Genomic DNA, 55,099 nt, shown 5'->3' with positions numbered 1-55,099 from the left:
GATCAAGGCGCACGCCTTCGCGGAGGGCGTCTCCGCCCGCTCCGTGGCCGAGCGGGTGCTGAACGGGGAGCTGCGGCTCGGCTGAGGTGTCGGACAGCGGAAGCGGGAACCCGTAAAGGGCAGCGGAGAGCGCGTGACCGACAGGGTCGAGGCGAGCGTCCCGGGAGGCGGACAGAGGTCATGATCAACCCCGTGTCACAGCAACGGCTGGCGAAGGCGTTCGTCGACCTCGCGGCCGGCGGGGAGACCACGGCGCGCTCCGACCCCACCGGTCTCCTGGAGGCCCTCGCGACCCACGGCACCGAACTGCTCGGCGGCTTCGCCGCGACCGTCGTGTACGTCCCCGACGACCACGCCGCCGCCCAGGTGGCCGGCACCGGCGCCGACCTCATCCGACTGGCCCGCGACGCCGCCGTCTGGGGCGAGTGGCCGGGGCAGCAGGCCCATCGCACCGGCCACCCGGTGCCGGACACCCAACTCGACGGGGAGCGGGCGCGCCGCGACTGGCCGCGCTACACGCCCCGCGCCCTGGAGCTGGGCTACGGTCGGGTCGCGGCCCTGCCCCTGCACGTCGGCGCCGACACCCTGGGCGCCCTGGTGCTGCTGGGCCGCGGCAGGACCGCGCCGCGCCCCGAGCTGCTGGAACTGGGCCAGTCCCTCACCGACGTGGCCGGGTGGACCCTGGACCGGGAGCGGCGCCTGTCCGCGAGCCGCGCCCTCGCCGACCAGCTCGGTGAGGCCCTGACCAGCCGCGTCATCATCGAGCAGGCCAAGGGCACGCTGGCCGCCCGCCTCTCGGTCACCGTCGACGAGGCCTTCCGCCTGCTGCGCGCCCACGCCCGCTCCCACCGCCGCCGCCTCAGCGAGGTGGCCCGCGAGGTGGTGGAGCACCGCCTGGACCTCCGGTCGCAGTAGCCGCCGAAAAAACGGGATGCACGCGGAGTGACCGTCTCCCTACGCTGGACAAGCGTTGCGGAGCCGCTCACCACCGCTTGCCCCCGGGCAGGCATCACCCCCCGCTCTCAGGGCTACTCTCTACGCACCGACGGACGGACGCCCTCCCCCAGCGCCCCGTCGGACGTCCAGATCGCTCATCGACCCACGCTCACGGAGGCCCGTGATGGGCACCATGTTGATCGCCGGGACCGTCGTCCTGGTCCTCTTGGGATTCGGAAACCACGTGTGGTGGCTGGCCGCGGCCGGCGTCCTCTTCCTCTACCTGCAGTACGGCCGTGACTCCTCGCCGTCGTCCTCCGGGGGAGGCGGCGCGTCGGGATCGGCCCCCGCCACCTACCAGGCCTATCGCAAGCGCCGTGACCAGCAGGCCAAGTGGGAGCGCCGCTACCGGCGTGAGCACCCCCTCGAGGCGCGCCGGCAGGAGCGCGGCAAGTAGGACAACAGGCCGGAACTACAAGCCGGGTGCGCCCCACACCGGGAACCACCGGCTCAGGTCCTGTTCCATCCGCAGGTCACCGGCGAGCGCGGCCTTCACCTGCAGTTCTAGCGCGTTGTCGCGCCGCTGTCCGGCACCGGGCAGCGGCGCGAACGGATAGAACGTGCCGCGCTTGTAGAGGTACACCAGCGCCAGCCGCTTGCCGCCCTCGCCCTCGAACGCGGCCAGGGAACACAGCAGTTGTGGCCCGAAGCCGTTGACCTCCATCGAACTGTTCACCGCGTGGAGGTCGTTGACGAGCTCCGACAGCTGCTCGGGGGAGCGGCGCGAGACCAGCCAGGAGTAGCCGAACTCGTCCTGGCTCAGCTCCACCGGCGGTCCGTCGCGGTCGGCGTCCGCGTCCAGCAGGGCCTGGACCTCCCGGTGCGTCTGCTCGAAGGCGGCGCCCTCGACCGTGGCGAAGCACACCGCGCCGGTGCCGGTCGGTGTGAAACCGGCCGCGGCCTCGAGGGTCACGGCCGCCGACGGCAGCGCGAAGAGCTGGTCAAGGTCGGGCAGAGCCGGCTTGGTGCGGCCGAGCAGGATGTCCAGGAGCCCCATGCATCACGCCTTTCCGGGGGTGGGTGCCTCACCCAGCTCGGCCGAGATCCGGCCCAGCTGGTCGAGCCGTTGTTCCAGGCTCGGGTGGGTGGAGAAGAGCCGCTCGATGCCGGGCTCCTTGCCGGTCGCGGGGGTGAAGTAGAAGGCGTTGAAGGCCTGCGCGGTCCGCAGGTCCTTGGTCGGGATCCGGGCGATGTCGCCGGAGACCTTGGTCAGCGCGGAGGCCAGCGCCGAGGGCCGCCCGGTCAGCAGCGCCGCCGCCCGGTCCGCGGCCAGTTCCCGGTACCGGGACAGCGCCCTGATCAGCAGGAAGCTGATCGCGTAGACGGCCGCCGACACACCCATGACGGCGGCGAAGATCGCCGCGGTGTTCTGGTCCCGGCGTCCGCCGCCGAACAGCTGGGAGTAGAAGGCGAACCGCACGATCAGTCCCGCGATCACGCCCAGGAACGACGCGATGGTGATGACGGCGACGTCCTTGTGCGCGACGTGCGACAGCTCGTGCGCGAGGACGCCCTCCAGCTCGGCGGGCTCCAGCCGCCGCAGCAGTCCGGTCGTCACACAGACCACGGCATGGTCGGCGTTGCGTCCCGTGGCGAACGCGTTGGGCATGTCCATATCGGACACGGCGACGACGGGCTTGGGCATGTCGGCGATCGCGCACAGCCGGTCGATCACCGCGTGCAGCTCGGGATACTCCTCGCGCTCCACGACCCGCCCGCGCATGGCGAACATCGCGATCCGGTCGGAGAACCAGAACTGGGCGACGAACATGGCCGCCATCAGCACCACGACCAGCAGCCAGGACTTCAGCAACACGATCAACGCGGCGACGAAGGCCACGTACAGCAATCCGAGCAGGAACATCGTGACCGTCATCCGCACGGTCAGCCGCCGGTCGCTCCGGAAACGGCTCTGCATTGTGCATCACCCCGCAGTCAGGCACTCGTCCCACTGCCAGTGTGCACCTGGCGCGTCCCATGAAGTGGTCCCGAACGGCCCTAGGGGCTGCAAAAGGTCCCTGTGGGAGGCCCCGCGACCGGCCTAGTACGGCGCTCGGAAACGCACCCATCCCAGCAGTACGATCACCACCGCCACGGTCCCGAACACCAGCGCCGTCGACATCCACGAGGACCTGCGCGGAGTCACCGGCCCGGGGTCGGCGCGGAAGGGCTGCGGCTCGGGCGGGTTCTCCCGCCAGCGCGCGGCCAGCATCCGGGCCCGCGCCGAGGGCTCCTTGTGCTCCGCCCGGTCCGCCCACCAGAGGTCGAACTCCCGCTCGGCATCGTCCTGTTGGGCCATCCCCGTCTCTCCCCCTCGACACCGCCGCCCCCGTCGAACAGCTGTGCTGCACACCATACGACGACGCCCCCGTCCCGGGAAACCGGAACGGGGGCGAGGCCGAGAAGACGGCTCAGGGGCCGATCACACGTCGAAGTAGAGCTCGAACTCGTGCGGGTGCGGACGCAGCTGCAGCGGGGCGATCTCGTTGGCGCGCTTGAAGTCGATCCAGGTCTCGATCAGGTCGGCCGTGAAGACGTCACCGGCGAGCAGGAACTCGTGGTCGCGCTCGAGGGAGTCGAGAACGGCCGGGAGCGAGGTCGGGACCTGCGCGACGTTCGCGTGCTCCTCGGGAGCCAGCTCGTAGAGGTCCTTGTCGATCGGCTCGGCGGGCTCGATCTTGTTCTTGATGCCGTCCAGGCCCGCGAGCAGCAGGGCCGAGAAGGCCAGGTACGGGTTGCCGGAGGAGTCGGGCGCGCGGAACTCGACGCGCTTGGCCTTCGGGTTGGAGCCCGTGATCGGGATACGCATGGCCGCGGAGCGGTTGCGCTGCGAGTACACCAGGTTGATCGGCGCCTCGAAGCCCGGCACCAGACGGTGGTAGGAGTTCACCGTCGGGTTGGTGAAGGCCAGCAGCGACGGGGCGTGCTTGAGGATGCCGCCGATGTAGTACCGGGCGGTGTCCGACAGGCCCGCGTAACCGGCCTCGTCGTAGAACAGCGGGTCGCCGTTGGCCCACAGCGACTGGTGCACGTGCATGCCCGAGCCGTTGTCGCCGAAGATCGGCTTCGGCATGAAGGTCGCGGTCTTGCCGTTGCGCCAGGCGACGTTCTTCACGATGTACTTGAAGAGCTGGAGGTCGTCGGCCGCGGCGAGCAGCGTGTTGAACTTGTAGTTGATCTCCGCCTGGCCGGCGGTGCCGACCTCGTGGTGCTGGCGCTCGACCTTCAGGCCGGACTTCTCCAGCTCCAGGGAGATCTCGGCGCGCAGGTCGGCGAAGTGGTCGACCGGCGGGACCGGGAAGTAGCCGCCCTTGTAGCGGACCTTGTAGCCACGGTTGTCCTCGAGGGCGCCGGTGTTCCAGGCGCCGGCCTCGGAGTCGATGTGGTAGAAGGACTCGTTCGACGTGGTGGCGAAACGCACGCTGTCGAAAACGTAGAACTCGGCCTCGGGACCGAAGTACGCGGTGTCCGCGACACCGGTGGAGGCGAGGTAGGCCTCGGCCTTCTTCGCCACGTTGCGCGGGTCACGGGAGTACTGCTCGCCCGTGATCGGGTCGTGGATGAAGAAGTTGATGTTGAGCGTCTTGTCCCGGCGGAAGGGGTCGACCCGGGCGGTCGACAGGTCCGCGCGCAGCGCCATGTCGGACTCGTGGATCGCCTGGAAACCACGGATCGAGGATCCGTCGAAGGCGAGCTCGTCGTCCGGGTCGAACGCCTCGACGGGCACCGTGAAGTGCTGCATGACGCCCGGCAGGTCGCAGAAGCGGACGTCGACGAACTTGACGTCCTCGTCCGCGATGAACTTCTTGGCCTCGTCGGCGTTCTGGAACATCCAGCTCCTCCTACTCCCGACCGCCTTGCCGGGGTGGTAGTTCGTTCGTGCGGCCAGTGCGGTGGCACACGCTGACCTCGACCCTAGGGACGCGGGATTTCTCGGGCGTGACCCATTTGTTTCGCACAAGTTAACCGGAGCGGGTCCGGTTGACCCCACCTGTCCGTATCCCGAAACGGTGGCAGTACCGTGGACGCGTGGACAAGAGGGAAGCAGTGGGATCGTGGCTCTCGGGCCCCCGGGCGGCCGCCGAGGACGCCGGTGTCGACTTCGGATACAGAGGCGAACAGCTCGGTCTGCCCGAGCAGGGACCGGGCTCGATCGCCCGCCCCGGGCGCCGGTTCGGCGCCCTGGCCGTCGACTGGGGGCTGTGCCTCTTGATCGCATACGGTCTCATCACGCACGGCTACCAACCCGGCGCGACCGGGAACTGGGCGCTGCTGGTCTTCTTCGTCCTCGGCGTCCTCACCGTAGGCACGATCGGCTTCACCCCCGGCAAGCGCCTCTTCGGCCTGCGCGTGGTCGACCTGGCCACGGGGCAGCCCACCTTCCTGCGGAGCGTCCTGCGCACGGCCCTGCTGTGCGTCGCCATCCCGGCCCTCATCTGGGACCGCGACGGCAGGGGCCTGCACGACCGACTGGCCCGCACGGTCGAGGTGCGTATCTGACCGGTCGTACCGCACCGGACAACGCGAAGGGGCGCCCGCACCTGCGGGCGCCCCTTCGCGTCAAGAAAGGTCGGTCGAGGGAAGGTCAGCGGGCCTTCGGCCCGCCCTTCGGCAGCTTCATGCCCTTCGGCATCGGGCCCTTGGGCAGCGGCATGTTGCTCATCAGGTCGCCCAAGGCGCGCAGCCGGTCGTTGGTGGCGGTCACCTGGGGGCCGGTCAGCACGCGCGGGAGCTTCAGCATGGTGGTGCGCACCTTCTTCAGCTCCACCTGGCCGTCGCCCGTGCCGACGATGATGTCGTGCACCGGCACGTCCGCGACGATGCGGTTCATCTTCTTCTTCTCGGCGGCCAGCAGGGTCTTGACCCGGTTCGGGTTGCCCTCGGCGACCAGGACGATGCCGGCCTTGCCGACGGCCCGGTGCACCACGTCCTGGCTGCGGTTCATCGCCACCGCGGGGGTGGTGGTCCAGCCCCGGCCGATGTTGTCCAGCACGGCCGCGGCGGCGCCCGGCTGGCCCTCCATCTGCCCGAAGGCGGCCCGCTCGGCCCGGCGCCCGAACACGATCGCCGTTCCGAGGAAGGCGAGCAGCAGGCCCAGGATGCCGAGATAGATGGGGTGACCGATCAAGAAGCCGATCGCGAGGAAAACACCGAAGATGCCGATGCCGACAGCCGCGAGTACAAGACCGATCTTCTTGTCGGCCTTGCGGGTCATCTTGTACGTCAGGGCGATCTGCTTCAGTCGCCCGGGGTTAGCGGCATCCGCCGCGTTGTCCTTCCTCGCCATGCCACGAAGTCTACGTGGCCCCACAAGCGCCGACGACGGCAGTGCCGGGAAGGAGGGGGGAAGGGAGCGGGAAGGGAGGGGGAGATGGTTCAGGGACGGACGGAGGGGAACTGGTCGAGGACGCGCTGGGCCTCGACCCGGTCCTTGGCGCGGCGGCGGTCCTCCAGGACGGAGGTCCAGGCGTTGCGGCGGGCGGTGCGCTGGCCGCCGCTCATGAGCAACGACTCGACGGCACGGAGTGCATCGGTGAACGACGGGATGGCGGTGGCGCGAACCGGCGCGGCCTGCATGGTCGAGGTCCCCCCTCGGGATCGGCGGCTGTGGTGAGTGGTGCACGGGCTGTACAACCAGGGTCACTGATTGGTGTTACCAGGGCGTGACCGACCGGTCAAACACCAATGAAGCCTTGATTCGTGGCGCGAAAACATTGACGCGGCCCTGACGACGCCGCTAGCAGCGAGGACGTTCAGGACCGCGTTCAATCGGCCACTACTCATGGGTAGCTATTTGTGCGCAGATTCACACGTTTGGAGTGGCACTCCGTGCCATCAGACCGCCTGGGAGGCGACGTAGGCGCCGCCCCGCTGCGGAGCAGCTGATTGACGCAGCTCCACGGCCATCTGGTACAGCCGGCCGGCGCGGTAGGAGGAGCGGACCAGCGGGCCGGACATGACGCCGGAGAAGCCGATCTGCTCGGCCTCCTCCTTCAGCTCCACGAACTCCTGCGGCTTGACCCAGCGCTCCACGGGGTGGTGCCGGACGCTCGGGCGCAGGTACTGCGTGATGGTGACCAGCTCGCAGCCGGCCTCGTGCAGCTGCCGCAGCGCGTCGCTGACCTCCTCGCGGGTCTCGCCCATGCCGAGGATGAGGTTCGACTTGGTGACCAGGCCGACGTCGCGGGCCTCGGTGATGACCTTCAGCGAGCGCTCGTAGCGGAAGCCGGGGCGGATGCGCTTGAAGATGCGGGGGACCGTCTCGACGTTGTGCGCGAAGACCTCGGGGCGGGAGGAGAAGACCTCGGCCAGCTGCTCGGGGACCGCGTTGAAGTCGGGGGCGAGAAGCTCGACCTTGGTGTGGCCGCCCTCGCGGCCGGCCGTCTGGGCGTGGATCTGGCGGACCGTCTCCGCGTACAGCCAGGCGCCGCCGTCCGCCAGGTCGTCGCGGGCGACGCCGGTGATGGTGGCGTAGTTCAGGTCCATGGTGACCACGGACTCGCCGACGCGGCGCGGCTCGTCACGGTCGAGGGCCTCGGGCTTGCCGGTGTCGATCTGGCAGAAGTCGCAGCGCCGGGTGCACTGGTCGCCGCCGATGAGGAAGGTCGCCTCGCGGTCCTCCCAGCACTCGTAGATGTTGGGGCAGCCGGCTTCCTGGCAGACCGTGTGCAGGCCCTCGCTCTTCACGAGGTTCTGCATCTTGGTGTACTCGGGACCCATTTTCGCCCGCGTCTTGATCCACTCGGGCTTGCGCTCGATGGGGGTCTGGCTGTTGCGGACCTCCAGGCGCAGCATCTTGCGTCCGTCGGGGTTGACTGCGGACACGACCGGCTCCCTAGCGATTGATTCTTCGGCGTGCTCAAGGGTACGCCCGTGGATTTGAAAGCCCAGGCCCGTGTTCAGGCCGCCGGTGTCTTCTCGATCACCCTCGGCCTCAGGTCCGCGTTCCCGAGTACGTCCGTCAAGTGGCGCTCCACGACCGGCAGTACGTCGGCGATGGTCAGCTCGCGGCCCAGCTCGTGCGCGAGGGAGGTGACGCCCGCGTCGCGGATGCCGCAGGGGATGATCTTGTCGAAGTTGGAGGTGTCCGGGTTCACGTTCAGGGCGAAGCCGTGCATCGTGACGCCCTTGGCGACCCGGATGCCCATGGCGCAGATCTTGCGGTCCTCACGGCGCTGGCCGGCGTTGGAGGGGGCGTACTCGGGGCCGTTGAGGCGGGGGTCGAACTCCTCGTCGGCCAGGCGGGGGTCGAAGTCGAGGGAGAGCCCGCCCAGGGCCGGGCGCTGCTCCACGGGGTCGCCGAGGACCCAGACGCCGGCCCGGCCCTCCACCCGGCTGGTCTCGACGCCGAACTCCGCGCAGACCCGGATCATCGCCTCTTCGAGCCGGCGCAGGTGCGCGACCACGTCCACCGGACGCGGGAGCTTCTGGATGGGGTAGCCGACCAGCTGGCCCGGGCCGTGCCAGGTGATCTTGCCGCCGCGGTCCACGTCGATGACCGGGGTGCCGTCGAGGGGGCGCTCGTTGTCCGCCGTGCGCCGGCCGGCCGTGTAGACCGGCGGGTGCTCCAGGAGCAGCACGGTGTCGGGGATCTCGTCCGCGAAGCGCGCCGCGTGCACCCGGCGCTGCTCGTCCCACGCCACCTGGTAGTCCACGGCCTCGGCACCGAATCCCATACGGACGAACCGCAGCTCACTCACGGCAAGCGCCTCCCTAGAAGGTCGTAAGGCACGAAACGTGCCTACGCCACTGTACGACCGACCGTCACGCGTCAGCCCAGCGGCCAATCCTCACACGATCGGATGAACGAACGGGGAAGCGAGCGACCGCCTGCTCACTCTCCGCTACATTCGCGCCGTTCACAGAGGCCATAAGGGCTGCTCACAGGCAATCCGGGCTCTCGAGGCCACCTCGGCCCCGGGGAAGGCCCGAAAGGCAGGAGACCGCACCGCAGATGACGGAACGACCCGCGCAGCGCACTCCCAACCGACAGCTCGCTGCGCTCATCGCAGAAGCGGGGTTCTCCAACGCGGGGCTCGCCCGGCGCGTGGACCAACTCGGTCTCGAACACGGACTTGATCTGAGATACGACAAGACCTCCGTGACGCGCTGGCTGCGCGGGCAGCAGCCGCGCGGCACCACTCCCGCCCTGATCGCCGAGGTGTTCACCCGGCGCCTGGGGCGCAGACTCACCGCCCAGGACCTCGGCCTCGACGCGTGTGCGCCGGTGTACGCCGGGCTGGAGTTCGCCGGCACGCCCGAGGAGGCCATCGACATCGTCAGCGGGCTGTGGCGCAAGGACTCCGGCTCGCACGCCGAGCTGCGCAAGATCGCGTTCACGCCGGCCGGGCTGGTCGTGCCGAGCCGGGACTGGCTGATCGGGCGGCCCGACGACAAGGTGGCCCGCGCCGAACAGCCCGCCCGTCTGCCCCCACAGGGCCGGCCGGCCGTACCGCGCCAGCGCGGACAGGGCGACCGCGGACCCGGCCAGCGGGTCACCGGCGGCGACATCAACGCGCTCCGCTCGGTCGGCGAGCTCTTCCGCACCCTCGACGACATGTACGGCGGCGGACACGCCCGGCAGGCGCTCGTGCGATACCTGGAGCACGAGTGCGAGCCGATGCTGCGCGGCACCTACGGCGAGGAGACCGGCCGCAAGCTGTTCGCGGCGGCGGCCGACCTCACCCGGCTCGCGGGCTGGACCTCGTACGACATCGCCGCGCACGGACTCGCGCAGCGGTACTTCGTGCAGGCGCTGCGGCTCGCGCAGGCGGCCGGGGACCGGGCGTACGGCTCCTACGTCCTGGTGACCATGAGCCGGCAGGCCGTCTATCTCGGGCACGGTCGGGAGGCGGTCCAGCTCGCCCGCGTGGCCCAGCAGGGGGCGGGGACGAACGCGCCGCCCGTGGTGCAGGCCCTGCTGCACGCGGCGGAGGCGCGGGGGCACGGCGTGCTCGGCGAGGTCCGCAACTGCACGGCCTCGCTGGTACGGGCCGAGCGCGCGCTGGAGGCGGCGCGCCCGGGGGACGAGGTGCCGTACTGGGCGCGGTTCTTCGACGAGGCGCAGCTGGCCGACGAGTTCGGGCACGCGCACCGGGATCTGCAGCAGTTCCGGGCCGCGGTGCAGCACGCCGAGCGGTCGCTGCAGCTGCGTGCGCCGGCGTACGCCCGCAGCCGCCTCTTCTGCCGCGTCGTCCTCGCCTCCGCCCGCCTGGGCCTGGGTGAGCTGGACCAGGCGTGCGCGCTGGGAGCGGAGGCGGCGAGCGCCGCGGCGGACATGCGGTCGGTCCGGGCGACCGAGTACGTGAGGGACTTCGAGCGCCGCCTGGAGCCGTACAAGGACGCGGCACCGGTGAGGGGTTATCGGGACAAGGTGGCGGCGCTGGGGTAGTTCTTCAGGCGGCCCTCGTCGATGGGAGGGGGTCCGCCTGCTGCGTCGAGCCCGCAGCTCCCAGGTCCGTCAGGATGGCTGTCGCGGCTCGGTGGGCCGAGTGCAGGGCTCCCTGGACCGTGCTGGTGTCCCGGTGGTCCCCGCAGACGTAGAGGCCGGCCAGGAGGCGTACCGGGCGGCGGAGGTCGTGCGGGGGCCGCATGGCCGGCACGGCCTCGGCGGTGTGGTGGACGGCCAGCGTCTCCCAGCGGCGCGTCGACGTGCCGTACAGGCGCGCCAGATGCGTGCGCACGGCGGTGTCCAGGTCGGCCGGGGGCGGCCCCAGGACCGTGGAGGAGACCAGCACCCGGCCCGCCGGCGCCCGGTTCGGGTCCACCGCGCTGACCACGGCCGTGTGGGCCACCGGCCCCCCGCGGTCGGCGTCGAGGAGAAGGGCCGCCCCCGTCGCCGGCGGCTCGTCCGTGGTGTGGTGGACCACCGTCAGCCGGTGGAAGTCCGGCACGCGCAGGCCCGGCAGCAGCCCGGCCGCGGCCCGCGCGTCCGTCGCCAGCAGCACGGCCCGGCACCGGATCTCCCCGTGCTCGGCCGTGGCGACGGAGTTGGTGGACACCGAGGTCACCCGGACGCCGGTGTGCACGGTGCCCGGCGGCAGCGCCCGCGCCAGCAGCTCCGGCAGCGTCTCGGCGCCGCCCTCCGGCAGACACAGCCGCCCGCCCGCGAAGGCCCTGAGCGCGAGATCGGCGCACCGGCTGGACGTCGTCAGCTCCGGGTCGCACAGCAGGGCGGCGAGCAGGGGCCGCAGAAACCCGTCGATGGTGCGGGCCGGTACACCCCGTGCGGCAAGGGCCTGGGCCGCGGGCAACTCGGGCCGGGACAGCAGGCGTTCGACGGGCATGCCCGCGAGCCGGGCCAGCGCCGCGGTCAGCCGCGCCTGGTCGACGGCGCCGCCCAGCGGGGCCGCGGCGCGCACCCGGGGCACGTCCGGAGCCGTCGTACCGCCCGCCCGGCCGAGCGACGGCACCCAGGACGGGGAGGTCACCCTCGGCGCACTCGCCAGCGCACGTACGGCGTGCAGTGCGCCCCGTGCGCCCCCCGCGCTCGGCACCGCACCGGCGAGGTGGCGGCGGCCGTCGCTGTGGACGAGGACGCCCGGGGCGAAGAGGCGCAGGACGAGGGCGTCGAGGCCGGGGGTGAGACGCAGTTCGGGATACGCCGTGGACAGCAGCTGTCCGATGCGGTCGAGCCGGAAGCCGTCGACCTTCTCGGTCGACATCCGACCCCCGACCCAGGGCGCGGCCTCCAGGACCGCGGTCGTCACTCCTGCGCTGGTCAGCCGATGCGCCGCCGAGAGGCCGGCCACCCCGGCCCCCACGATCACGACGTCCGCCTGGTACGCGGGCTCAAGCACGTGCCCCTCCTCGAGGTTGCGCGGCCGGTGGAGACGTCATGCCCCCAACTGGCTCCGGGGATACCCGAGTTCGGGTCGAGGTTAGGGCTGTGATCGGTCAAGGGGAGTCGCGCATGGACAGGGCACGGTCGCACACCGGTCGCATATGGTCGACGGTGGTCGTCGCGTCCTCGCCGTGCCCGCCTCACGCCGCCCGGATGGCCCCCTCGATGTCCGGGAACGCGAAGGTGAACCCCGACTCCAGCAGCCTCCTCGGCACCACCCGCGCGCTGCCCAGCACATCCCCGGCCATCTCGCCGAGCACGGTCCGCAGCGCCGGCGCCGGCACGGTGAAGAACGTGGGCCGGTGCAGCACGCGCCCCATGGCCTCGGTGATCTCACGGTTCGTCAGCGGGTTCGGGGCGGTGACGTTGAACGGCCCGGACAGCCCGTCGGTGTCGATGAGATGCCGGATCGCGGCCACCTCGTCGTGCAGCGAGACGTACGACCAGTACTGCCGCCCGTCTCCCATCCGCCCGCCGAGCCCCGCCTTGAAGAGGGGGAACAGACGGGCCCAGGCGCCGCCCTTGCGCGACACCACCAGACCCGTCCGTACGAACGCCGTCCGCACGCCCGCCTCCCGCGCCGGTGCCGCGGCCGCCTCCCACTCCACGCACAGCTCCGGCAGGAACCCGCTCCCGGCGGGCGCGCTCTCGTCGACCACCCGGTCGCCGGTCTCGCCGTAGTAGCCGATCGCGCTGCCGTTGACGAACACCCGCGGCCGGTCGTCGAGCGCGGCGATCGCCTCGGCCAGCGCGGCGGTGCCGAGCACCCGGCCGGCCCGGATCCGCGCCTTGTACGCGTCCGTCCAGCGCCGGTTCCCCACACCGGCCCCCGCGAGGTTGACCACGGCGTCGCACCCGGCGAGCCCCGCCGTGTCGACGTACCGCCCCTCGGGGTCCCAGCACACCTCGTCCGCGGCCCGCGCGGCCCGCCGCACCAGCCGCACCACCTGGTGCCCGTCGGCGGTCAGGGACCGCGCCAGCGCACCCCCGATCAACCCGGACGCACCGGTCACCGCGATTCGCGCACGTTCCATGCCCCCATTCTGCTGGCCGCACACGTAAAGCCCCGGTCGGGTCGGCCGTAAGGTGGCCGTCATGCCGGTACCGCACATACGCCACGCCACCCTCGACGACGAGGACACGCTGGGCCGTCTCGACCGGGTCACCTGGTCGCCGCTGCACTCCGTGCAGCCTCGCCCACGGCCGCCGTACGAGCCCTTCTACAACGAGCGGTTCGGGCCCCGGGACCATCTGGTCGCCGAGGTCGACGGCGCGGTCGTCGGCTACATCCGGCTGGGCTACCCGACCCCGCTGGCCTGCAACTCCCACGTCCGGCAGATCCAGGGACTCGTCGTCGCCGAGGAGGCGCGCGGGGCCGGGGTCGCGCGGGCGCTGCTGCGGGCGGTGCGGGAGGAGGCCCGCCGGCAGGGGGCGCGCCGGCTGACCCTGCGCGTGCTCGGGCACAACACCCCGGCCCGCGGGCTGTACGAGGCCGAGGGGTTCGTGGTGGAGGGCGTGCTGCCCGGCGAGTTCCTGCTGGAGGGCGAGTACGTGGACGACGTCCTCATGGGGTGCGCCCTGTGACGGTCAGGAACTGACCAGGTCGCCCGTGTCCACCGGCGCCGTCGCGCCGGCCGCCCGGGCCGCGTCGGAGGCCACCTCGTCCGCCGTCAGGACGTAGCCGGTCTCGTTGTCGGAGGTCGAGCGGGCGAAGACCACGCCGTAGACCCGGCCGTCGGTGGTCAGCAGCGGCCCGCCCGAGTTGCCGGGACGCACGGTGGAGCGGATCGAGTAGATCTCCCGGGTCACCATGCGGTCGCTGTAGATGTTCTGCCCGGTGGCGTTGACCCGGTTGGCCACGGTCGCCGCCTGCAGATTGAGGTCGCCGTCCTGCGGATAACCGGCCACCACCGCGGAGTCGCCCCGCTCGGCCCCGTCGTCGAACTTCAGGACCGGTGCGCTCAGCCCCGGCACGTACAGCACGGCCACGTCCTTGTTCGGGTCGAAGAGCACCACCCGCGCGTCGTACGACCGCCCCACCCCGCCGATGCGGACGGTCGGGTCGTCGATGCCGGCCACCACGTGCGCGTTGGTCATCACGTGCTCGGCGGCGTACACGAACCCGCTGCCCTCGCGGCCCTGGTCGCCGGAGACGCCCTCGATCTTGACGGTGCTGAGCTTGGCCGCGCTGGTGGCACGGGCGGTGACGCTGTCGCCGGTGGGCTTGGCCACCTCGGCCGTGGACTCGTTCTCGAACGGGTTGAACACCTGCGGGAAGCCGGCCTGCGTCAGCGCGGTGGTGGCCCGGGAGAACCAGGTGGGCGTGGTGTCCGGCATGAGGTTCTGCACCGAACGCAGCAGCGCCGAGTCCCGGATCGCGGTGGTCACCAGCGGCGAGGAGGAGGCACCGAGGACGCTCGCGGCGACCCAGGCCACGATCAGCACGGCGATCGAGTTGGCGGCGGCACCGCCGATCCCGTCGGCCACCCTGAGCGGCCCCTCGTCCAGCTCCCGCCGCAGCCGCAGCGCCAGCCGCCCCGCGAGCTCGTGTCCCACCACCGCCGGGATCAGCACGGTCAGCACCGCGGTGACGGTCGCCCGGGTCGTCCCCGCCTCGACCAGGTCCATCATCCACGGCAGCACCCACACGCCGATGACGGCCCCGCCCACGAACCCGGCGAACGAGACACAGCCGGCGACCAGTCCCCGCCGGTAGCCGGATGCCGCATAGGCCAGAACCACCAGCATCAGCAGGATGTCGAGCAGGTCCACAGAGCCGCCTTTCTCTCAGACCCCTATGTACGCGCGGGACCGGCCCGATGATCAGCCGCGCGGGTGTGTGTCTCCCCCCTGCCCCTTCCACCCGGAAAAACGTCGCGGACCAGGACGATGGTTCCACCGGGTGGCACAGCACACATCGCGGGCGCGGGGGATACGGCCGAGAGTGGACGCATGTGTGTCCGAAGATCGCGGGGAACCGGGGGAGCGGGGAGGTCGAAGGGGGCCCGTGCCGCCCGCGTGCTCGTCGCCTGTGTGCCCGGTCTGGCCGCGGTCGTCGGGCTCGTGCTGTGCGTGGACGGCGTCCAGCGCGCGACCGACCGCCAGGCCGCCCCGCCGGCCGTCGTGGCCCGCCCCGCCGCTCCCGCTCACTCCGCGCCGAAGCCCCATATCGTGCCGCGCTCGGCCTGGCTGGACGACCTGGCGCGGCACGCGCAGCCGCCCCCGCGCTACGACGACAAGGTCCTCGCGGTCTTCGTCCACCACACCGACTCGCCCAACGGCTACGACTGCGCCGACGCGCCCCGCATCATCCGCTACCTCTACGCGGGCCAGACTGGCGCCCGGAACTGGGACGACATCGGCTACAACTTCCTCGTCGACCGGTGCGGCACCATCTACGAGGGCCGCGCGGGCGGCACGGACCGCGCCGTCACCGGCGCCCACACCCAGGGCTTCAACCACCGTACGGCCGGCATCGCCGCCCTCGGCACCTTCACCGCCGGCGTCCCCGTGCCCCCGGCCATGGCCGACGCCATCGCCGCCCTCGCCGCCTGGAAACTCGGCCTGTCCGACATCGACCCGCGCGCCCGGGTACGGCTCACCTCCAGCAACAGCCTCAGCCGCTACCGCGCCGGCGCCACGGCCACCCTCCCGGCCCTCGCCGGCCACAAGGACGCCTACATGACCAGCTGCCCCGGCGCCTCCCTCATCGCCCGCCTCCCGGAGATCAGGGAGCGGGCCGCGCGGCTGCAGGGCCGGAACGGGTAGCTCACCGGCGCCCGAGATAGGCGTTCAACGCCCGCTGCAGCACCTTCCCCTGACTCCCCACGGGCAGCTCCCACTCCCCGAGGTACTCCACGGCCCGGCCGCCCGCACCCGTCTTGAAGCGCAGCCGGCCCAGCAACCGACCCTCCGTGAGCGCCGGCGCGATGGACCGCAGGTCGTAGACGTCGGCGCCCGCGGCCCGCGCGTCGCACAGCATCCGCCACAACAGCGAGCTGCTGGGCCGTAGTTCACGCCCCCGGCGACCGGAGGCCGCGTACGAGTGCCAGGAACGGGGGCCCGCGTTGATCATGAGCGCGGCGGAGAGGACCTCGCCGTCGTACTCGGCGAGATACAGCCGCAGCCGGTCGTCGTCCTCGGCGTTCAGCGCCTTCCACATCCGCCCGAAGTAGTCCAGCGGGCGGGCCTTGAAGCCGTCGTGGGCGGCCGTCTGCGTGTACAGGCGGTGGAAGTCCGGCAGATCGACGGCCGCACCCCAGCCGACCCGCACACCCGCCGACTCGGCCGTGCGCAGCGACTGCTCGAAGTGCGGGGCGAGTCCGGCGCGCAGCTCGTCCGACGTCCGCCCGGCCAGCGGTACATGGCAGCCGTAGCGCGGCTGACCGACCCCGAAGCCGCCCTCGTCCTCCTCCGCGCACCGCCGCCACCCGAGCCGCCCCAGCCGCTCGGCGACGTCCAGCGCATAGCCGTCCACACCGTCGGGGGCGAGGTCGCGCAGATGCCGTGCGTCGGGATCGGCGATGCCCGCCGCCACGGTCGCCGGTTCCCAGTGGCGCACGACGAGCGGGGGCCCGATCCGCACGGAGAACGCGCCGCGCCGCTCCACGTGGGCGAGCAGCGGGTCGAGTCGGCGTTCCAGACGCGGGGCGCGCCAGTCGATCGCCGGGCCGTCAGGGAGGTAGGCGAGGAAGCGCCGGGTGCCGGGCAGCGGCCGGTACAGCACGAGCGCGGCCGTGACCAGCGCCCCGTCCTCGAACCAGCCGACGCTCTCCGCCAGCCAGTCGGGCTTCACATCGCCCCACTCCGGTATCTGCAGATGGCTCGCGTCGGGATGCGTCCGGAGGTGGGCCAGGTGGTCCGCGCGGCTGATCTCCCTCACGTGGGGGCTGCTCATGGGGCCTCACAGGTTTCTCGTAGCCGCCTCACCGATCCCCCCGAGGTGGCCTCCCTATGGTCATGCACACGTACTGACTGGAGGTGGGGAAAATGAACAGCAGCCACACGAACATCACGAAAACCCCGAACACCCGGGAGAAGGCGGCCGGTCGAGGCCGGGTGGCCCGTGGTCCCTGGGCCGCCCTCTGCGCCGCCGCGGCCGTCGTCCTCGGCCCGGCCGCCGTCACCGCCTCCGCCCTCGACCAGGCCAACGCGGCCCCTCTGCACCACGCCGTCAGGGTCGACCAGACGCAGGCGTACATCCCCTCGGACACCGCCCGCCGCCGCGCGGCCTGACGCCGTGCCCGTTATCGGTCCGCGTCGCCCGACAGCCCGAGGAACCGCTCGCCGGACGGGTCGACGTCCACCCCGAGCCCGTTCATCAGGCCCGCCAGCATCACGTAGTAGCCGACCGTCGTGACCACTTCGACGACCTGCCGGTCGGTGAAGCGGGCCCGCAGCGCCGCCAGGGTCTCGTCGGCGAGCGTGTACCGGGAGACCAGCTCGAAGGCCGCACCGATCGCCGCCGACTCCGCCGCGTCGAACTCCGCGCCGCTCGCCCGCCGTTCCGCGATCGCCGCGAGCTGTTCGGGGGTCACCCCGAAGTGCAGCGCGACCGGGCCGTGCTGGACCGCCTCGTACTCGCACTCCGTGCCGGCCGCCACCGCCAGGATCACCAGCTCCCGCAGCCGGGCGGACAGCGTGGACTCGCCGAGCACGGCCATGCCCAGGTCGATCGCGGGGCCGGTCAGCGGCGGGGCGTGGGAGAGCATGCGGAAGGCGTTGAGCGGTACGGGAAGTCTGGCGACGGCGTCGGCGTCGCGCTCCGGGTACGGGATCCGGGCCATGGCCCCCCTCACAGTCCATGTCTGCAGTGGTCCGCGCCAGTCGCTGAAAACGGACGTGGTCCGCGCCAGTCCCTGAAACGCACGTGGTGTGCTCAGTCCCGGAAACGCTCCCACAGTTTGGGGTACCGCTCCGCCAGCACCCGTTCGTTCTCGAAGTCGACCGGCGCGCCCGCCGGTTCGGGGGCGGCGGGCGCGATGCCGAGGTCGGGGGCGACGGTACCGGTGAGTTGCTGGTAGGCGTCGTCGGCCGCGTACCCCAGCTCCTCGCCGTCGCCGTCGAGTTCCTCGTCGAAGTCGTCCAGGAGGTCGGCCAGCGCGTCGGGATGGTGCACGGCGCCCTCGTACACCTCTCGCCCCTGACCGATCAGCCAGCAGCGGAAGAAGTCGAACGCGTCGTCGCTGGCGCCGTCGAGCAGCACCCAGGCCGCGCCCCACAGGTCCCAGGTGTACGCGCGGTTGTAGCGGGCCTCGAAATGACGGGCGAAGTCGAGGACCATGTCGGGTTCCAGCTGGAGCAGCCGGTCCACGAGCAGGTCGGCCTGCTCCTCGGGGTCGCCCTCGGCGGCCTCGCGGGTGGCGTCCACCAGCTCCCAGAACTCCGTCTCGTCCATCACGGGTCCAGCATCGGCCCTGGGCGGGTGGGGCGCACGTGGAGTGCGGCGGATTGTTATGTCCCGTACAGCGCGGCGAGCCGGACCGCGTCGCGAGCGAAGCGCTCGCGCAGACGCGGCGGCGCCAGCACCTCCGCCTCGGGGCCCAGGCCCGTCGGCTGGCCCTGGGCGATCTGCTTGGAGTCCGCCGGTGGGTGGCGGAGGGTTATGTCCGGTGCAGCGTGGCGAGCCGGGTCGCGTCGCGCGTGAAGCGCTCGCGCAGACGTGGCGGCGCCAGCCACGTCTACCTTCGGGCCCAGGCCCGTCGGCTGGCCGTGCTCGATCTGCTCGGGCTCCGCCGGTGGGTGGCGGAGGGTTATGTGCCGTACAGCGTGGCGAGCCGGACCGCGTCGCGGGCGAAGCGTTCGCGCAGACGGGGCGGTGCCAGCACCTCCGCCTCCGGGCCCAGGGTCGTCAGCTGGCCGTGGGCGACCTCCTCGGACTCCACCGGCAGGGTCACCGTCACCCACCCGTCCTCGCCCGGGGCGCCGGCCTGTTCGAGCGCCTCCCGGGCGGCCTGCGGATCGACGGCGTACGGCAGCGCCCGCGCCCCGGCCGCCGACAGCCGTACGACGACCTCCGCGTGCAGGATCGACCGCGCGAACCGCACGGCGTGCGCCGCCCAGAAGCCGGGCAGGTCGAAGGTCTCGTCCCGGGTGAAGCGGGCGCCGTCGGGGACGACGGAGGTGAACCGGTCCAGGCGGTAAGTGCGATGGGCGGCGGTCTCCGGAACGCGGGCGCACAGGTACCAGACGCCCGCCTTCAGCACGAGCCCGTACGGCTCCAGGCACCGCTCCACCTCGCCCTCCCCACGCCGGTAGCGGGCGGTGAGCCGGCGGTCCTCCCACACGGCCTCGGCGATCACCGGCAGCAGCTCGGGCGTCTCCGGCTCCCGGAACCAGGCGCGCGCGTCCAGATGGAACCGCTGGGCCGCGCTGCGGGAGGCGTCCCGCAGGGACGGCAGCAGCGCCGCCGACACCTTCAGCCGCGCGGCGGACGCGGCGTCCTCCAGCCCCATCTCGCGCAGCGCCCCCGGCACCCCGCTCAGGAACAACGCCTCGGCCTCACCGCGCGCCAGCCCCGTCAGCCGCGTCCGGTACCCGCCGACGAGCCGGTACCCCCCGGCCCGCCCCCGGTTGGCGTACACCGGCACCCCGGCCTCGGACAACGCCTGCGCGTCCCGGGTCACGGTCCGCTCGGACACCTCCAGCTCCCGCGCCAGCTCGGCGGCGGTCATCGACTCCCGGTTCTGGAGCAACAACACCATTTTGATGAGACGGGCAGCGCGCATGGGGTCATGATGCAACGAGGCCCCCGCCGTGGCGGGGGCCTCGTCGATCGGCCCGTGTATCGGCCGGTGGATCGGCAGGTGTTACAGCCCGTACTTCTCGCGCGCTTCCTTCACGGCCGTCGCCTTCACCTCGCCACGGCGGGCGAGCTGGGCGAGGGCGGCCACCACGATCGACTCGGCGTCGACGCCGAAGTGGCGGCGGGCCGCCTCGCGGGTGTCGGAGAGGCCGAAGCCGTCCGCACCGAGCGAGGACCAGTCCTGCTCGACCCACTGCGCGATCTGGTCCGGGACCTGGCGCATGTAGTCGGAGACCGCGAGCACCGGGCCCTCCGCGCCCTGCAGGGCCTGACGGACGAACGGCACGCGATCCTCGCCCCGCAGCAGCGCCGCGTCCGCCTCCAGCGCGTCACGGCGCAGCTCCGTCCAGGACGTCGCCGACCACACGTCCGCCGCCACGCCCCACTCCTCGGCGAGCAGCCGCTGCGCCGTCAGCGTCCAGTGGATCGCCGTGCCGGAGCCCAGCAGCTGGATGCGCGGGGCGTTGGCCGGGACGGTCACGCCCGCGGACTCCGCCGTGTTGAAGCGGTACAGGCCCTTGACGATGCCCTCGTCGATGCCGAGGCCCTGCGGCTTGGCCGGCTGCGGCAGCGGCTCGTTGTAGACCGTCAGGTAGTAGAAGACGTTCTGGTCCTCGCCCGGCTTGGCCTCGCCGTACATCCGGCGCAGACCCTCACGGACGATCACCGCGATCTCGTAGGCGAAGGCGGGGTCGTACGACAGCGCCGCCGGGTTCGTCGCCGCGATCACCGGCGAGTGGCCGTCCGCGTGCTGCAGGCCCTCGCCCGTCAGGGTCGTACGGCCGGCCGTCGCGCCGACCAGGAAGCCGCGCCCGAGCTGATCGCCGAGCTGCCACATCTGGTCGGCCGTGCGCTGCCAGCCGAACATCGAGTAGAAGATGTAGAACGGGATCATCGCCTCGCCGTGCGTCGCGTACGCGGTGGACGCGGCGATGAAGTCGGCCATCGAACCGGCCTCGGTGATCCCCTCGTTGAGGATCTGGCCGTTCTTGGCCTCCTTGTAGTACATCAGCTGGTCGCGGTCGACCGGCTCGTACGTCTGGCCCTTGGGGGAGTAGATCCCGAGGGACGGGAAGAGCGACTCCATGCCGAAGGTGCGCGCCTCGTCGGGGACGATCGGCACCCAGCGCTTCCCGGTCTCCTTGTCGCGGACCAGGTCCTTGACGAGGCGGACGAAGGCCATCGTGGTGGCCACGTTCTGCGAGCCGGAGCCCTTGTCGAAGGAGGCGAAGGCCTTCTCGGCGGGGGCGGGCAGCGGCGCGAGCGCGTGCGTACGGCGGGCCGGGGCCGGGCCGCCGAGGGCCGCGCGGCGCTCCTGGAGGTAGCGCACCTCGGGGGAGTCGGCGCCGGGGTGGCCGTAGGGGACCACGCCGTCGACGAACTGGCTGTCGGAGATGGGCAGTTCGAGAAGGTCCCGCATGTTCTTGAACTCGTCCACCGTCAGCTTCTTCATCTGGTGGTTGGCGTTCTTCGACGCGAAGCCCTCGCCGAGGGTGAAGCCCTTGACGGTCTGCGCCAGGATCACGGTCGGCGCGCCCTTGAACTCGACGGCCGCCTTGTAGGCCGCGTACACCTTGCGGGCCTCGTGACCGCCGCGCGAGAGGCGGAAGCACTCGAGGATCTTGTCGTCGCTCAGCAGCTTCGCCATCTCGACGAGCGCCGGGTCCTTGCCGAAGAAGTCCTCGCGGATGTAGGCCGCGTCCCGCGTCTGGTACGTCTGCACCTGGGCGTCCGGTACCTCGCGCAGCCGGCGTACCAGCGCGCCCGTGGTGTCGAGCTGGAACAGCTCGTCCCAGGCCGTGCCCCACAGCGTCTTGACGACGTTCCAGCCGGCGCCGCGGAACTGGGCCTCCAGCTCCTGCACGATCTTGAAGTTGGCGCGGACCGGGCCGTCGAGGCGCTGCAGGTTGCAGTTGATGACGAAGGTCAGGTTGTCCAGGCCCTCGCGGGAGGCCAGAGCGAGGGCCGCCGTGGACTCCGGCTCGTCCATCTCGCCGTCGCCGAGGAAGGCCCAGACGTGCGAGGACGAGACGTCCTTGATGCCGCGCGCCGTGAGATAGCGGTTGAAGCGCGCCTGGTAGATGGCGGACAGCGGGCCGAGGCCCATGCTCACCGTCGGGAACTCCCACAGCCAGGGCAGCCTGCGCGGGTGCGGGTACGACGGCAGGCCGTTGCCGCCGGCCTCCTGGCGGAAGTTGTCGAGGTGCGCCTCGGTGAGGCGGCCGTCGAGGAAGGCGCGGGCGTAGATGCCGGGGGAGGCGTGGCCCTGGACGTAGAGCTGGTCGCCCGAGCCGTCGGACTCCTTGCCGTGGAAGAAGTGGTTGAAGCCGGTCTCGTAGAGCCAGGCGGCGGAGGCGAAGGTGGCGATGTGGCCGCCGACGCCGTGTTTCGAGCCCCGCGTCACCATCGCGGCCGCGTTCCAGCGGTTCCACGCGGTGATACGGCGCTCCATCTCCTCGTCACCGGGCACGGACGGCTCGGCGGCGGTGGGGATGGTGTTGACGTAGTCGGTCTCGAGGAGCTTGGGCAGCGCGATGCCGGTGCCCTCGGCCCTCTCCAGCGTCCGGCGCATCAGGTACGCGGCCCGGTGCGGGCCCGCCGCCTCGGCGACCGCGTCCAGGGAGGCCTGCCATTCGGCGGTCTCTTCCGGGTCCCGGTCCGGGAGCTGGTCGAGCTCGCTCGGCTGGATGGCGTTGGGGTCGGTCATGTCGCCGCCTTCCTCAGTCGAAGGGGGTTCCCTCATCGGCAAGGGTTCGGGGGTGCCCTCGGTCTTTGGCAGGACAGGGCTGGGACCTCGGTGGAGGTCCGTCGGCGACAATAACTCCCTGATCGATGATCGATCAAAGGGTCCAGGGCAAAATATCTTGATTACGAGAAAGTCGGCACGGAGTGTCTCGCCCCAAGACACCGGGTGCCGCCGATAATGAGGCGTTTTCGCAGGTGAGCGGGGTTGCGCTCGGCTGCGGTCAGGCGCGCGGCGCGCAGCCCAGGACATGCGCCTTGACGATCTCGGCGATTCGCGGGTCCCGCCGCCGGAACGCGGCCACCAGCTCCTCGTGCTCCTCCGCGTACGACTGCTGGACGGTCCCCAGCCAGCGGATGGACAGGGCCGTGAAGACCTCGATGCCCAGGCCCTCCCAGGTGTGCAGCAGCACCGAGTTGCCGGCCGCCCGCACCAGCTCGCGGTGGAAGCCGACCGTGTGCCGCACCTGCCCGGTGCCGTCGGAGTCCCGGTCCGCCTCGTACAGTGCGCTGACATGCGGTTCCAGCGCCGAGCAGTCCTGCGCCAGCCGCTCCGCCGCCAGCTCCGCGGCGATCGCCTCCAGGCCGGCCCGCACCGGGTAGCTCTCCTCCAGGTCGGCCGCCGTCAGGTTCCGCACCCGTACGCCCTTGTTCGGCGCGGACTCGATCAGCCGCAGCGACTCCAGCTCCCGCAGCGCCTCCCGCACCGGCGTCTGGCTGACCTCCAGCTCGGTCGCGATACGTCGCTCCACGATCCGCTCGCCCGGCTTCCAGCGCCCGCTGACGATCCCCTCCACGATGTGCTCGCGGATCTGTTCGCGCAGCGAGTGGACGACGGGCGCGGTCATGAGAGCTCCTTAAGGGCGTTTGACGTTTAGACAATAAGGCCGCGAGCGCTTTCGGGAGGGGCGCACGGGGGCGCTTTCATGCAGGTGAGACGAGACTTACACGCCTCACAGGGCAAGGCCGCCTGTAAAGACCCGTACCGGACAGGACCCGGAGTCGTCACCGCCGTGTCACCGCCAGAACCCCCCGGCCGCCCGCGCCGTCGCGGTCGGCAGGGAGTTCCCGCGCGGGGCGCTCCTGGAACATCGGGGGTAAGGCATGAACATCGGGGGACAGCGCGGCAGGATCGGCTGGGCGGTCGTGGCGGCGGCGATCGCCTGCACGGTCGTCGGCGTCACGGGGTGCCGTCCGACACCGACGGCGGCGTCCGGGGCGCCGAGCGGCAGCGGCGCCGCGAGCGCCGGCGGCGCGGAGATCGCGAACATGGCGGCCGCGGCCCGGGGCGGCGGCGCGAGCGGCGGGGCCTGCGTCTTCGTCAAGCCGGACGGCGCCCAGAAGTTCGGGCACGTCGGCTGGGGCTTCCGGATCACGGGCACCGACCAGTGGGTGTACGGCGCCGTCGAGAACCCCACCAACAAGCTCTACACCCCGCCCGGTGGCAACATCGGCGCCTGGCACGCGCAGGGGACGTACGCCCGCATGCTCAGCGAGATGTCCCGGGACGCGCACTATCCCGGCAGGTCCACCCACCCGTACAGCCGTTACCGCTGCGTCCTGTCCTCGACGAGTGACGTGGGCGCCGCCCGGCGGATGATCCGCACCGTGGAGAGCCGCGGCTTCCTCGTCGGCATCGACCCGAGCACGGGCGAACTGACCTCCCGGGACTGCCTCGACGCCACCTACGACGTGCTGCGCGCCTACCGGACACGGCACTTGACGTACGCGCCGCACCTGGACGTGCCCAACGTGTGGGTGGAGACCCTCTGGGACTGGAGCGACCACACCCTCACGCCCCGGTAGCGGACACGAGCAGTGGACATGGCGGTGCCCCCGCCGGAATCGCTCCGTACGGGGGCACCGCGCGTACCGCGGGACCTCAGAGGCCGAGCTCGACCTCGAACTCGCCCGCCTCCAGGATCGCCTTGACCGCGGTCAGGTAGCGGGCCGCGTCGGCGCCGTCCACCAGACGGTGGTCGTAGGAGAGGGTCAGGTAGGTCATGTCGCGGACGCCGATGACCGTGCCCTCCTCGGTCTCGATGACCGCCGGGCGCTTGACCGTGGCACCGATGCCGAGGATCGCGACCTGGCCCGGCGGCACGATGATCGTGTCGAAGAGCGCACCGCGCGAACCGGTGTTGGAGATGGTGAAGGTCGCGCCGGACAGCTCGTCGGGCGTGATCTTGTTGGCGCGGACCTTGCCGGCCAGCTCCGCCGTGGCCTTCGCGATGCCGGCGATGTTCAGGTCGCCCGCGTGCTTGATGACCGGGGTCATCAGGCCCTTCTCGGAGTCCACCGCGATACCGATGCTCTCGGTGTCGAAGTAGGTGATCGTGCCCTCGGCCTCGTTGATCTTGGCGTTGATGACCGGGTGGGCCTTCAGCGCCTGGGCCGCCGCCTTCACGAAGAACGGCATCGGGGAGAGCTTGACGCCCTCGCGCGCGGCGAAGGAGTCCTTGGCCTGGGCGCGCAGGCGCATCAGGCGGGTGACGTCGACCTCGACGACCGAGGACAGCTGCGCCTGCTCGTGCAGCGCCTTGACCATGTTGTCGCCGATGACCTTGCGGATGCGCGGCATCTTGACGGTCTGGCCACGGAGCGGGGAGGCCTCCAGCGTGGGAGCCTTCTTCGCGGCCGGGGCGGCAGCGGCGGCCGGAGCCGGAGCGGCGGCGGCGGCCTTGGCGGCCTCGGCGGCGGCGACGACGTCCTGCTTGCGGATACGGCCACCGACACCGGTGCCCTTGACGGAGGCCAGGTCGACACCGCTCTCGGCGGCGAGCTTGCGCACCAGCGGGGTGACGTAGGCGCCGTCGTCGGTTGCCCGGGCGGCGGTCGGGGCGCTGGGCGCGGCGGCCGGGGTGACCGGAGCCGGAGCGGCCGGCGCGGGGGCCGGAGCAGCGGCCTGGGCCGGAGCCGGAGCCGGGGCGGGCGCGGCCGGGGCGGCGGGCGCAGGGGCCGGAGCGGGCGCCGGAGCCGCGGGGGCGGCCGGGGCCGGGGCAGCGGCGGCGGGCGCCGGAGCCGGGGCGGCCGGAGCCGGAGCGGCGGACGGGGCGGCACCGGGGGCGCCGATGACGGCGAGCTTGGCGCCGACCTCGGCGGTCTCGTCCTCGCCGACCGTGATCTCGAGCAGCACACCGGAGGTGGGCGCCGGGATCTCGGTGTCGACCTTGTCCGTGGAGACCTCGAGCAGCGGCTCGTCGGCCTCGACGGAGTCGCCGACCGACTTCAGCCAGCGGGTGACGGTGCCCTCGGTGACGGACTCGCCGAGCGCGGGCAGGACGACGTCCGTGCCCTCGGCGGAGCCGCCGCCGGACGCGGCCTCGGCGGTGGGAGCGGGCGCCGGGGCGGCCTGCTCGGTGGACGGGGCGGCGGCCTGCGGGGCCGGCTCCGGCTCGGCGGCCGGGGCGGGCTCGGCGGCGGGGGCCGGGGCGGCCGCGGGGGCGCCGCTGCCGTCGTCGATGACGGCCAGCTCGGCGCCGACCTCAACGGTCTCGTCCTCGGCGACCTTGATGGAGGCGAGGACACCGGCAGCGGGCGAGGGGATCTCGGTGTCGACCTTGTCGGTCGAGACCTCGAGCAGCGGCTCGTCGGCCTCGACGCGCTCACCCTCGGCCTTCAGCCAGCGGGTGACAGTGCCCTCGGTGACGCTCTCGCCGAGCGCCGGAAGGGTTACGGAAACCGCCATGGTTTCGGTTGCTCCTTACGAATTGCGGAAGTCTGAGTCGTCGCGTTCGTCGACCGAGGGTCAGTCGTGCGCGTGCAGCGGCTTGCCGGCCAGGGCCAGGTGGGCCTCGCCGAGCGCCTCGTTCTGCGTCGGGTGGGCGTGGATGAGCTGGGCGACCTCCGCGGGCAGCGCCTCCCAGTTGTAGATCAGCTGGGCCTCGCCGACCTGCTCGCCCATGCGGTCGCCGACCATGTGGACGCCGACCACGGCACCGTCCTTGACCTGGACGAGCTTGATCTCGCCCGAGGTGTTCAGGATCTTGCTCCTGCCGTTGCCCGCGAGGTTGTACTTCAGAGCGACGACCTTGTCCGCGCCGTAGATCTCCTTGGCCTTGGCCTCGGTGATGCCCACGGAGGCGACCTCCGGGTGGCAGTACGTGACCCGGGGGACACCGTCGTAGTCGATCGGGACGGTCTTCAGACCGGCCAGACGCTCCGCCACCAGGATGCCCTCGGCGAAGCCGACGTGCGCGAGCTGGAGCGTCGGGACGAGGTCACCGACGGCGGAGATGGTCGGGACGTTGGTGCGCATGTACTCGTCGACCAGGACGTAGCCGCGGTCCATGGCGACACCCTGCTCCTCGTAGCCCAGGCCCTGCGAGACCGGGCCGCGGCCGACGGCGACCAGCAGGATCTCGGCCTCGAACTCCTTGCCGTCGGCGAGGGTGACCTTGACACCGTCCTGGGTGTACTCGGCCTTCTGGAAGAAGGTGCCGAGGTTGAACTTGATCCCGCGCTTGCGGAACGCGCGCTCGAGAAGCTTCGAGGAGTTCTCGTCCTCGACCGGGACGAGGTGCTTGAGGCCCTCGATGACGGTGACGTCCGCACCGAAGGACTTCCAGGCGGAGGCGAACTCGACGCCGATGACACCGCCGCCGAGGATGATCGCGGACTTCGGCACGCGGTCCAGGACGAGGGCGTGGTCGGAGGAGATGATCCGGTTGCCGTCGATCTCCAGGCCCGGCAGCGACTTCGGCACGGAGCCGGTCGCCAGCAGGACGTGACGGCCCTGGACGCGCTGTCCGTTGACGTCGACGGAGGTGGGGGAGGACAGACGCCCCTCGCCCTCGATGTACGTCACCTTCCGCGAGGCGACGAGACCCTGCAGGCCCTTGTACAGGCCGGAGATCACGCCGTCCTTGTACTTGTGGACTCCCGCGATGTCGATGCCCTCGAAGGAGGCCTTCACGCCGAACTGCTCGCTCTCGCGGGCCTGGTCGGCGATCTCGCCCGCGTGCAGCAGGGCCTTGGTGGGGATGCATCCCCGGTGCAGGCAGGTACCGCCGACCTTGTCCTTCTCGATCAGGGCGACGTCCAGGCCCAGCTGCGCCCCGCGCAGGGCCGCGGCGTAACCGCCACTACCACCGCCGAGGATCACTAGGTCGAAAACGGTGCTGGCGTCGTTCGCCACGTCACGTCCTCCATGCATGTGCGCCACGCCGGTCAGCGGTGACCGGTCGGCGGCTGGTGTCCGGCCGCTCTTGTCTTCGGCCCTGTGGTGGGGGCCCTGTCCTGCCGTGGCCCATCTTCGCACTTGTCAGGGGGGAACGAGACGCCGGGCCGGTGTGTGAGACGTCCCACGTTCAGTTGAGCGCTCACCGAAAAGGGGGCTCCGCGCTACCCGCGTGCGGAGCCCCCTCGACCGGGTCGATATCAGCCCAGGTCACCGGCGGCGGTCAGCTCCGCCAGCCGCACCAGCGTCCGTACCGCCGTACCCGTACCGCCCTTGGGGGTGTACCCGAAGGGGCCGCCGTCGTTGAAGGCCGGGCCCGCGATGTCCAGGTGGGCCCAGGTGATGCCCTCGCCCACGAACTCGCGCAGGAAGAGACCGGCGACCAGGCCGCCGCCCATGCGCTCGCCCATGTTGGCGATGTCGGCGGTGGGGGAGTCCATGCCCTTGCGCAGGTGCTCCGGCAGCGGCATCGGCCAGGCCGGCTCGCCGACCTCCTCGGCGGCCTCGTGCACGGCGGAGCGGAACGCGTCGTCGTTCGCCATGATCCCGAACGTCCGGCTGCCCAACGCCAGCATCATCGCGCCGGTGAGGGTCGCGACGTCGACGATGGCGTCCGGCTTCTCCTGCGAGGCGGCCCACAGCGCGTCGGCCAGCACCAGCCGGCCCTCGGCGTCGGTGTTGAGCACCTCGACGGTCTTGCCGCTGTACATGCGCAGCACGTCACCGGGGCGCGTGGCGGACCCGGACGGCATGTTCTCGGCGAGCGCCAGCCACCCGGTGACGTTCACCTCGAGGCCGAGACGCGCGGCGGCGACCACGGCCGCGAAGACCGCGGCGGCACCGCTCATGTCGCACTTCATCGTCTCGTTGTGCCCGGCCGGCTTCAGCGAGATGCCGCCCGAGTCGTAGGTGATGCCCTTGCCGACGAACGCGAGGTGCTTCTTCGCCTTGGAGGAGGTGTACGACAGCTTCACCAGCCGCGGCCCCGACGCCGATCCCGCGCCGACGCCCAGGATGCCGCCGTAGCCGCCCTTCTCCAGGGCCTTCACGTCGAGCACCTGCACCTTGATGCCGTGCTCCTTGGCCGCGGCCGAGGCGATCGCCGCGAACGCCTCCGGGTTGAGGTCGTTCGGCGGGGTGTTGATGAGGTCGCGCGCGCGGTTGAGCTCCTCGGCGACGGCGACGGCCCGCTCGACGGCGGCCTTGTGCTCCTTGTCCCGGGGCCGGGCACCGAGCAGCGCGGCCTCGGCGAGCGGCGCCTTGCCGTTCCGCGCCTTCGGGTCCTTGCCGTTCTCCTTGTAGACGTCGAAGGAGTACGCGCCCAGCAGCACGCCCTCGCCGATCGCGCCGACATCGGCGGCGTCGGTGACGGGCAGGGCGAAGGCGGCCTTCTTGGTGCCGGTGAGGGCGCGGGCGGCGGCGCCGGCGGCCTTGCGCAGGGACTCGGCGGCGTAGCCGGCGTCCTTCTCGGGCTCGGCGCCCAGGCCGACCGCCAGCACGAGCGGGGCCTTGAAGCCGGAGGGCGCGGGCAGCTTCGTCACCTCGCCCTCGGCGCCGGAGGCACCGAGGGTTTCCAGGACGCCGGCGAGGCTGCCGCCGTAGGCCTTGTCGACGGCCTCGGCGCCCGGCGCGACGACCGGGTTCTTCGCGCCCTTGGCGACACCGATCACGATCGCGTCGGCCCGCAGGCCGGGCGCCGCGGCGGTGCTGAGAGTGAGAGCAGTCACGGTGGTGAAATCTCGCTTCCGAATGTGAGGTTCCTGTGGTCGATCGGTGTGGGTCGACCGGGCCCGACAGCCGACCCTAGATGCGACCTGAGGGTGCGGTTTCCGCGGGGCCTTCCCCGGTGCGGCGAACACTGCCGCTGAGCCTACGCGCGTGCGTGCGTTCACTCATTCCTGAGGACGTGTTCACCTGGGATCGGAGATCATCCTCGGGCGACCCTCCCCACCTCTGGAGCCCCACCGTGAAACGCCCGATACTCCTGCTCGCCACCCTTCTCCTGCTGACGGGCTGCGGCACCGCGACCGACTCCGCCCCGGACTCCGACTCCGGTTCCTCCGGCGGGCGTTGGCAGCCGCGCCCCGGGGTGGCCTGGCAGTGGCAGCTCAACGGCCGGCTCGACACCTCCGTCGACGTGCCCGTCTACGACATCGACGGCTTCGACCAGTCCAGGGCCACGGTGGGCGCGCTGCACGACGAGGACCGCAAGGTCATCTGCTACGTCTCGACCGGCGCCTGGGAGGACTGGCGGCCCGACGCGAAGAAGTTCCCCAAGTCGGTGATCGGCAAGGGCAATGGCTGGAAGGGCGAGCGCTGGTTCGACATCCGCAGGACGGACGTCCTGGAACCGCTGATGGCGGCCCGCCTCGACATGTGCCGCGAGAAGGGCTTCGACGCGGTGGAGCCGGACAACATGGACGGCTACAAGAACAGCACCGGCTTCCCCCTCAAGGCCGCCGACCAGCTCCGCTACAACCGGCTCATCGCCCGGCTCGCCCACGACCGGGGCATGGCCGTCGGCCTGAAGAACGACCTCGACCAGATCCCGGCCCTCGTCAAGGACTTCGACTTCGCGGTCAACGAACAGTGCGCCCAGTACGGCGAGTGCGCCGCCATGAAACCCTTCATCGCCGCGGACAAGGCTGTCTTCCACGTGGAGTACGAACTCCCGACGAGCCGCTTCTGCCCCGAGACCCGGCGCCTGAAGTTCAGCTCGATGCTCAAGAAGTACGACCTGGACGCCTGGCGCCGCCCCTGCTGACCGGCGACGACACGCCCTAACGCCCCAGCGACAGCACCACCAGCGACACCGTCGCCGCCGTCTCCGCGAGCCCTCCGAACACATCGCCGGTCACCCCGCCGAAGCGGCGGGTGCAGTGGCGCAGGAGGACTTCGGCGACGGCGACGGCGGCGAGCACCGCCATCGGCGCCCGGACCATGTCGTACGTCCCCAGCAGAGCCCCCGCCCCCGCCGCGAGCCCGGTCACCACGACCGCCGCGACCAGCGCGCCCCGCCTCGGAACCACTCCCGCGACCGCCGCGCCCAGCCCCTCCGGCCGCGCGGCGGGCACGCCCTCCCGCGCGGCGAGGGTAAGGGCGAGCCGGGCCGCGGTCGCCGAGACGACGGCGGCCAGCGCGCCCCGCCCCCATGAGCCGCCGTACGCCTGCGCCAGCGCGGCCACCTGGGCCAGCAGCACGAAGACCAGGGTGATGACCCCGAACGGGCCAATGTCCGACTGCTTCATGATCCGCAGCGCGTCCTCGGCGGGTTTCCCGCTGCCCAGCCCGTCCGCGGTGTCCGCGAGGCCGTCCAGGTGCAGACCCCGGGTGAGAACGGCGGGTACGGCGGCGGAGGCGACGGCGGCGAGCAGGGCGCCCGCGCCCAGCGCCAGCAGCAGTACGCCGGCCAGGGCCGCGCAGCCGCCGACGACCAGCCCGGCGACCGGGGCGCACAGCATGCCGGCGCGTGCCGCGTCCCGGTCCCAGCGGGTCACCTTCACGGGCAGCACGGTCAGCGTGCCGAAGGCGAAGCGGAGGCCGTCCGGCCAGGGCGTCTTGGAGGGTTCGGGCACCGGCGCAGGTTACCCGGCGGTCGGGAGGAGGTCTGCGGCGGCCATCGCTAAAGTGCGCATATGGGACATTGGCTGCAGCGCAACATCGTCGAGCCGGGCAAGCTGCCGCTGCTGCTCGCCCTGACCGCGTTCGTACTGACGTTCTTCGTCACCCGGCTCATCACCCGGCTCATCCGGGCGGGCAAGGGGCCCTTCGGGAACGTCAAGGCGGGCGGACTGCACATCCACCACGTGGTGCCCGGCGTCGTGCTCACCGTCGTGGGCGGGTTCGGGGCGGTGGCCAGTGACCGGCACGGTTTCGGGGCCGCACTGTGCGCGGTGCTGTTCGGGATGGGAGCGGGGCTGGTCCTGGACGAGTTCGCGCTGATCGTCCATCTCGACGACGTCTACTGGACCGAGCAGGGCCGCCGCAGCGTCGAGGTCGTCGTCCTGACGGCGGCCCTGGTCGGGCTGCTCCTCGCCGGGTTCGCGCCGTTCGGCGTCAACGACATGAGCCAGGCCGAACTCCAGGACCGGGGCAGCGTGATCTCCACGGTCGTGATCAACTTCGCCTTCGCCCTGCTCGTCCTGACCAAGGGCAAGCCGCGGATGGCGATCTTCAGCGTGATCGTCCCGCTGGTCGGGCTGATCGGCCTGGTCCGGCTCGCCCGCCCCGGCTCGCCCTGGGCCCGCCGCTTCTACCGGCGCCGCCCCCGCGCCCGCGCCAAGGCCACCCTGCGCGCCTACCACCGCGACCGCCGCTGGTTCGGCCCCCGCCGCAGACTCCAGGACTGGATCGGCGGCAAACCCGACCCCCTCCCGACCCGAGCCCTCGACCACCACTGACACGGCCGCGGCCGAAGCCTGGAGAAGGGCGCTGCGACCCGCGACGTCCGCAGCTCCGGTCCTCACCGCATGCCGAAGGACGGGCCGGAGGCACCCCGCCCCGTTCGCGGCCCGAGTTCTCGATCGCCGGGTTCCTGCCCCACCCTGAGTTCCTCGGGGGGTGATTCCGCGGTGACCGCCGCTCCGACCCTCTCCACATGCCGAAGGGCCGGCCCCGCGGTCAACCCGACGCCGTGACCACCCGTGCCCCCGACCGCCGGGTCGGTGTCCCGGAGGCAGCCCCGGCAGGGGGCTTCTTGCGTGCCCACCTCCGCGACCGCCGCGGTCCGGACTCCGCCGCGGGGTTCAGGGGGCGATCGGTGGTGTGTCTGGGCTGGTGCGGTCCGCGACCTCGGCCGGCGCCGGCCGCCGGGGCGTCCTCCGTCCGTACGTCCTCACCGCCGCTCCCAGATGGCGAGCGGCGGCAAGCCGCCCGTCACCGGGTTGAGTGAACTACCCGGGCGCACCTAGCGCCGCGACCGCCGCGGGTGGGGTTGGTGGCGTGGGCCTGTGGACGGGATCAGGGGTGGGCCCGGGGTCGAATCCGGGCGCGGTCGGCGGCGGCGTCGGCGGAGTGCCGAGAGGGTGATCAGGGCGGCCACCGCCGCGATCGCCGCGAGGTGCTCCTTGCCGGCCAGGTTGCCCTTCAACGCCACCTCGACCGCCATCGCCGCGGTCACCGCGCCCGCCGTCACATACGCGCCGTAACGCCAGCCGAGGAAGACGGCCAGACCCACCACGGCCGCCGACGGACCGGTGTCGACCACCCGGGCGTCCGACGAAGGCAGGCCGAAGAGGCTGTCGAAGCCCAGCCAGACGCCCAGACGCGCGTACAGGGTGCCGGCCAGCGTCGCGGTGTAGGCGATGACCAGCGTGCGCAGCCGGCCGAGGCAGATCTCCGCGATCCCGAAGACGAACAGGACCTGCAGGAGCGCGCCCCAGACCGGCAGGTCCAGCGCGGGCACGAAGAGGGAGAGCGGCGTGCGCAGCAGGGCCGGCCACAGCGGGTCCTCGGCCTGCACCCCGCCGACGTCCTGCACGAACCCGTACCCCCAGGACTGGTTCTGCACGATCTGCACGGCCGCCGTCAGCGCCACCGCTCCGAGCGTCATCGGGACCGCCCGCAGCCGCCGCTCGACCAGCGGCTCGCGCACCGTGACGTACACGAGCCCCCATTCGGCACGGGCCCAGCGGGCGAGCCTGTTCATCCGGCCGGTCCTCATCCGGTCCTCACCCGGTCCTCATCCGTCGTGCTGTCGCTGCCGCTCCTACCGGTGGGTTTCCAAGTGCCGCCGATGCAGCCACTTCGGCAGCCCCGGTGCCTCCAGGAACCCCTCCGCGTGCGCCGACGCGAGGCCGATGCGCGGGAGGTCCGCGCTCTTCTCGAAGAGCAGGAAGCGCGGCTCCCAGATGGGCCGGTACTTGGCGTTGGCGCGGTACAGCGACTCGATCTGCCACCAGCGGGAGAAGAAGCTGAGCAGCGAGCGCCACAGCCTCAGCACCGGCCCCGCACCAAGACGCGCCCCACGTTCGAAGACCGAACGGAACATGGCGAAGTTGAGCGAAACCTGGGTGATCCCGATATCCCCGGCACGGCGCAGGAGTTCCAGCACCATGAACTCCATCAGCCCGTTGTCCGAGTCGCGGTCCCGGCGCATCAGGTCCAGCGAGAGCCCGTGCGGCCCCCACGGCACGAAGGACAGCAGCGCCTTGAGCTCACCCCGCCCGTCCGTGCACTCCAGCATCACGCACTGCCCGTCCTCCGGGTCCCCGAGCCGCCCCAGCGCCATGCTGAACCCGCGCTCGGTCGCCCCGTCCCGCCAGTCGTCCGCCCGCTTCAGCAGGTACGTCATCTCGTCGGCAGGGATGTCCTCGTGCCGCCGCACCCGCACCCCGTACCCGGCCCGCTTCACCCGGTTGTAGGCCTGCCGCACGGTCCGCATGGCCCGCCCCTCCAGGGTGAACTCGGCGACGTCCACGATCGCCTCGTCACCCAGCTCCAGGGCGTCCATCCCGTGGCGCGCGTACACCGTGCCCGCCTCCTCGCTCGCCCCCATCACGGCCGGGATCCACCCGTGCGCCCGGGCCTCGGCGAGCCACGGCTCGATGGCGCCCGGCCAGGCCTCCGGATCCCCGAGCGGATCACCGGAGGCCAGCGAGACGCCCCCCACCACCCGGTAGGCGACCGCCGCCTTCCCGGTCGGCGACCACACCACGCTCTTCTCCCGGCGCAGCGCGAAGTAGCCGAGCGAGTCGCGCTCCCCGTGCCGCTCCAGCAGCGCCCGCAGCCGCTTCTCGTCGTCCTCGGTGATCGGGTCGACCGCCCGCCGGGAGCGGAAGGCGGCGTACAGGACTGCGAGGACGAGCAGGGTGCTGAGCACGTTGATGGCGACGTTGACCCAGTTCGGCGCGTCGATGCCGGGGAAGCGGGACTCGTCGACGGCGACCGAGACCAGCCGGAAGGTGCCGTAGCGCCAGCGCTCCAGGAACGTCGAACTCGCCGCGTCCGGCGCCTGGTTGGTGACGGTGACCAGCAGGCCGGCGAGCAGCGAGGCGGCCAGCGTGCCGCCGACCCCGACGGCGGCGGCGAGCCTCGGGTTCGACCGGTCGCCCTTGGCGTAGAACTCCCTGCGGCCCACCAGCAGCGCGGCGACGAAGGCCGCGGTGAGGGCGAGGGAGATCCAGTTCTGGGCGTACTGGCGGATCTCCGGGAAGGCCATCGCGAAGGCGAACAGCCCCAGGAAGGGGCCGCCCAGCGCGAGGTTCAGGATCCAAGCGGCCCGCTTGCGGCGGCGCATGGTGATGGCGAGGAAGGCGGTGAACACCCCCGACGCGAAGCCGGCGGTCAGCAGGTACGGCGTGAAGAAGTTCTCCTGGTTGTGCCGCCGCACGTCCTGCCCGAGGGAGACCCAGACGGCACTGAGGAAATTGACGAACGCGACGGCCCGCAGGTACCAGACCGCGAAAGCGGCGGCTCGACGTGAGGCATTTCGGGCATCTCCCATGGATGAGGATCATATGGGGGATGCCCGGCTGAACCCGTCCATCTTTCGTCTGCCGTGCGGCCGACTTTCGGCTGTCGTGCCGCCTATTCCGTCGCTTCCTTCCAGACTTCCGCGGTTTTCTCGTCCTCCTCGGGAACCTCGGGCTTCTCCGGCAACTCAGCGGACAGCGCCGCCGCGGCCTGCACCAGCGGCAGCGCGAGCAGCGCGCCCGCGCCCTCGCCGACGGTGACCCCCTGGGTCAGCAGCGGCTCCAGTGCCATCCGGTCCAGCGCCTTCGCCTGCCCCGGCTCCCCGCTGTCGTGCGCCGCCAGCCACCAGTCCGGCGCCCGGAACGCGATCCGCTGCGCCACCAGCGCGCAGGCGGAGACCACGACCCCGTCGAGGATCACCGGCGTCTTGCGCACCGCGCTCTGCAGCAGAAAGCCCGTCATCGCGGCGATGTCGGCCCCGCCCACGCTCGCCAGCAGCTGCAGTTGATCCCCGAGCACCGGCCGGGCCCGCCGCAACGCGTCCCGAATCGCCGCGCACTTGCGCATCCACGCCAGGTCGTCGATCGCGAGCCCGCCCCGCCCGGTCACCACGGAGGCGTCGGTCCCGCACAGCGCGGCGATCAGCACGCCCGCCACCGTCGTCCCGCCCACGCTCACATCGCCGAGCACCACCAGATCCGTACCCGAGTCCGCCTCCTCGTCGGCGACGGCGACCCCCGCCCGGAACGCCGCCTCGGCCTCCTCCAGGCTGAGCGCGTCCTCGATGTCGATCCGTCCGCTGCCGCGCCGCACCCGGTGCCGTACGACCTCGTCCGGGAGTGAGTCCGGGTCGCAGTCCAAAGACATGTCGACGACCCGCACCGGCACCCCGAGCCGCCGCGCCAGCACCGACACCGGACGGCCGCCCTCCAGCACCTCGCGCACCAACTCGCCGGCGCCGCCCGGGCGTCGCGCCGAGACACCCAGCTCGGCGACCCCGTGGTCACCGGCGAAGAGCACCACCCGGGGCCGTTCGATCGGCCGCACCGGTACCGCGGACTGCGCCGCGGACAGCCACTCACCCAGGTCGTCGAGGCGGCCCAGCGACCCGGGCGGCACGACCTGACGCTCCCGGCGCGCCTCGGCGTCGCGGCGCACCCCGCCGTCGGGGCGCTCGATCAGATCGGTGAAGTCGTCGAGATTAAGCGAGCTCATTCGCCGAACAGTACCGGCACGGATCGAACAGGACGGCGCCACATGGCCATCACGCGCATCCCACGTCGTTGCCCACCCCAGCCGTACACCTTATGTTCCTTTTTGTGGCTATTTCGGTGCGTCTCTTCAGCGACCTGGACCAACAACGCCGCCACCTCGGTACGGCCAGAGCGGTCCGCAGACTCCTCCCCGAACCGGAGAGCTGGCTGGACGTGGCCACGGGCGACGCGGACTTCCCCGAAACCGCCCGACGTCTGTTCCCCTACACGTCCTTCGACGGCACGGACCCGACACCCCGAGTCGCACACGCCCAGGCGGCGGAACGAGTGGAGCAGGCCTACGTGGGCCCCCTGACCCACCCCCACATCGCAACGGCCGTCAGATCCCGCTACGACGTGGTGACCATGCTGCGAGCGCCGGTCTCGAGGGAGGAACTCCGCACGGCCATCACCGCCCTCCGCCCGTACGGTCTCCTGCTCGTGGAGGCCCCGGTTCGCCAATCGGTGGATATCCGCGCCGACTTGGAGTCGCAGGGCTGCAATCTGGTCACCCCGTCCCACCCGGTACTGGACCGTCTTGCGAAAACCCACCGTCTTATTGCACGCAGGGCCCCTGCAGCGCCCCGATAGGGGCGCGGGGAACTGCGCGACCAGCCCCCACCGGCCCGCACCCGACGAACAACCGACTCACCCCCGCAACACCACCGCCTGCCCGGCAACAACCAGCACCACCGCCTCACACTCCGCCCCGAACCCCGCGTTCAACCGCCCCAGCTCATCCCGGTACCGCCGCCCGGACGCCGTGGCGGGCACAATCCCCGACCCCACCTCGTTGGACACGGCGACAACGGTCCGCCGAGCAGCCCGCACCGCCGACGTCAACTCCCGCACCCGCTCCCGCAGGGCACGCTCGCCCCCGTCCGCCCACACCGCGTCGTCCCACGCCCCGACGGAGTCCATCGCGTCCGTCAGCCACAGCGACAGACAGTCGATCAGCAGCGGCGCCCCCTCCTCCTTCAGCAGCGGCACCAGGTCGCACGTCTCGGCCGTACGCCACGACCCCGGCCGCCGCTCCTGGTGCGCGGCGACCCGCGAGGCCCACTCGGTGTCGCCGCTCCGCGTCCCGCCCGTCGCCACGTACAGCACGTCGGGGAAGGCCTCCAGCCGCCGCTCGGCCTCCACCGACTTCCCCGACCGGGCCCCGCCGAGCACCAGCGTCCGGCGCGGTACGTCGGGCACGTCCTCGTACACGCCGACGGTCAGCGTCGACCCGTCCGGCACGGCCCGCGCCCCCGCCGCGGCGAGCCGTCGCCGCACCTCCGCGCCGGGCGGCACGTCGTGGTCCAGATGGACGGCGACGACATCCGTGGTCGGCCCGAGCGCGCCGACCGCCCGCAGCTTCGCCAGCGCGTCCGGCCGCCCCACGACGTCGGCGAGCACCATGTCGTACGACTCCACGGAGCCGTTCGCCTCCAGCCCGGCCGGCGCGCCCCCGGGCGGGAGGTACAGCAGGCGCTGTCCGTTCGGCCCGGTCACGGCGTATCCGGTGCCGGGCGCGTCCATCGCCACGGCGCGCACCCGATGCCCCGTCAGCAGCGCCAACTCCCGTCCGTCCGGCACCCGCCCGGGCTGCGGCAGCCCCGCGGGGACCTCGACGGGCGGTCCGTCGTGCGGGTGGGACAACAGCACCTGGCGTACGCCGCCCAGGGAGTGCCCGGCTCGCGCGGCCGCGAAGGCGACGCCCGGCGTCAGGTCGAGGAGCAGCGTTCCGTCGACGAGGACGGCGGTCGCCGCGCGCGCGTCCTCGCCGAGCGCTACCGCGCAGGCGGCGCACGGGCAGTCGGGGCGGGGCAGTCCCAGGGGGGCACCGGTACCGAGCAGAGTCACTTCCACGGATGTGATTTTCGCGTGTCTGCGCAGGTGTTGCCCGTCCGACTAGTCTTCAGGGCAGGAGCCGGACCAAGATCCGGCTTCTCCTTTGCAGGTGCTCATACACGGGAGGCGTACATGGCGTCATGGACGTGGCGGTTCGAGAAGGCCGACGGGGCGGAGGTCCCGCCCGCGGTGCAGCCCGAGGAGTTCACCACGCAGGGGGACGCCGAGTCCTGGATCGGGGAGCACTGGAAGGCCCTGCTGGAGGGCGGCGCGGACCAGGTGCGGCTGTTCGAGGACTCCACGGAGATCTACGGGCCGATGAGCCTGCGCTCCGCGGAGGCGTAGGCCGTACGGACGAGAGGGGCGGCCCGCCGGCCGCCCCCGCCGTCACTGCTCGCCGAGCGTCACGTCGGTCTTCTTCTCACTTCCGTTGCGGGTGTACGTCACCGTCGTCCGCTCGCCCGGCTTGTCCTGGGCCAGCGCCTCGGTCAGAGTCGTGATCGTCGTGATGTCCGTGTCACCCAGCCGGGTGATGATGTCCCCGGCCTGGATTCCGGCCTTGTCGGCCGCCCCGCCGCTCTTCACCGACACCACGGCGACCCCGGCCGGCTGGTAGTTCTCGTCGACTACCGTGCGGCCCGTGATGCCGAGCGCGGCCCGGCCGGAGTCGGTGACCTTGCCGCTCCTGACGATCTGGTCGGCGATCGTCTTCACCATCGAGGCGGGGATCGCGAACCCGATGCCCGGCGCCGCGCTGTCCCCGAAGTTGGGGTCGACGGCCGCGAGCGTCGGGATGCCGATGACCTGGCTGTCCAGGTTGACCAGGGCGCCGCCGCTGTTGCCGGGGTTGATGGCTGCGGACGTCTGCACCATGTTGGCGATCGTCGCGCCCGTACCGCCCCCGCCGCTGCCCTCGGTGACGGTCCGTCCGGTCGCCGACACGATGCCCTGGGTCACGCTGGACGACAGACCGAGCGGCGAGCCCATCGCCAGCACGATCTGGCCCACCTGGACCTTCGAGGAGTCCGCGAACTTCGCCGCCTTCAGCCCGCTCGGCACCTTGTCCAGCTTGATGACGGCCAGGTCCTGCTGCGGGTACGAGTAGACGAGCCGGGCGGTGAGCGTGTCCTCGCTGTTGGCGGTCGTCACCTTGAAGGTCTTCTCCTCGCCGACGACATGCGCGTTGGTGACGATGTGCCCCTGGTCGTCGTACACCACCCCCGAGCCCAGGTCGTTGCTGGCCTGGATCTGCACGACGGACGGCAGTACGTCCTTGATCACCCGCTGGTAGTCACCCTGCAGATCGCTGCCGGACTTCTGCGCGAGGGCCAGCGCGGCCTGCGTGGTGGATGTCTCCGATCGGCCGGAGGAACCGGACCCGGAGCACCCGCTCACCAGTGCGAGGACGGCGAGGGGGATGAGCAGACGCAGGGCACGGATACGGGTGACGTCCATGCCCCGAGTGTCTCTTCGGGGTGAAGGCTCTGCCTGTGCTGCGCGCCCGAACGGGCTCAGCCGCGCACCCCGCACAGGTGCAGCAGCGCCGCGACCCGGCGGTACGGATCCGTCCGCCCCGCCCGCTCCTCGGCGGCCAGCAGCGTCTCCACGTCGGCCGGTGCCTCCGCGTCGTCGGCCGCCGTGTCCGTGAAGACCCGGACGCCGTACCAGGTGTGCAGGGGCGCGCCGATGCCGGCGAGGGTGTCCGTCAGGGTCTCCAGGCGGTCGGCGCGGACGTCGAGGCCGAGGCGGTTCCGGTAGGAGACGGTGTCGAACGCGGCGAGGGCGCCGGCCCAGTCGCCGTGCAGCCCGGGCCGCATGGCCAGCGCGTCGGCGTTGCGCACCAGCAGCGACAGCAGGCCGCCGTGGGCGAGCATCCGGGCGAGCCCCGCGAGCAGCGCGTCCGGGTCCTCGACGTACATGAGCACGCCATGACAGAGCACCACGTCGAAGCTGCCGGGGAGGAAGTGCACCCCGGTGTCCCGGCCGTCGCCCTCGATGATCCGCACCCGCTCCCGGATGCCCTCCGGCTCAGCGGCGAGGGCCTCCCGGGCCACCGCGACCATGGTGGAGTCCTGCTCCACGCCGGTCACCTGGTGCCCGGCCCGGGCCAGCCGCAGCGCCTGCGTGCCCTGGCCCATCCCGACGTCCAGCACCCGCAGCCGCTGCCCGACCGGGAAGCGCCCCACTATCTGCTCGTCGAGCTGCCGGGCCACCAGCTCCTGCCGTACGGCGTTGCGCAGCCCGCCCAGCTTCTCCAGCCAGGATCTGGCCGCGCTCCCGGAGAACGACGTCGTGCTCAGGGCCGCTCTCCGCGCTTGACCTGCGGCTTCGGCAGCCGGAGCCGGCGCATCTGGAGGGAGCGCATCAGGGCGTACCGGGTGGCGCCCTTGCGGTTGTGGTCCGGGAAGCGCTCGGCGAGCGCCTTGCGCAGCCGGAAGGCGCTGACGACGGCGTCGAGCACGATGAGCACGATCACGATCAGCCACAGCAGCAGCGCGATGTTCTGCAGCGCGGGCACCCGTACGACGCTCAGCACCAGGATGACCACGGCCATCGGCAGGAAGAACTCGGCCACGTTGAAGCGCGAGTCGATCCAGTCGCGGGCGAACTTGCGCACCGGGCCCTTGTCCCGGGCGGGCAGATACCGCTCGTCACCGCCGGCCAGCGCCTGGCGCTGCCGCTCCAGCGCGGAGCGGCGCTCCTCGCGCTGACGCTTGGAGGCGTCCTTGCGCGTCAGCGTCGTGTTGGCGACGCTGCGGCGCTGGGACTGGGCCTCACTGCGCTTGGGTGTGGGGCGGCCCTTGGGGGCCTGCGGGTGACGGGGCTGCGTGGAGTCGGTCAGCGACGCCTTGTCGGCGCCGGCCTTCTCTTCCTTGGCACGGCTACGGAACACAAAACCCAAGGGTACGGGGTGCCCGGGGTTGGACCCCAGCCCCGCGGGGAACGATCCGGCAACACCAGTCGTCATGTAAGGGACAGAGGGGGCGGTTTCCCCAGGGGGACACCTACTCCCTACGCCGGAGCGGGTGGGGACGCAGTCGTCCTTGGGGATGAGCGCATCCGTCCCCGAACAGTGCGTCAATGGATGCAGGGCCCGTACTGTGGGTTCTGTCGCAGAGCTGGAGCTGGAAGTCCGTCAGAAGGGGGCGCGCGAAGCCCATGAGCGGTGTCATGAAGCGTATGGGGATGATCTTCCGCGCGAAGGCGAACAAGGCCCTTGACCGGGCCGAGGACCCGCGCGAGACCCTCGATTACTCGTACCAGAAGCAGCTGGAGCTGCTGCAGAAGGTGCGTCGCGGCGTCGCCGACGTGGCGACCAGCCGCAAGCGCCTGGAGCTGCAGCTCAACCAGCTCCAGTCGCAGTCCTCCAAGCTGGAGGACCAGGGCCGCAAGGCGCTCGCGCTGGGCCGTGAGGACCTGGCCCGCGAGGCGCTCTCCCGGCGCGCGGCGCTCCAGCAGCAGGTGACCGACCTCGAGACGCAGCACGCGACGCTCCAGGGCGAGGAGGAGAAGCTCACCCTGGCGGCCCAGCGCCTGCAGGCCAAGGTGGACGCCTTCCGCACCAAGAAGGAGACGATCAAGGCCACCTACACCGCCGCCCAGGCCCAGACCCGCATCGGCGAGGCCTTCTCCGGCATCTCGGAGGAGATGGGCGACGTCGGGCTGGCGATCCAGCGCGCGGAGGACAAGACCGCGCAGCTCCAGGCCCGGGCCGGCGCCATCGACGAGCTGCTCGCCTCGGGTGCCCTGGACGACCAGTCCGGCATGCACAAGGACGAGATCCAGGCCGAGCTGGACCGGATCTCCGGCGGCTCGGACGTGGAGCTGGAACTGCAGCGCATGAAGGCGGAGCTGGCCGGCGGGTCGCCCCAGCAGGCGATCGAGGGCGGCAGCGGGCAGTCTCAGTCCCAGCAGCAGCCACAGGACACCCCGCGCTTCGACAAGCAGTAGGGGGTCACCCCTAGGAGGCCGAGATGGGCGACATGGTCGTCAGGATCATGGGAGAGGGTCAGGTGAGGCTGGCCGACAGCCACCTCGCCGAACTCAACAAGCTGGACGACGAGCTCCTGAGGGAAATGCAGAACGGCGACGGCCCCGGCTTCCGCCGCACCCTGGCGGCCCTCCTCGCCAAGGTCCGGGAACTGGGCACCCCGCTCCCGGACGACTCCCTCGAACCCTCCGAACTGATTCTCCCCTCCTCGGACGCGACCCTGGAGGAGGTCCGCGAGCTGCTGAGCGACGACGGGCTGATTCCGGGCTGATGCGGGATCCGCAGGGTCCGGGGTACCGCCGGCGCCAGTTCCCGCGCGGTGCGGCGCCCCGTACTGTGCAAGCGTGAGCGCCACCCTCGAACGCACCCGCTGCCGCCTGCGGGCCCACCCCCTCGCGCTGGACGCGGCCCTGGCGGCCGGGGTCCTCGTCTGCATGGTGGCCGCCTCCTTCGCGGACGGGCACGGCAGACACGGTGTCGCCTGGGGCATCCGCACCCCCGACCCGCTCGCCCTCGTGCTGATGACCCTCGGTGCGCTCGCCCTGGTCTTCCGCCGCCGGGCCCCGCGCACCGTCCTCGCGCTCACCGGCGCCGTCTCCCTGATCGAGTGCGTCGTCGGCGACCCCCGCGCCCCGGTCGCCATGTCCGCCGTCGTCGCCCTGTTCACCGTGGCCGCGACCACCGACCGCGCCACCACCTGGCGCCTCGGCCTGCTCACGATGACCGTCCTCACCGGCGCCTCGATGCTCTTCGGCCCGCTGCCCTGGTACGCCCAGGAGAACCTCGCGATCTTCGCCTGGACCGGCATCGGCGCGACCGCGGGCGACGCCGTACGCAGCCGCAAGGCCGCCGTCCAGGCCATCCGCGAACGCGCCGAGCGGGCGGAACGCACCCGCGAGGAGGAGGCCCGCCGCCGGGTCGCCGAGGAGCGACTGCGCATCGCCCGCGACCTGCACGACGTCGTCGCCCACCACATCGCCCTGGTCAACGTGCAGGCCGGCGTCGCGGCCCACGTCATGGACAAGCGGCCCGACCAGGCCAAGGAGGCCCTCGCCCATGTCCGCGAGGCCAGCCGCTCCGCGCTCAACGAACTCCGCGCCACCGTCGGCCTGCTGAGGCAGTCCGGGGACCCCGAGGCCCCCACCGAACCCGCCCCCGGCCTCGACCGCCTCGACGAACTCGTCGGCACCTTCCGCAGCGCGGGCCTCCATGTCGAGGTCGCCCGCGCCGACCAGGACACCACCCTGCCCGCCGCCGTCGACCTCGCCGCCTACCGCGTCATCCAGGAAGCCCTCACCAACGTCCAGAAGCACGCCGGCACCGAGGCGAAGGCCGAGGTCAGCGTCGTACGCGTCGGCCCGAACATCGAGATCACCGTCCTCGACGACGGCGCCGGCCAGGACGACGACCCCGATCACGGCGGCGGCCACGGTCTGCTCGGCATGCGGGAGCGCGTCAGCGCTCTGCGCGGCACCCTCACCACCGGCCCCCGCTACGGCGGAGGCTTCCGCGTCCATGCGATCCTGCCGGTCAAGACCCGCACGGCCACCACCGGGGGAAGCGCATGACCATCCGCGTCCTGCTCGCCGACGACCAGGCGCTGCTGCGCAGTGCCTTCCGGGTGCTCGTCGACTCCGAGCCCGACATGGAGGTCGTCGGCGAGGCGTCCGACGGCGCGGAGGCGGTGCGGCTGGCGAAGCAGGAGCGGGCCGACGTCGTGCTGATGGACATCCGGATGCCCGGCACCGACGGCCTCGCCGCCACCCGCATGATCAGCACCGACCCCTCCCTCGCCCACGTCCGCATCGTCATCCTGACCACCTTCGAGGTCGACGACTACGTGGTGCAGTCCCTGCGCGCGGGCGCCTCCGGCTTCCTCGGCAAGGGCAGCGAGCCGGAGGAACTGCTGAGCGCCATCCGGATCGCGGCCGGCGGCGAGGCACTGCTCTCCCCGGCCGCCACCAAGGGCCTGATCGCCCGCTTCCTCGCCCAGGGCGACCCCTCCGACGGCCACGACCCCGCCCGTTTCGAACGCCTCGACGCGCTCACCGTCCGCGAGCGCGAGGTCCTCGTGCAGGTCGCCGGGGGCCACTCCAACGACGAGATCGCCGAACGCCTCGAGGTCAGCCCGCTCACCGTGAAGACCCACGTCAACCGCGCCATGGCCAAGCTGGGCGCCCGCGACCGGGCCCAACTGGTGGTCATCGCCTACGAGTCGGGCCTGGTACGCCCGAGAGCGGACTGAGCGGGCTGCGCCGTCCGGCGCCCGGACCCGCGCGCACCGGCGTCGTCCCGCCCTCGGGGCTTTCTATGCTGGGCTCGAAGCTGCTCAACGGGGGAGAGGAACGGGCGGTGGCACTGCACGAGGGTGATCCCGAGGTGCTCGGGGAGTACCGCGTCGTCGACCGGCTCGGGATCGGTGGGATGGGCGTGGTGTACCGGGCGAGATCCCGGTCGGGACGCGAGGCCGCCGTCAAGGTGGTGCACGCCCAGTACGCCGCGGACCCCGTCTTCCGTGCCCGTTTCCGGCAGGAGATAGCGGCCGTCCGCAAGGTGAGCGGTGCCTTCACCGCGCCCGTCGTGGACGCCGACCCGGAGGCCGACCGGCCCTGGATGGCCACCCAGTACGTGCCCGGGCGCTCGCTCTCCGCCCACATCCGGGACGACGGCCCGCTGGCGCCCCGCGAACTCCGGCGTCTGGCGCTGGGGCTGGTCGAGGCGCTGCGTGACATCCACCGGGCCGGGGTGGTGCACCGCGACCTCAAGCCGGGCAACGTCCTGATGGCCGACGACGGCCCCCGGGTCATCGACTTCGGCATCTCGCGCGCGGCGGAGAACCAGACGCTGACCGAGACCGGCCACATGATGGGCACCCCGCCCTTCATGTCCCCGGAGCAGCTCATGGATGCCCGGTCCGTGGGGCCCGCCTCGGACATCTTCTCCCTCGGCGCCCTGCTGGCGTTCGCCGCGACCGGCCGGGGCCCCTTCGACGCCGGCAGCCCCTACATGACGGCGTACCAGGTGATGCGGGAGGAGCCGGTGCTGGACGCCGTGCCCCCGCCGTTGCGGGACGTGGTGCTGCGCTGCCTCGCCAAGGAGCAGGCCGCCCGCCCCGGCCTCGACGAACTGTCCCACTCCTTCGCCGAGGCCCTGACCGATCCCGACCCGGACGACACTCCCACGCTGCCCCACAGGCGTCCGGATCCGGCGCCGACCGCGCTGCCGTCTTCCGTCCCCGTCGTCGCGGCCCACGAGACGCCAGAGGCCCCGGACCTTCCCGAACCTCCGCGGCCGGTGAGCGCGCGGGCCAACGGCCGCCGGCTGCCGGTGATCGCCGGAGTGGCGGGCCTGCTCGTGACTGTGCTGCTGGCGTACTTCCTCGGACCGCTCAAGGGCGGCGCCTCCGGGGAGGGAGCCTCGCCGAGCCCATCCGCCACCCGCTGGTCGGCTCTTCCGGCGGACTGGCGGCCCTGGCACACCTCGGTGTTCGCGACCGCCGCCCACGGTGTGCGGCACCCACCCGCGACCGGCAGCGACACCGGCGGTTCCGGTCCGAACCCGTCCTGCGTGCTGGGCGGTGGGTCCCTCTACTGCGTGGGCAACGGCGCCCTGCCCGTCCGCGTCGACGCCGCCACCGGCCGCGCCGTCTGGAGGGCCGCGGCCCTGCCCGCCGGCACGACCGTCGACCGGTACGGCGCCCTCGCCCTCGGCGTGCGGGGTGGCGCGCTGCTCGTGCACGAGCACGTCATGAATGCGGCGGCGAACGACACGGCCTCGGCCGTCGTCGCCTACGCCACCGCCGACGGCAGACGGCTGTGGTCGCACCCGACCGAGGACCGCTACGCCGACGCGGTGGTGCTGGGGGACCTGGTCCTGACGCCCGAGGGCACGGTGGTGACCGCGCGCTCCGCCCGGAGCGGCGCCATGCGCTGGAGGACGGCGCTGCCCGCCGGACACCACTGCGCGTTCCTCGCCGACCGCGACCGCGCCTACGCGGACTGCGTCGACTACCACACGGCCTCGGGCGCCGGCCGACTGCTGCTCGCCCTCGACCCGGCCGACGGTTCGACGCGCCGGCTGCGCTCCGCACCCCCGGTCACCGCCGTCTACACCGGCGCGGCGGGGGGCCGTCTGGTGTTCACCGCCCCCGGCACGAACGACCCGACGGCGGTGGAGGCCGCCTACACCCGGATCGTGTCGGTCGATCCCGTCGGCGACACGGTCCGCACCGCCCGGCTGGCCGAGGAGCAGCGGGGGCACATCGCCCTGGTGCACGGCGTGCTCTGTTTCGCCGGCACCAACGGCCGGGTGACGGCCTTCTCCGCGCTCACCGGCGCACATCTGTGGCGGACCGCGACGACGCTTGAGCAGCCGGGCGTCCCGGTCGCGGATGCGGGTGGGAGCGTGTTCGTCGCCAGCGCCAGTGGACGGGTCGCAGCGCTGGACGCACGGGCGGGAACCCTGCTCTGGGAGTCCTATCCCCGGGCGGACCGCATCGGCTCAGTCGCCGGCCCGGCCCCGGGGCCGCTGTTCCATGAAGGTGCCCTGGTGGGGTGGAGCCCCGACGGCACGCTCTTCACCCTCGATCCCGCTCACCCCGAGCGGCGGTCCGTCTCGGGGTGAGCGTGCCCGGGACGGTTTACGGCAGCGCCAGCATGCGCTCCAGCGCCAGCTTCGCGAACGCCTCCGTCTCCTTGTCGACCTCGATCCGGTTGACCAGGTTGCCCTCGGCCAGCGACTCCAGGGCCCAGACCAGATGGGGCAGGTCGATGCGGTTCATGGTCGAGCAGAAGCAGACCGTCCGGTCGAGGAAGACGATCTCCTTGCCCTCGGGGGCGAAACGGTTCGCGAGCCGTCGTACGAGATTGAGCTCGGTGCCGATGGCCCACTTGGAGCCCGCCGGGGCCGCCTCCAGGGCCTTGATGATGTACTCCGTCGAACCGACGTAGTCCGCCGCCGCGACGACCTCGTGCCGGCACTCGGGGTGGACCAGGACGTTCACGCCCGGGATGCGCTCGCGCACGTCGTTCACCGAGTCCAGCGAGAACCGGCCGTGCACCGAGCAGTGGCCGCGCCACAGAATCATCTTCGCGGCGCGCAGCTCGTCGGCGGTCAGCCCGCCGTTCGGCTTGTGCGGGTTGTAGACGACGCAGTCCTGAAGGGACATGCCCATGTCCCGCACGGCCGTGTTGCGGCCCAGGTGCTGGTCGGGCAGGAACAGCACCTTCTCACCCTGCTGGAAGGCCCACTCCAGCGCCTTCCGCGCGTTCGAGGACGTGCAGATCGTGCCGCCGTGCTTCCCGGTGAACGCCTTGATGTCCGCGGAGGAGTTCATGTACGACACCGGCACGACCTGCTCGGCCACGCCGGCCTCGGTCAGCACGTCCCAGCACTCGGCGACCTGCTCGGCCGTCGCCATGTCGGCCATCGAGCAGCCGGCGGCGAGGTCGGGCAGGACCACCTTCTGGTCGTCCGACGTCAGGATGTCCGCGGACTCCGCCATGAAGTGCACACCGCAGAACACGATGTACTCCGCCTCCGGGCGCGCGGCCGCGTCCCGGGCCAGCTTGAAGGAGTCGCCCGTGACGTCCGCGAACTGGATGACCTCGTCGCGCTGGTAGTGGTGGCCGAGCACGAACACCTTGTCGCCGAGCTTCTCCTTGGCCGCGCGGGCGCGCTCGACCAGGTCGGGGTCGGACGGCGAGGGCAGGTCACCGGGACACTCGACACCGCGCTCGCTCTTCGGGTCGGCCTCCCGGCCGAGGAGCAGCAGGGCGAGAGGAGTCGGCTGTACGTCGAGCTCCGGGGTCTGGGCGGTGGTCACGACACACACCCTTTCTACTTTTCGTCGATCTGACGTTATCTATCATAACCCGGTTCACGTCACTTTGACGATGGTCATAGCGTCGATGTGACGTGAATCCCGAAGGGTCGTTTTCCGCTCGCCATCCCGTGTGCGAGCATGAAGAGGACGCCGAAAGACAGGCGCCGGCCCGGAATGAATCCGCGGCCTTGCCGGTTGGAACAGTCGGCAAGCAGTCTCCGTACAACCCGGGAGAGATGTAGATGTCCGTATCGGACGAGACCAGCACCGTCACCGACGGCATCATCCTGTCCGACGCCGCCGCGGCGAAGGTCAAGGCCCTGCTCGACCAGGAAGGCCGTGACGACCTGGCCCTGCGCGTCGCCGTCCAGCCCGGTGGCTGCTCCGGCCTGCGCTACCAGCTCTTCTTCGACGAGCGTTCGCTCGACGGAGACGTGGTGAAGGACTTCGGCGGCGTCAAGGTCGTCACCGACCGGATGAGCGCCCCGTACCTGGGCGGCGCGTCCATCGACTTCGTGGACACGATCGAGAAGCAGGGCTTCACGATCGACAACCCGAACGCGACGGGCTCCTGCGCCTGTGGTGACTCCTTCAGCTAAGCCCTTCACGAGCTGCTGAACAACTGAACAAGCCGAAGGCGGCGGCCCCCTCCGACAGGGCCGCCGCCTTCGTGCCTTCCGGCGGCCGACGGCTAGCGCACCCCGGCCGACGTCCGCGGCAACCGCGCTCCCGGCTTCACCTGCGGGATCTCCTTGCCGTCCGAGCCCACGACCTTGCGGTCGCCGAGCGGCTCGTCCAGGTGCACGATCCGCGTCATCTCCTTGGCGATCATGATGCAGACCTTGTCCTTCCACGGCGTCTCGGTCACCGTGACGGTCACCTCGTCCGAGCTCTCCGTCGCCTTCGCGTCGTAGTCGCCGCAGACACCGCCCGTGAAGCTCACGGTCAGCGTCGTGCCGGTGGCCAGATAGCTGTCGACCTTGACGTCCCGGGTGTCGGGCGCCTCGGTGCCCGACGGGGTGGGCTGCGCGGAGGGGGAGTCGGAGACCAGGTACTTCGGGTCGATCGCCGGGTACGTCACCGTGAACGTGTTCTGCGCGCCCGCCGCCCGCACCTGGAACAGCCAGGACGGCACCAGCGCCGGCCGGCCGCCCACGGTGTGCGAGGCCAGCCCGAGCACCGCGTGCTCGACCGTGGCCGCGTTCTGCGCCGGCGAAGCCGTCGCGGCCGACGTCGACTGCCCGCACGGCGCCTCGAGGCGGTCCTTCAGCGGTACGGGGCTGGCGCAGCCGCCGATGCCCATGCGGTGGTCGGTGCGCGGTGCCGCGTTGAGCAGGTCCAGCGTCCTGCGCGCGCCCAGCACGGGGTACGTGTCCCCCTTGACCGGTGTGCTCAGCTGACCGCTGCCGCCGACCACCTCGCCCTGCGCGCCGATGGTCAGCCCCGTGGTCCGGCCGTACGTCGGCAGTCCGCCCACCACCGGGTCGGCGTTGACCACCCGCTGGGCGCCCATGACCTGGCTCGCGTCCACCTTCGCGTCGTCCTGACCCACCGCCTTCAGCACGGGCGCCGCGGCCTTCTCCGCGGCCGCCACGCCGATCGTGTCGACGGCCGGGTTCGCGGGGTCCTTGGAGGTGCACACGGTGACGCTCTGACAGGCGTCCGCCCCGGCCGCGTACCGGTGGAAGGTCCAGGTGCCGGGCGTCTGCCGGTTCACCACGAGGCTCGGCCCGGACCCGTCCTTGTCCGGCCCCACCTGCCAGGCCTGCCCCTGGGCCACGGGCGTCCCCTGCAGCCCCAGCGCCTTCGCCAGCCGGGCCACCTGGTCCTTGGTGACGTCACCCGTCACGCGATACACGGGCGCCGAGTCCGGCCCGTCGGGCAGCGAGCCGTCCGCCCGGTACGTCACGCCGTACGGATTGGGCTCCCCGGGCGCGATCCCGTTCGTACCGCCCGAGCCGTAGCCGTCGAGAGCGAGCGGCGGGGGAGTGTCGTCCCCGGACGCCCCGGCCCCCGTACGACCGCCGGAGCCGTCGGACGCGGAGGCCGCGAGGTAGGCCCCGCCACCACCGACGAGGAACACGGCGGCGGCCACGGAGGCGATGAGAACGGGGGAGCGACGGCGGGACGTCCGGGGGGCGTCGCCGGCCTCGTGCGGTCCGGGGACTTCGGCGGGGGGCGCGGCCCGGTGACGCTCGGAGCCGCCGCCCGAGCCGGAAGCCGCGCCGAGCGGGGCGGTTTCGCTGGGGAGCTCGTCCGAGGCGTCTTCGGGCGTTGGGGATCCAGCGGCGGTGGCCTCGGCGCCTGCGGGGGCCGGGTCCGCGCCGGGTTCACAGCGAGCGGCGGACTCGGCGGACACGGCGGTTCCGGCGCCGCTGGTCTCCTGGGAGCGGGGGGTGTCGGCCTGTTCCGGGCCCTCCGAACCCTTGCCCGCCGCCACCTCCTCGCCACCGGAGCCCACGCCGACCCGGCGCTCGGGGCCGTCGGGGCTCTCAGCTGCCGTGGTGCCTTCGGTGTCCGCGCCCGGGCCGACCCGGCGCTCGGGGGCGTCAGGCTGCTCACCCGCCGTGGTGCCTTGGGCGTCCGGGCTCTCACCTGCCGTGGTGCCTTCGGCGTCCATGCCCTCGTCCGCCCGGCTCTCCGGGGCGTCCGGGTTCTCACCTGCCGGGGTCCCCGCGGCGTCCGAGTCCGGGGCGGTCTCGTCGGTCCCGGTGCCCGGTGTCTTCGCGGTCTCCCGCTCGTCGTCAGGAGCGGTCCCGTCGGGGTGTGCACCGCCGGGAGGAGCGGCGTGCAGGGCGCCGCGCTCCTCCCCGTCGCCCCGCTCTGCGGCGGAGCCGGCGGTGTCGTTGTCGGGTCGCTCGGTGTTCACCGCATCGCTCCTTCGGCTGTGCACTGTCCCTGTGACCCTGACCCGGCCCTGTCAAAAAGGTCGGCCGGAGGGTCGTATCGCGCATCCCCTCGACGGGGGACGGCGATGGGACGCACCGGGGGAGCGCACGGTTCCCTGAAACGCGCCGATCCGGACTACGGACGCCGATTCGGCCGCCGTGGCACGCTCAGTCGCCGTAGTCCGACATCGCGTCCAGCAGCCGGGCGGACTTCGACGGCACCGTCACGCCGTGGATCAGGGACGGGGAGACGGGCCGGGGGGCGATCCGGTCGGGCACGGCCCAGTGGGGAGCCATCCGCGCGCAGTCGCCCTGAAGCGACGCGAGGTCGCCTTCCAGGTCGACCGGGACCGTGGAGTGGACCTTGAGGTTCGTCATAACGGAACCGTATGCACGCCCAAGGCTGTGAAGAAAGATCTACTATCGGGTAGTTTTGGCGCCTTCAGCGCTCCGGTACGACCCGGTAGCGTGAACCGTCAACCCAGTTTCTCCCTACAGGAGAGTCCACCCCGTGCGCATCGCAGTCACCGGCTCCATCGCCACCGACCACCTCATGACCTTCCCCGGCCGCTTCGCCGACCAGCTCGTCGCGGACCAGTTGCACACGGTCTCGCTCTCCTTCCTGGTCGACAACCTCGACGTACGCCGGGGCGGCGTCGGCGCGAACATCGCCTTCGGCATGGGCCAGCTCGGCACGAAGCCCATCCTCGTCGGCGCGGCCGGCTTCGACTTCGACGAGTACCGCGCCTGGCTCGACCGGCACGGCGTCGACACCGACTCGGTCCGGATCTCCGAGACCCTGCACACCGCGCGCTTCGTGTGCACCACGGACTCCGACCACAACCAGATCGGCTCCTTCTACACGGGCGCGATGAGCGAGGCCCGGCAGATCGAGCTGAAGACGGTCGCCGACCGGGTGGGCGGGCTGGAGCTCGTCCTGATCGGCGCCGACGACCCCGAGGCGATGCTCCGGCACACCGAGGAGTGCCGCTCCCGCTCGATTCCCTTCGCCGCCGACTTCTCCCAGCAGATCGCCCGGATGAACGGCGACGAGATCCGGATACTGCTGGAGGGCGCGACCTACCTGTTCTCCAACGAGTACGAGAAGGGGCTCATCGAGTCCAAGACCGGCTGGAGCGACGGGGAGATCCTCGCCAAGGTCGGCCACCGGGTCACCACGCTGGGCTCGCGCGGCGTCCGTATCGAGCGGGTCGGCGAGAACCCGATCGAGGTCGGCTGCCCCGAGGAGGAGCGCAAGGCGGACCCGACGGGCGTGGGCGACGCCTTCCGCGCCGGCTTCCTGTCCGGCCTCGCCTGGGGTGTCTCCCTGGAGCGCGCGGCCCAGGTCGGCTGCATGCTGGCGACCCTCGTCATCGAGACGGTCGGCACCCAGGAGTACCAGCTGCGCCGCGCCCACTTCATGGACCGCTTCACCAAGGCGTACGGCGACGAGGCCGCCGCCGAGGTCCAGAAGCACCTGGTGTAGCGGCCGGCAGCGGCGCTAGGAGACCCGGCGGACCAGATAGGCCGAGCCCCGGTCCGCCGGCTCCTCACCCACGTACTCCTGCCCCCGCATCGCACACCACGCCGGGATGTCCAGGCGGGCCGCCTCGTCGTCGGCGAGCACCCGGACCGTGCCGCCCACCGGCACGTCCCCGATGACCTTGGCCAGTTCGATGACGGGCAGCGGGCACAGCTTGCCCAGGGCGTCCACGACGAGGGCGCCCTCCTCGCGCACGGTCGTCGGCACCGGAGCGCCCAGCTTCTCCCGCACCCCGCTCACCGCCCCCGGCAGAACCTCCAGGAAACGCTCGACGTCGGCCTCGGTCGTCCCCGCCGGCAACGAGACCCGCACATTCCCCTCACTCAGCACCCCCATCGCCTTCAGCACATGGCTGGGCGTCAGCGTGCTGCTCGTACAGGACGACCCGGAGGAAACAGAGAAACCGGCGCGGTCCAGCTCGTGCAGCAAAGTCTCCCCGTCGACATAGAGACACGAGAAGGTGACGATCCCGGGCAGCCGCCGCTCCGGATCGCCCACGACCTCCACGTCCGGCACCAGCTCCGGCACCCGCGCCCGGATCCGCGCCGTCAGCTCCCGCAGCCGTACCGCCTCTTGCTCCGCCTCGGCCCGCACGGCCCGCAGCGAGGCGGCCGCCGCCACGATCGCCGGGATGTTCTCGAACCCGGCGGCCCGCCCCGACTCGCGCTCGTCCGCGGGCCCTTGCACGGCGAACCGCACCCCCTTCCGCACGACGAGCAGCCCGACCCCCGCGGGCCCGCCCCACTTGTGCGCACTGGCCGTGAGCAGCGACCAGTCACCGCCCACCGCCCCCCACCCCAACGACTGCGCGGCGTCCACGAGCAACGGCACCCCCGCCACCCGGCACACCTCGGCCACCTCCGCCACGGCCTGCACGGTCCCCACCTCATGATTGGCCGACTGCAGACAGGCCAGCGCGGTGTCCTCCCGGAGCGCGGCGGCGTACTCCGCCGGATCCACCGCCCCCGTCCGGTCCACCGTCACCTGGCTGACCGTCCCCCCGCCGCCCTCGTGCACGTCAGCGGCATGCAGCACCGAGGAATGTTCGACAGCAGACACGATCAGGTGACCCCCAACCCGCCGCCGCCCGGCCAACGCGCCCGCCATCCCGGTGTGTACGGCCTGTGTTCCGGAGGGCGTGAACACCAGTTCGTCAACCCGGCACCCCACAGCTTCGGCAGCGGCCTCCCGCGCCGCATCCAGCAGCATCCGGGCCTTCCGGCCCTCTTTGTAAAGCCGGGCAGGATCGGCCCACCCGTCATCCAACGAGGCCAACAGCGCCTGACGAGCGACGGGATGGAGTGGAGCGGAGGACGCGGCGTCGAAATAGGACATACGCAAACGCTATGACGCCCTTCGCGGCAGCGGACCCAAGGGGCGCTGGGCTGTGACATCAGCGGCTCCGCCGCGGGGCGCGACCAGCCACAAACAACCTGCAGCCGCCAAACAAGCGAACCCACCCGCTCACTAGGCCCCCCTCCCCGCGAACCCTCGGAGAGCGTCGGCTAGGGTTTGGTCCGCATAAACATCCAAACCCCTGCCCGACGCAGGGCGGCGACCGACCAGATGAGAAGGCAGGCCGCAGCCGATCCGCGCGGGCGAGACTCTCGGGAAGGCGCTACGTGAGTCCCAACGGCTCCGACCGCTCGCCGCGGCGCCCGATGCGGCGGAAGCTGCTGCAGGCAATGACCGCGGGCCTGGTCCTGGCGACCGCCACCGGTTGCACATACAAGGACTTCCCCCGCCTTGGTATGCCCACCCCGACCACGGAAGAGGCTCCGCGGATCCTCTCCCTGTGGCAGGGCTCCTGGGCTGCCGCGCTCGCCGTCGGCGTGCTGGTGTGGGGTCTGATCATCTGGAGTGCGATCTTCCACCGGCGCAGCCGCACCAAGGTCGAGGTTCCTCCGCAGACCCGGTACAACATGCCCATCGAGGCGCTGTACACCGTGGTCCCGCTCATCATCGTCTCCGTGCTGTTCTACTTCACGGCACGTGACGAGTCGAAGCTCCTCAGCCTCACGGACAAGAAGCCCGAAGTGACGGTCAACGTCGTGGGCTACCAGTGGAGCTGGGGCTTCAACTACATCGCTCCGGTTCCCGGGGTGACGGGCGATGCGAAGACCGACCCGAACCTGGCGAACATCCCGGACAGGTTCAAGAACGCGTTCCCGGCCAACGCCGGCGGTGTCTACGACGTCGGCACGCCCGCCACGCGGAACCCGCAGACCGGCAACCCGGGTCCGACCCTGTGGCTGCCCAAGGGCAAGACGGTCCGCTTCGTCCTCACCTCGCGTGACGTCATCCACTCCTTCTGGGTGGTGCCGTTCCTGATGAAGATGGACGTCATCCCGGGCCACACCAACGCCTTCCAGGTGACCCCCAACAAGGAGGGCACCTTCCTGGGCAAGTGCGCCGAGCTGTGCGGCGTCGACCACTCCCGGATGCTGTTCAACGTGAAGGTCGTCTCCCCGGAGCGCTACGAGCAGCACCTCAAGGACCTCGCCAAGAAGGGGCAGACCGGTTACGTTCCCGCCGGCATCGCGCAGACGAGCCACGAGAAGAACCGGGAGACGAACAACCTGTGAGCATCCTCAACGAACCCCAGGGTGCCGCGGCAGCTGAGGGACATTACTCAGACGAGCTGCCGGTCCGGCGCAAGCAGCCCGGCAACGTCGTGATCAAGTGGCTCACCACCACTGACCACAAGACGATCGGGACGCTCTACCTCGTCACGTCGTTCGCGTTCTTCCTGATCGGCGGCGTGATGGCGCTGCTGATGCGCGCCGA

Annotated in this window: 53 protein-coding genes and 1 pseudogene (1 of these 54 cut by a window edge); 22 read left to right on the top strand and 32 right to left on the bottom strand. The window is 71.8% G+C overall.

Annotated elements, in window-relative coordinates:
• The 3 genes from ABZZ74_RS33730 to ABZZ74_RS33720 form a co-directional block, all read left to right on the top strand.
• On the top strand, positions 1-85 hold the end of the coding sequence (locus ABZZ74_RS33730) for a GAF domain-containing protein (RefSeq protein ID WP_356771482.1). The gene continues 779 nt to the left of window position 1, outside the view; the window shows 85 of its 864 coding nt (coding positions 780-864); the start codon falls outside the window, past its left edge; it ends in the stop codon at positions 83-85.
• A gap of 107 nt (positions 86-192) precedes the next feature.
• Positions 193-915, top strand: coding sequence for a GAF and ANTAR domain-containing protein (locus ABZZ74_RS33725; RefSeq protein WP_356771480.1), 723 nt, complete (start codon positions 193-195; stop codon positions 913-915).
• Positions 916-1,120: 205 nt separating this feature from the next.
• Positions 1,121-1,393, top strand: coding sequence for a hypothetical protein (locus ABZZ74_RS33720; protein WP_133042956.1), 273 nt, complete (start codon positions 1,121-1,123; stop codon positions 1,391-1,393).
• A 15-nt stretch (positions 1,394-1,408) separates the two neighbouring features.
• Here ABZZ74_RS33720 and ABZZ74_RS33715 read toward each other — a convergent pair whose 3' ends face one another.
• The 4 genes from ABZZ74_RS33715 to glnA all read right to left on the bottom strand — a co-directional run bounded on the left by ABZZ74_RS33715 (position 1,409) and on the right by glnA (position 4,828).
• A complete protein-coding gene (locus tag ABZZ74_RS33715) occupies positions 1,409-1,993 on the bottom strand; it encodes a hypothetical protein (protein ID WP_208779301.1) in 585 nt (194 codons plus the stop codon).
• Positions 1,994-1,996: 3 nt separating this feature from the next.
• Positions 1,997-2,914, bottom strand: coding sequence for a zinc metalloprotease HtpX (gene htpX / locus ABZZ74_RS33710; RefSeq protein WP_356771478.1), 918 nt, complete (start codon positions 2,912-2,914; stop codon positions 1,997-1,999).
• A gap of 123 nt (positions 2,915-3,037) precedes the next feature.
• Positions 3,038-3,295, bottom strand: a complete 258-nt coding sequence (locus ABZZ74_RS33705) for a hypothetical protein (RefSeq protein WP_356771476.1) — start codon at positions 3,293-3,295, stop codon at positions 3,038-3,040.
• Between the two features lie 123 nt (positions 3,296-3,418).
• On the bottom strand, positions 3,419-4,828 hold the full coding sequence (glnA, locus tag ABZZ74_RS33700) for a type I glutamate--ammonia ligase (RefSeq protein ID WP_133042952.1): 1,410 nt from the start codon (positions 4,826-4,828) through the stop codon (positions 3,419-3,421).
• Positions 4,829-5,025: 197 nt separating this feature from the next.
• Here glnA and ABZZ74_RS33695 point away from each other — a divergent pair, with 197 nt between their 5' ends.
• A complete protein-coding gene (locus tag ABZZ74_RS33695; protein WP_356771474.1) occupies positions 5,026-5,496 on the top strand; it encodes an RDD family protein in 471 nt (156 codons plus the stop codon).
• Between the two features lie 85 nt (positions 5,497-5,581).
• On the opposite strand, the gene ABZZ74_RS33690 is transcribed toward ABZZ74_RS33695, so the two are convergent.
• The 4 genes from ABZZ74_RS33690 to lipB all read right to left on the bottom strand — a co-directional run bounded on the left by ABZZ74_RS33690 (position 5,582) and on the right by lipB (position 8,696).
• Positions 5,582-6,283 (bottom strand): DUF4191 domain-containing protein, encoded by a 702-nt coding sequence (locus tag ABZZ74_RS33690; RefSeq protein WP_133042950.1) that lies wholly within the window; start codon positions 6,281-6,283, stop codon positions 5,582-5,584.
• 89 nt (positions 6,284-6,372) lie between these two features.
• A complete protein-coding gene (locus ABZZ74_RS33685; RefSeq protein ID WP_133042949.1) occupies positions 6,373-6,573 on the bottom strand; it encodes a hypothetical protein in 201 nt (66 codons plus the stop codon).
• A gap of 258 nt (positions 6,574-6,831) precedes the next feature.
• Positions 6,832-7,821 (bottom strand): lipoyl synthase, encoded by a 990-nt coding sequence (lipA, locus tag ABZZ74_RS33680; protein ID WP_133042948.1) that lies wholly within the window; start codon positions 7,819-7,821, stop codon positions 6,832-6,834.
• Positions 7,822-7,895: 74 nt separating this feature from the next.
• Complete coding sequence (gene lipB / locus ABZZ74_RS33675; protein WP_356771471.1) at positions 7,896-8,696, bottom strand: lipoyl(octanoyl) transferase LipB; 801 nt, start codon at positions 8,694-8,696, stop codon at positions 7,896-7,898.
• 254 nt (positions 8,697-8,950) lie between these two features.
• Here lipB and ABZZ74_RS33670 point away from each other — a divergent pair, with 254 nt between their 5' ends.
• Positions 8,951-10,387: a regulator gene (locus ABZZ74_RS33670; RefSeq protein ID WP_356771469.1), complete on the top strand. Its 1,437-nt coding sequence runs from the start codon at positions 8,951-8,953 to the stop codon at positions 10,385-10,387.
• 4 nt (positions 10,388-10,391) lie between these two features.
• On the opposite strand, the gene ABZZ74_RS33665 is transcribed toward ABZZ74_RS33670, so the two are convergent.
• Together ABZZ74_RS33665 and ABZZ74_RS33660 are read right to left on the bottom strand one after the other, a co-directional pair.
• Entirely contained in the window at positions 10,392-11,795 is a 1,404-nt protein-coding gene (locus ABZZ74_RS33665) for an NAD(P)/FAD-dependent oxidoreductase (RefSeq protein ID WP_356771467.1), read from the bottom strand.
• Positions 11,796-11,979: 184 nt separating this feature from the next.
• On the bottom strand, positions 11,980-12,873 hold the full coding sequence (locus ABZZ74_RS33660) for a TIGR01777 family oxidoreductase (RefSeq protein WP_356771465.1): 894 nt from the start codon (positions 12,871-12,873) through the stop codon (positions 11,980-11,982).
• 61 nt (positions 12,874-12,934) lie between these two features.
• On the opposite strand from ABZZ74_RS33660, the gene ABZZ74_RS33655 reads away from it, so the two are divergent.
• Positions 12,935-13,423 carry a GNAT family N-acetyltransferase gene (locus ABZZ74_RS33655; protein ID WP_356771463.1) on the top strand — a complete coding sequence of 163 codons (489 nt, stop codon included), beginning with the start codon at positions 12,935-12,937 and terminating at the stop codon, positions 13,421-13,423.
• Between the two features lie 3 nt (positions 13,424-13,426).
• On the opposite strand, the gene ABZZ74_RS33650 is transcribed toward ABZZ74_RS33655, so the two are convergent.
• Positions 13,427-14,611 carry a MarP family serine protease gene (locus tag ABZZ74_RS33650; RefSeq protein ID WP_356771461.1) on the bottom strand — a complete coding sequence of 395 codons (1,185 nt, stop codon included), beginning with the start codon at positions 14,609-14,611 and terminating at the stop codon, positions 13,427-13,429.
• Between the two features lie 180 nt (positions 14,612-14,791).
• Between ABZZ74_RS33650 and ABZZ74_RS33645 the strand changes: the two genes are divergently transcribed.
• Complete coding sequence (locus tag ABZZ74_RS33645) at positions 14,792-15,607, top strand: peptidoglycan recognition protein (protein ID WP_356771459.1); 816 nt, start codon at positions 14,792-14,794, stop codon at positions 15,605-15,607.
• A 1-nt stretch (position 15,608) separates the two neighbouring features.
• Here the strand turns inward: ABZZ74_RS33645 and ABZZ74_RS33640 are convergent, their stop codons facing one another.
• Positions 15,609-16,736, bottom strand: coding sequence for a peptidoglycan bridge formation glycyltransferase FemA/FemB family protein (locus tag ABZZ74_RS33640; RefSeq protein ID WP_356771457.1), 1,128 nt, complete (start codon positions 16,734-16,736; stop codon positions 15,609-15,611).
• 92 nt (positions 16,737-16,828) lie between these two features.
• Here ABZZ74_RS33640 and ABZZ74_RS33635 point away from each other — a divergent pair, with 92 nt between their 5' ends.
• The gene (locus ABZZ74_RS33635; RefSeq protein ID WP_356771455.1) at positions 16,829-17,074 is read left to right on the top strand and encodes a hypothetical protein; all 246 of its coding nucleotides are present in this window, start codon (positions 16,829-16,831) and stop codon (positions 17,072-17,074) included.
• 11 nt (positions 17,075-17,085) lie between these two features.
• Here ABZZ74_RS33635 and ABZZ74_RS33630 read toward each other — a convergent pair whose 3' ends face one another.
• From ABZZ74_RS33630 to ABZZ74_RS33610, 5 genes are all read right to left on the bottom strand, one after another.
• Positions 17,086-17,625 carry a carboxymuconolactone decarboxylase family protein gene (locus ABZZ74_RS33630; protein WP_356771453.1) on the bottom strand — a complete coding sequence of 180 codons (540 nt, stop codon included), beginning with the start codon at positions 17,623-17,625 and terminating at the stop codon, positions 17,086-17,088.
• 92 nt (positions 17,626-17,717) lie between these two features.
• Complete coding sequence (locus tag ABZZ74_RS33625) at positions 17,718-18,236, bottom strand: DUF4240 domain-containing protein (protein WP_356771546.1); 519 nt, start codon at positions 18,234-18,236, stop codon at positions 17,718-17,720.
• Between the two features lie 355 nt (positions 18,237-18,591).
• Entirely contained in the window at positions 18,592-19,566 is a 975-nt protein-coding gene (locus ABZZ74_RS33620; protein ID WP_356771451.1) for a YafY family protein, read from the bottom strand.
• A gap of 81 nt (positions 19,567-19,647) precedes the next feature.
• Positions 19,648-22,350: a pyruvate dehydrogenase (acetyl-transferring), homodimeric type gene (gene aceE, locus ABZZ74_RS33615; RefSeq protein WP_356771449.1), complete on the bottom strand. Its 2,703-nt coding sequence runs from the start codon at positions 22,348-22,350 to the stop codon at positions 19,648-19,650.
• A 259-nt stretch (positions 22,351-22,609) separates the two neighbouring features.
• Positions 22,610-23,233, bottom strand: coding sequence for a GntR family transcriptional regulator (locus ABZZ74_RS33610; RefSeq protein ID WP_356771447.1), 624 nt, complete (start codon positions 23,231-23,233; stop codon positions 22,610-22,612).
• Positions 23,234-23,489: 256 nt separating this feature from the next.
• Here ABZZ74_RS33610 and ABZZ74_RS33605 point away from each other — a divergent pair, with 256 nt between their 5' ends.
• Positions 23,490-24,191, top strand: coding sequence for a hypothetical protein (locus tag ABZZ74_RS33605; RefSeq protein ID WP_356771445.1), 702 nt, complete (start codon positions 23,490-23,492; stop codon positions 24,189-24,191).
• A 76-nt stretch (positions 24,192-24,267) separates the two neighbouring features.
• On the opposite strand, the gene sucB is transcribed toward ABZZ74_RS33605, so the two are convergent.
• The 3 genes from sucB to ABZZ74_RS33590 form a co-directional block, all read right to left on the bottom strand.
• The gene (gene sucB, locus ABZZ74_RS33600) at positions 24,268-26,073 is read right to left on the bottom strand and encodes a 2-oxoglutarate dehydrogenase, E2 component, dihydrolipoamide succinyltransferase (RefSeq protein WP_356771443.1); all 1,806 of its coding nucleotides are present in this window, start codon (positions 26,071-26,073) and stop codon (positions 24,268-24,270) included.
• Positions 26,074-26,133: 60 nt separating this feature from the next.
• On the bottom strand, positions 26,134-27,522 hold the full coding sequence (gene lpdA / locus ABZZ74_RS33595) for a dihydrolipoyl dehydrogenase (RefSeq protein ID WP_165954800.1): 1,389 nt from the start codon (positions 27,520-27,522) through the stop codon (positions 26,134-26,136).
• 242 nt (positions 27,523-27,764) lie between these two features.
• Entirely contained in the window at positions 27,765-29,291 is a 1,527-nt protein-coding gene (locus tag ABZZ74_RS33590) for a leucyl aminopeptidase (RefSeq protein WP_356771441.1), read from the bottom strand.
• 239 nt (positions 29,292-29,530) lie between these two features.
• On the opposite strand from ABZZ74_RS33590, the gene ABZZ74_RS33585 reads away from it, so the two are divergent.
• Positions 29,531-30,328 carry an endo alpha-1,4 polygalactosaminidase gene (locus ABZZ74_RS33585; protein WP_356771439.1) on the top strand — a complete coding sequence of 266 codons (798 nt, stop codon included), beginning with the start codon at positions 29,531-29,533 and terminating at the stop codon, positions 30,326-30,328.
• A gap of 16 nt (positions 30,329-30,344) precedes the next feature.
• On the opposite strand, the gene ABZZ74_RS33580 is transcribed toward ABZZ74_RS33585, so the two are convergent.
• On the bottom strand, positions 30,345-31,139 hold the full coding sequence (locus tag ABZZ74_RS33580) for an adenosylcobinamide-GDP ribazoletransferase (RefSeq protein ID WP_356771437.1): 795 nt from the start codon (positions 31,137-31,139) through the stop codon (positions 30,345-30,347).
• 60 nt (positions 31,140-31,199) lie between these two features.
• Here ABZZ74_RS33580 and ABZZ74_RS33575 point away from each other — a divergent pair, with 60 nt between their 5' ends.
• On the top strand, positions 31,200-31,964 hold the full coding sequence (locus tag ABZZ74_RS33575) for a hypothetical protein (protein ID WP_356771435.1): 765 nt from the start codon (positions 31,200-31,202) through the stop codon (positions 31,962-31,964).
• Positions 31,965-32,470: 506 nt separating this feature from the next.
• On the opposite strand, the gene ABZZ74_RS33570 is transcribed toward ABZZ74_RS33575, so the two are convergent.
• The 3 genes from ABZZ74_RS33570 to cobT form a co-directional block, all read right to left on the bottom strand.
• Positions 32,471-33,211, bottom strand: coding sequence for a hypothetical protein (locus ABZZ74_RS33570; protein WP_356771433.1), 741 nt, complete (start codon positions 33,209-33,211; stop codon positions 32,471-32,473).
• 60 nt (positions 33,212-33,271) lie between these two features.
• Positions 33,272-35,008, bottom strand: a complete 1,737-nt coding sequence (locus ABZZ74_RS33565) for a phosphatidylglycerol lysyltransferase domain-containing protein (RefSeq protein WP_356771431.1) — start codon at positions 35,006-35,008, stop codon at positions 33,272-33,274.
• A gap of 83 nt (positions 35,009-35,091) precedes the next feature.
• Positions 35,092-36,192: a nicotinate-nucleotide--dimethylbenzimidazole phosphoribosyltransferase gene (cobT, locus tag ABZZ74_RS33560; protein ID WP_356771429.1), complete on the bottom strand. Its 1,101-nt coding sequence runs from the start codon at positions 36,190-36,192 to the stop codon at positions 35,092-35,094.
• Between the two features lie 104 nt (positions 36,193-36,296).
• Between cobT and ABZZ74_RS33555 the strand changes: the two genes are divergently transcribed.
• Positions 36,297-36,821: a hypothetical protein gene (locus ABZZ74_RS33555; RefSeq protein WP_356771427.1), complete on the top strand. Its 525-nt coding sequence runs from the start codon at positions 36,297-36,299 to the stop codon at positions 36,819-36,821.
• Positions 36,822-36,878: 57 nt separating this feature from the next.
• On the opposite strand, the gene ABZZ74_RS33550 is transcribed toward ABZZ74_RS33555, so the two are convergent.
• On the bottom strand, positions 36,879-38,084 hold the full coding sequence (locus tag ABZZ74_RS33550; protein WP_356771425.1) for a bifunctional adenosylcobinamide kinase/adenosylcobinamide-phosphate guanylyltransferase: 1,206 nt from the start codon (positions 38,082-38,084) through the stop codon (positions 36,879-36,881).
• A gap of 114 nt (positions 38,085-38,198) precedes the next feature.
• Here ABZZ74_RS33550 and ABZZ74_RS33545 point away from each other — a divergent pair, with 114 nt between their 5' ends.
• Entirely contained in the window at positions 38,199-38,411 is a 213-nt protein-coding gene (locus ABZZ74_RS33545) for a hypothetical protein (RefSeq protein WP_133042923.1), read from the top strand.
• 42 nt (positions 38,412-38,453) lie between these two features.
• On the opposite strand, the gene ABZZ74_RS33540 is transcribed toward ABZZ74_RS33545, so the two are convergent.
• From ABZZ74_RS33540 to ABZZ74_RS33530, 3 genes are all read right to left on the bottom strand, one after another.
• Positions 38,454-39,521 (bottom strand): trypsin-like peptidase domain-containing protein, encoded by a 1,068-nt coding sequence (locus ABZZ74_RS33540; protein WP_356771423.1) that lies wholly within the window; start codon positions 39,519-39,521, stop codon positions 38,454-38,456.
• A 56-nt stretch (positions 39,522-39,577) separates the two neighbouring features.
• Positions 39,578-40,279 (bottom strand): methyltransferase domain-containing protein, encoded by a 702-nt coding sequence (locus ABZZ74_RS33535; RefSeq protein ID WP_356771421.1) that lies wholly within the window; start codon positions 40,277-40,279, stop codon positions 39,578-39,580.
• 83 nt (positions 40,280-40,362) lie between these two features.
• On the bottom strand, positions 40,363-41,034 hold the full coding sequence (locus ABZZ74_RS33530) for a DUF3043 domain-containing protein (protein ID WP_356771419.1): 672 nt from the start codon (positions 41,032-41,034) through the stop codon (positions 40,363-40,365).
• Positions 41,035-41,237: 203 nt separating this feature from the next.
• Here ABZZ74_RS33530 and ABZZ74_RS33525 point away from each other — a divergent pair, with 203 nt between their 5' ends.
• From ABZZ74_RS33525 to ABZZ74_RS33505, 5 genes are all read left to right on the top strand, one after another.
• Complete coding sequence (locus ABZZ74_RS33525) at positions 41,238-42,017, top strand: PspA/IM30 family protein (RefSeq protein WP_356771417.1); 780 nt, start codon at positions 41,238-41,240, stop codon at positions 42,015-42,017.
• Between the two features lie 32 nt (positions 42,018-42,049).
• Entirely contained in the window at positions 42,050-42,328 is a 279-nt protein-coding gene (locus ABZZ74_RS33520) for a hypothetical protein (protein WP_356771544.1), read from the top strand.
• Between the two features lie 73 nt (positions 42,329-42,401).
• Positions 42,402-43,625: a histidine kinase gene (locus tag ABZZ74_RS33515; protein WP_356771415.1), complete on the top strand. Its 1,224-nt coding sequence runs from the start codon at positions 42,402-42,404 to the stop codon at positions 43,623-43,625.
• Positions 43,622-44,302: a response regulator transcription factor gene (locus ABZZ74_RS33510; RefSeq protein ID WP_356771413.1), complete on the top strand. Its 681-nt coding sequence runs from the start codon at positions 43,622-43,624 to the stop codon at positions 44,300-44,302. The genes ABZZ74_RS33515 and ABZZ74_RS33510 overlap by 4 nt, the downstream gene beginning before the upstream one ends.
• Before the next feature lie 107 nt (positions 44,303-44,409).
• Positions 44,410-46,680: a protein kinase gene (locus ABZZ74_RS33505; protein WP_356771411.1), complete on the top strand. Its 2,271-nt coding sequence runs from the start codon at positions 44,410-44,412 to the stop codon at positions 46,678-46,680.
• A gap of 16 nt (positions 46,681-46,696) precedes the next feature.
• Here the strand turns inward: ABZZ74_RS33505 and nadA are convergent, their stop codons facing one another.
• The gene (gene nadA, locus ABZZ74_RS33500; protein WP_356771409.1) at positions 46,697-47,881 is read right to left on the bottom strand and encodes a quinolinate synthase NadA; all 1,185 of its coding nucleotides are present in this window, start codon (positions 47,879-47,881) and stop codon (positions 46,697-46,699) included.
• A 242-nt stretch (positions 47,882-48,123) separates the two neighbouring features.
• On the opposite strand from nadA, the gene ABZZ74_RS33495 reads away from it, so the two are divergent.
• A complete protein-coding gene (locus tag ABZZ74_RS33495; protein ID WP_030582488.1) occupies positions 48,124-48,480 on the top strand; it encodes an iron-sulfur cluster assembly accessory protein in 357 nt (118 codons plus the stop codon).
• A 92-nt stretch (positions 48,481-48,572) separates the two neighbouring features.
• On the opposite strand, the gene ABZZ74_RS33490 is transcribed toward ABZZ74_RS33495, so the two are convergent.
• Positions 48,573-50,342 carry a hypothetical protein gene (locus tag ABZZ74_RS33490; protein WP_356771542.1) on the bottom strand — a complete coding sequence of 590 codons (1,770 nt, stop codon included), beginning with the start codon at positions 50,340-50,342 and terminating at the stop codon, positions 48,573-48,575.
• 595 nt (positions 50,343-50,937) lie between these two features.
• Positions 50,938-51,147 (bottom strand): hypothetical protein, encoded by a 210-nt coding sequence (locus ABZZ74_RS33485; protein ID WP_356771407.1) that lies wholly within the window; start codon positions 51,145-51,147, stop codon positions 50,938-50,940.
• A 133-nt stretch (positions 51,148-51,280) separates the two neighbouring features.
• Here ABZZ74_RS33485 and ABZZ74_RS33480 point away from each other — a divergent pair, with 133 nt between their 5' ends.
• Positions 51,281-52,255: a carbohydrate kinase family protein gene (locus ABZZ74_RS33480; protein ID WP_356771405.1), complete on the top strand. Its 975-nt coding sequence runs from the start codon at positions 51,281-51,283 to the stop codon at positions 52,253-52,255.
• Between the two features lie 15 nt (positions 52,256-52,270).
• On the opposite strand, the gene ABZZ74_RS33475 is transcribed toward ABZZ74_RS33480, so the two are convergent.
• A complete protein-coding gene (locus tag ABZZ74_RS33475) occupies positions 52,271-53,647 on the bottom strand; it encodes an aminotransferase class V-fold PLP-dependent enzyme (protein ID WP_356771403.1) in 1,377 nt (458 codons plus the stop codon).
• A gap of 287 nt (positions 53,648-53,934) precedes the next feature.
• On the opposite strand from ABZZ74_RS33475, the gene coxB reads away from it, so the two are divergent.
• Complete coding sequence (gene coxB, locus ABZZ74_RS33470; RefSeq protein WP_356771401.1) at positions 53,935-54,897, top strand: cytochrome c oxidase subunit II; 963 nt, start codon at positions 53,935-53,937, stop codon at positions 54,895-54,897.
• Positions 54,894-55,099 (top strand): annotated as a pseudogene (locus ABZZ74_RS33465) (cytochrome ubiquinol oxidase subunit I); the annotation flags it as partial. The gene coxB and the pseudogene ABZZ74_RS33465, both read left to right, overlap by 4 nt.

The sequence above is a fragment of the Streptomyces sp. NPDC006476 genome (assembly GCF_040612015.1).
Classification (GTDB): domain Bacteria; phylum Actinomycetota; class Actinomycetes; order Streptomycetales; family Streptomycetaceae; genus Streptomyces; species Streptomyces griseorubiginosus_B.
The sequence above is the reverse complement of the archived record's forward strand: the minus strand, read 5'-3'. Positions and strand labels throughout refer to the sequence as shown.

Excerpts from the sequence above, each read along its gene's own strand:
- ABZZ74_RS33655 (WP_356771463.1), top strand. The coding sequence starts at position 12,935 with ATGCCGGTACCGCACATACGCCACGCCACCCTCGACGACGAGGACACG.
- ABZZ74_RS33570 (WP_356771433.1), bottom strand. The coding sequence starts at position 33,211 with ATGAACAGGCTCGCCCGCTGGGCCCGTGCCGAATGGGGGCTCGTGTAC.
- ABZZ74_RS33635 (WP_356771455.1), top strand. The coding sequence starts at position 16,829 with ATGAACAGCAGCCACACGAACATCACGAAAACCCCGAACACCCGGGAG.
- sucB (WP_356771443.1), bottom strand. The coding sequence starts at position 26,073 with ATGGCGGTTTCCGTAACCCTTCCGGCGCTCGGCGAGAGCGTCACCGAG.
- htpX (WP_356771478.1), bottom strand. The coding sequence starts at position 2,914 with ATGCAGAGCCGTTTCCGGAGCGACCGGCGGCTGACCGTGCGGATGACG.
- ABZZ74_RS33525 (WP_356771417.1), top strand. The coding sequence starts at position 41,238 with ATGAAGCGTATGGGGATGATCTTCCGCGCGAAGGCGAACAAGGCCCTT.
- ABZZ74_RS33610 (WP_356771447.1), bottom strand. The coding sequence starts at position 23,233 with ATGACCGCGCCCGTCGTCCACTCGCTGCGCGAACAGATCCGCGAGCAC.
- ABZZ74_RS33640 (WP_356771457.1), bottom strand. The coding sequence starts at position 16,736 with ATGAGCAGCCCCCACGTGAGGGAGATCAGCCGCGCGGACCACCTGGCC.
- ABZZ74_RS33510 (WP_356771413.1), top strand. The coding sequence starts at position 43,622 with ATGACCATCCGCGTCCTGCTCGCCGACGACCAGGCGCTGCTGCGCAGT.
- ABZZ74_RS33670 (WP_356771469.1), top strand. The coding sequence starts at position 8,951 with ATGACGGAACGACCCGCGCAGCGCACTCCCAACCGACAGCTCGCTGCG.
- ABZZ74_RS33690 (WP_133042950.1), bottom strand. The coding sequence starts at position 6,283 with ATGGCGAGGAAGGACAACGCGGCGGATGCCGCTAACCCCGGGCGACTG.
- glnA (WP_133042952.1), bottom strand. The coding sequence starts at position 4,828 with ATGTTCCAGAACGCCGACGAGGCCAAGAAGTTCATCGCGGACGAGGAC.
- ABZZ74_RS33705 (WP_356771476.1), bottom strand. The coding sequence starts at position 3,295 with ATGGCCCAACAGGACGATGCCGAGCGGGAGTTCGACCTCTGGTGGGCG.
- ABZZ74_RS33495 (WP_030582488.1), top strand. The coding sequence starts at position 48,124 with ATGTCCGTATCGGACGAGACCAGCACCGTCACCGACGGCATCATCCTG.
- ABZZ74_RS33685 (WP_133042949.1), bottom strand. The coding sequence starts at position 6,573 with ATGCAGGCCGCGCCGGTTCGCGCCACCGCCATCCCGTCGTTCACCGAT.
- ABZZ74_RS33530 (WP_356771419.1), bottom strand. The coding sequence starts at position 41,034 with ATGACGACTGGTGTTGCCGGATCGTTCCCCGCGGGGCTGGGGTCCAAC.
- ABZZ74_RS33485 (WP_356771407.1), bottom strand. The coding sequence starts at position 51,147 with ATGACGAACCTCAAGGTCCACTCCACGGTCCCGGTCGACCTGGAAGGC.
- ABZZ74_RS33575 (WP_356771435.1), top strand. The coding sequence starts at position 31,200 with ATGGGACATTGGCTGCAGCGCAACATCGTCGAGCCGGGCAAGCTGCCG.
- ABZZ74_RS33565 (WP_356771431.1), bottom strand. The coding sequence starts at position 35,008 with ATGGGAGATGCCCGAAATGCCTCACGTCGAGCCGCCGCTTTCGCGGTC.
- ABZZ74_RS33660 (WP_356771465.1), bottom strand. The coding sequence starts at position 12,873 with ATGGAACGTGCGCGAATCGCGGTGACCGGTGCGTCCGGGTTGATCGGG.
- ABZZ74_RS33620 (WP_356771451.1), bottom strand. The coding sequence starts at position 19,566 with ATGCGCGCTGCCCGTCTCATCAAAATGGTGTTGTTGCTCCAGAACCGG.
- ABZZ74_RS33475 (WP_356771403.1), bottom strand. The coding sequence starts at position 53,647 with ATGTCCTATTTCGACGCCGCGTCCTCCGCTCCACTCCATCCCGTCGCT.
- ABZZ74_RS33625 (WP_356771546.1), bottom strand. The coding sequence starts at position 18,236 with ATGGACGAGACGGAGTTCTGGGAGCTGGTGGACGCCACCCGCGAGGCC.
- ABZZ74_RS33540 (WP_356771423.1), bottom strand. The coding sequence starts at position 39,521 with ATGGACGTCACCCGTATCCGTGCCCTGCGTCTGCTCATCCCCCTCGCC.
- ABZZ74_RS33720 (WP_133042956.1), top strand. The coding sequence starts at position 1,121 with ATGGGCACCATGTTGATCGCCGGGACCGTCGTCCTGGTCCTCTTGGGA.
- aceE (WP_356771449.1), bottom strand. The coding sequence starts at position 22,350 with ATGACCGACCCCAACGCCATCCAGCCGAGCGAGCTCGACCAGCTCCCG.
- ABZZ74_RS33545 (WP_133042923.1), top strand. The coding sequence starts at position 38,199 with ATGGCGTCATGGACGTGGCGGTTCGAGAAGGCCGACGGGGCGGAGGTC.
- ABZZ74_RS33715 (WP_208779301.1), bottom strand. The coding sequence starts at position 1,993 with ATGGGGCTCCTGGACATCCTGCTCGGCCGCACCAAGCCGGCTCTGCCC.
- ABZZ74_RS33645 (WP_356771459.1), top strand. The coding sequence starts at position 14,792 with ATGTGTGTCCGAAGATCGCGGGGAACCGGGGGAGCGGGGAGGTCGAAG.
- ABZZ74_RS33605 (WP_356771445.1), top strand. The coding sequence starts at position 23,490 with ATGAACATCGGGGGACAGCGCGGCAGGATCGGCTGGGCGGTCGTGGCG.
- ABZZ74_RS33520 (WP_356771544.1), top strand. The coding sequence starts at position 42,050 with ATGGTCGTCAGGATCATGGGAGAGGGTCAGGTGAGGCTGGCCGACAGC.
- ABZZ74_RS33630 (WP_356771453.1), bottom strand. The coding sequence starts at position 17,625 with ATGGCCCGGATCCCGTACCCGGAGCGCGACGCCGACGCCGTCGCCAGA.
- cobT (WP_356771429.1), bottom strand. The coding sequence starts at position 36,192 with ATGAGCTCGCTTAATCTCGACGACTTCACCGATCTGATCGAGCGCCCC.